A 56226-nucleotide genomic window follows, 5' to 3' on the forward strand; every position below is an offset into this window, starting at 1 on the left:
GGGCGGAAGGGGGGGAGGCGGAAGTATCTGTCATTGCCGGCATCCTTTGGGTTGGTGATCCTGCTCGGTACCCGGGTGCACCTGGCTCGGACGGCTCTCGGCAGACAGTGCGGCGCGCCGGCGCTGGCACAGCGCGGCCGGCAGGACAGGCAGGTGTCGGTCGCGAGACGGCATCCGTGTGCGGTGTGCCCGGAGCGGCCTCGCTGCTGGCGTGGCCGCCGCGTTCGACATGATAGGAATTTTCCGACCGGCAGCCGGCCCTGTCGAGGGCGATTCCAAGCTATTTCCGCCCGCCATGAGCAAGATCAAGTCCACGTGTGATCAATGGATACCCGCGCCGCAGCAGGCGTCATACCAGTGAGAAGCTCGCCACATAAGGTCTGGCGGCGGTGTGTGCGCAAGCGCGCCACCATGACCCCGGCCGGGTGATGCATGAGCGGGAGTGATCTGAAATAATTGGAGCCGACCATGAAGGTTTTAGTACGTGGACTGAAAGCAGGCCTGGACGCGGCGGCACTGCGCGAGGCGCTGGCGCGGTATGCGAAGATCCGTTCGGTGGAACTGGTGGAAGCGGGCGACCCGAAGCACCCGTGGGCGTGGGTCGATATCGATGCCAGTGCGCTGACGGTGTGGAAGCTGGTGGCGCGGCTGGACCGGCGCTATATCGCCGGCTGCCACCTGCGCTGGCATGTGCCGGCGTACCGCGCGCGCTGAAGCGCCGGCACAGCATCGGCCTGCATCGCAAGGACAATCAGGAAAGAACAATGATCAAGTGGCTTCAACGCGCAGGATGCCTGTCCGCCCATGCCGTCGTGCCGCAGGCTCCGGCCGCGGCCAGCGTGCAGGGCCGGCATGACCTGGCATTCGACACCATCAGCAATGCGCGCGACCTGGGCGGCCTGGCCGGCGCGGGCGGACGCCGCGTGCGCCAGGGGCGCCTGTACCGCAGCGGCAACCCCGCGCTGGCCAGCGCGGCGGACCTGGAGCGGCTGCAGACGCTCGGGCTCGACATGGTGGTGGATTTCCGTTCGCCCGGCGAGAAGTCGCCTGAAGAGGCCGCCTTCGGCCAGCGCTTCCACTGGGTGGCGGCGCCCGTGCTGGAGGGCAGCATGGCGATGGATGTGCTGATGCCGCGCCTGCGCGCCAGCACGCCGGCACAGATGGATGCCTTCATGCTGGAGGTCTACGGCGACTTCCCGGTGCGCTACCGCGAGGCCTTTGCCGGCTTCATGCGTACCGCGCAAGGCGGCAAGACGCTGCTGTTCCACTGCACCGCCGGCAAGGACCGCACCGGCTTTGCCGCACTGCTGTTGCTGGCGGCGCTGGGCGTGGCGCAGGACGATATCCTGGCCAACTACCTGGAGTCGAACCAGCGCAATGCGCAGTTCAACCAGACTGCGTTGGCGCGCATGGCCGGGCTTGGCGTGGCCCCCGCGGTGATGACGCCGCTGCTGGAAGTCCGCGCCAGCTATCTCGATGCGTCGATGCAGGCCATCGACGCGGGCTGGGGCAGCGTCGACAACTACCTGCGCGACGCGCTCGAAGTGGACGTCGCGCAGCTGCGCGGGCACTACCTGGCAGGCTGACTCAGAGCTGCCCGCATTCGCGCAGGATGCGGGCGGTGTTCAGCGCAATCATCCCTTCTTCATCGGTCGGCAGCACCAGCACCGGCACGCGGCTGTCGTCGCGGCTGACGCGCTGGCTGTTCTCGCCGTTGGCGCCACCGTCGAGCGCGATGCCGAACAGCCCCGCCAGGTGTTCGCAGATGCGTGCGCGCACCGGCGGCGAGTTGGCGCCGATGCCCGCGGTGAACACCAGCGCGTCAAGGCCGCCCAGCGTGGTGGCGAGCTTGCCGATCTCCTGCGCGGCGCGGTAGGCATAGAAGTCCAGCGCCAGCCGCGCGCGCGGCGCATCGCTGGCCAGCAGCGCGCGCATGTCGCTGCTCACGCCTGACAGTCCCTTCAGCCCGGATTCCTGGTACAGCATCGTCTGGATCTCGGCCGGCTTCATGCCCTGCTGCGCCAGCCACAGCAGTGCGCCGGGATCGACCGAGCCGCAGCGCGTGCCCATGGGCAGGCCGTCGAGCGCGGTCAGGCCCATGGTGCTTTCCACGCTGCGGCCGTCGCGCATGGCGCACAGGCTGGCGCCGTTGCCCAGGTGGGCCACGATCACGCGGCCCTCGGCCAGGTCGGGCGCGACCTGGCGCAGCCGGCGCGCGATGTACTCGTACGACAGCCCGTGGAAGCCATAGCGCCGGATGCCGCGCTCGTAGTACGCGTAGGGCAGCGCCATCAGCTGCGCCAGCACGTCGTGGCCGGCATGGAAGGCGGTGTCGAAGCAGGCCACCTGCAGCAGGTCCGGCACAGCCTCGCGCACCGCGCGGATTGCAGTCAGGTTGTGCGGCTGGTGCAGCGGTGCCAGCGGCACCAGCGCTTCCAGCTTTGCGATCACCTCGTCGTCGATGCGCACGGCCTGCGCATAGTCGGCACCGCCATGCACCACGCGATGGCCGATCGCCACCGGCGGGTTGTCGCGCAGGCCCACGCTCAGTACCAGCCGCACCAGGCGGAAGGCGGCGTCGTGGTCGGCCACCTGGGCCTGCGGGAAGGTCTCGTCGGCGACCACGCGCCCGTCGGCCATGCGCGCGGTCAGGCGCGGCGCCACGCCGATGCCCTCGATCTGGCCGTGCGCGCTCAGCACCGGGTTGATGTCGGCATTGCCATGCGCGGCGTCGGGCACGGCGTAGACCGAGACCTTGACGCTGGATGAGCCGGCGTTGACAACGAGGATGACGGGATGCACGGCGGGGTGGATGGCGGGCACGCTGGATGGACTCCCAAGTGGTTGCGCAAGGGCTGCACGGGCATGGCTCAGACCTGCGCCGCGGCTGCGGCGCTGCGGCGCGCATGGGCCAGCAGCACGGCAATGGCGCAGCTGCCGATGCGCGCGCGCACACTGTCGGCCCGGCTGGTGAGGATGATGGGAACGCGCGCGCCCAGCACGATGCCGGCGGCTTCGGCGCCGGCCAGGAAGGTCAGCTGCTTGGCCAGCATATTGCCCGCTTCCAGGTCCGGCACCAGCAGGATGTCGGGGTCGCCGGCCACGTCGGAGTCGATGCCCTTGGTGATGGCTGCTTCGCGGCTGATGGCGTTGTCGAAGGCGAGCGGGCCGTCCAGCATGCCGCCGGTGATCTGGCCGCGCCGTGCCATGGTGCAAAGTGCCGCGGCGTCGATGGTGGAGGGGATCTTGTCGGTGACGGTTTCCACTGCCGACAGGATCGCCACCTTGGGCCGCTCGATGCCCAGCACGCGCAGCAGGTCGATGGCATTGCGGCAGATATCGGCCTTCTCATTGAGCGTGGGGAAGATGTTGACCGCCGCATCGGTGATGAACAGCGGCTTGTGGTAGCGCGGCACGTCCATCGCGAACACGTGCGACAGGCGCCGCCCGGTGCGCAGCCCGCTGGCCGTGGCGGTGACGGCGTGCAGCAGTTCGTCGGTATGCAGACTGCCTTTCATCAGCAGTTCGGCGTCGCCGGCGCGCACGGCTTCGACCGCGCGTTCGGCCGAGGCGTGGCTGTGCGCCGTGTCGATGACGATGGTGTTGCCCAGCGCCATGCCGTGCTCTGCCGCCACCTGCCGGATGCGCGCGGCAGGGCCCACCAGGATCGGCACGATCAGGCCCAGTTCCGCCGCTTGCAGCGCGCCGCCCAGCGAGGCGGCGTCGCACGGATGCGCCACCGCGGTTGGGATGGGCGGCAGCCCCGCGCAGCGCGCCAGCAGCGTGGCGTACTTGTCCGGCGCGTCTGCGGCGGGCGCGGCAAGTTCGGACATGGCGGACGTGGCAGGCGAGGCAGCGGTCATGACGATGTTCCGTAAGCGAGGCAGCGGCTAGGGTACCCGGCCCGCGTCATTGCGTCGAGCCTGGCGCCGGCCGCGCGCGGGTGCGCGATTGCTGCGGTGCGCAAAGTGCCCTGCGCCAGTATAGGCGACGATTCTTTCCAGTCGATGACCGCGCGGTGCGCTAACAGTGTGGCATTGCGCGCAACCAGTCTCTGGGTTGCACCGCAGGGCAGCGGCTGGTACGCTTGGTTTTGTTGCAGAGCAACATGCGTCACTCCGGCCGCGCCGCCAAGCGCGCGGATACGCCGGACGGGGCGCCAACCAGGGGAGTGGAATGACCGCACGCGAACGCGCCGACCTGCCGCGGGACAGCAGCGCCACCTCGACCGCTACCAGTCTGTCCGCGCACGCCAACCCGTTCGCGGCACTGGCACAGCCGGCGCTGGAATACGCCCTGGACGCCTGGCAGCGCACCGTGCTGCTGCTCGACATCCTGCGCCAGCGCGGCAACGAGTCCGCCGAGCATGAGCTTGAGGGCATGCCGCCCGTGCTGGTGTTCGAGCACGAACTGCTGGCCGATGGCCGCCAGCTGCCTGAACCCGCCAACTACGCGCTGCTGCGCATCGTGCCGCCGGCGGACAGCCCGACAGATCCCGCCCTGCGCCCCTTCGTGGTGATCGACCCGCGCGCAGGCCACGGCCCGGGCATCGGCGGTTTCAAGGCCGACAGCGAGATCGGCATCGCGCTGCGCACCGGTCATCCGTGCTATTTCATCACCTTCTTCTACGAGCCCTGCCCGGGCCAGACCATCGAATCGGTGGCGCGCGCCGAGGCTGCCTTCCTGCAGATCGTTGGCGAGCGCCACCCGGATGCACCGGGCAAGCCCTTCATCATCGGCAACTGCCAGGCTGGCTGGGCGCTGATGATGCTGGCCGCGGTGGCGCCGGAGCGCACCGGCCCGTTGCTGCTGGCCGGCGCGCCGCTGGCGTACTGGTCCGGCGTGCGCGGGCGCAACCCGATGCGCTACAGCGGCGGCCTGCTGGGCGGTTCGTGGCTGGCCTCGCTGATTGCTGACCTGGGCAATGGCCGCTTCGACGGCGCCTGGCTGGTGGAGAACTTCGAACAGCTCAATCCCGCCAATACACTGTGGGAGAAGCTCTACGACGTCTATGCGAAGGCCGACACCGAAGGCCCGCGCTTCCTCGACTTCGAGCGCTGGTGGGGTGGCCACTTCCTGATGAACCGCGCCGAGATCGACTGGATCGTGCAGAAGCTGTTCGTCGGCAACCGGCTCACCGCGGGCGAGGTGCGCAGCACCGACGGCAAGACCGTGGTGGACCTGCGCAACGTGCGCTCGCCGGTGATCATCTTTGCCTCCTGGGGAGACAACATTACGCCGCCGCAGCAGGCGCTGAACTGGATCCCGGACCTGTACGCGAGCGATGAGGAACTGGTCGCCAACGACCAGGTGATCGTCTACTGCCTGCACCCGACCGTGGGCCACCTCGGCATTTTTGTCTCCGCGGGCGTGGCCAACCGCGAGCACAGCGAACTGTTCTGCGCACTGGACCTGATCGACGTGCTGCCGCCGGGCCTGTACGAGGCGAAGATCGAAGACGTCGCGCCCGACCTGCGGCACCGCGACCTGGTCGAAGGGCGCTACCTGATGCGCTTCGAGCGCCGCGGCATTGCCGACATCCTGGCGCTGGACGACGGCCGCGACGACGAGCGCGCCTTCGAGGTGGTGCGGCGCGTGGCCGAGGTCAACCAGCATATCTACGACACCTTCGCCTCGCCGTGGGTACGCGCCATGTCCAACGAACTGAGCGCGCAGTGGCTGCGCGCGCTGCATCCCGCGCGGCTGGAGCGCGAGCTGGCGACCGACGTGAACCCATGGATGGCGTGGATCGGCGCGCTGGCGCCGCTGGTGCGCGAGCATCGCGCGCCGGTATCGGCGGACAATCCGCTGCTGACGCTGGAGCACGCGGCCTCGGCGCAGATCGTCAGCGCGCTCGACCAGTTCCGCGACCTGCGCGATGCCTGGTACGAGCGGGCCTTCGAGGCGATCTACGCTTCGCCGGCGATGGCGGCGCTGGTGGGGCTGCGCGCGCCGGCGCCGGTCAACCTGGAGTCGCCCGTGACTGTGGCGCTGCGCAAGGAGCTGGCCGCGCGCCGGCTGCATGATGCCGAGGCGGCGATCGGGCAGGGTGGCACGCTGGAGGCCTTTGTGCGCGTGCTGGCCTACGTTGCCGATCGCCCCAGCGCCATCGAGGAGCGGCCGTTCAACCTGCTGCGTCGTATCGCGCGCGAACAGCAGCAAGCCACCGGGCAATCCGGCGGCCAGGCCGACCTGGCCGCGTTCAAGACCGCGGTGCGCCAGCAGAGCTTTATCGTCAGGCTGGATCCGCAGCGCGCGATCCGGGCGCTGCCGGCACTGGTGCCGGACCGCGAGACCCGCCGCAAGCTGATGGTGGCGGCGCATCGCGTGATGACGGTCGGCGGCCCGCTGTCAGGCGAGCGGCTGGGGCGCTATCGCGAAGTCGCCGAAGTGATGGGGACGGGTCATCCGCGCGAGGTTGCCGACTCAGCCAAGGGGGATGAGGCCGCGCACCAGGACTGAGTGCGCCGGACCGATCCGCAATTCGGATTACCATAGCCGCGTCTCGGACTCCATTGCGGTGCCGGCCACCGGCACCCGACATCCATGCTTGAACTTCAGGGAGCCATCTGGTTCCGCTCCGGCTCGCAAGACTGGGGCGGCAAGGACCGCATCGCGCTGCTCGCCGCCATCGGCGAACACGGCTCGATCACCGCAGCCGCGCGCGCGGTCGGCATCAGCTACAAGGCCGCGTGGGACGCCATCGATGCCATGAACAACAGCGCGGGCGAGCCGCTGGTGGTGCGCGCCGCCGGGGGCAAGGGCGGCGGCGGCACGCACCTGACCGCGCGCGGCGAGCAACTGATCCGCACCTATCGTGCGCTGGAAGGCGAACACCAGCGCTTTGTCGCACAGCTGTCGCTCTTGGGCGAGGGGGCGGCCGACGATATCCACCTGATGAGGCGAATGATGATCAAGACCAGTGCACGCAACAAGCTGTTCGGGCGCGTGGCCAGCGTGCGCGGCGGCGCGGTCAATGACGAGGTCGTGCTGGAACTGCCCGGCGGGCAGCAGATCGTTGCCACCATCACGCATGAAAGCGTCGAGACGCTGGCCCTGGCCGAGGGCGCGGAGGCGTTTGCGCTGATCAAGGCATCTTCGGTGCTGGTGGGGCTGCCCGATCCGGGGATGCGGCTGTCGGCGCGCAACCAGCTGCCGGGCGTGGTGTCGCGCGTGATGCCGGGTGCGGTGAATGCCGAGGTGGTGATCGAACTCGACGGCGGCGGTACGGTTGCGGCGATCGTGACCAATGGCAGTGTGGAAGCGCTGGGGCTGCAGGTGGGGGTGGCTGCGCTGGCGGTGTTCAAGGCGTCAAGCGTGATCCTGGGTGTAGTGGCGTGAGGTAGTCCTGCGGCAGGAATGGGAAGATGGGCGGGCATGGCGGCTGCCCCCGGCGTGCAATAATAGCCACCCAAAAAAACAGCCGTTCCACATCCAATGCACGCCGCCCTGGCCGGCTTCTCCCTCGGTCTTTCCCTGATTCTTGCCATCGGTTCCCAGAATGCTTTCATGCTGCGACAAGGGTTGCGGCGCGAGCATGTGTTCTGGGTCTGCCTGGTGTGCGCGCTTTCCGATGCGCTGCTGATCCTGCTGGGCGTTTCCGGCTTTGCCGTGATGATCCGCGAGCTGCCCTGGCTGGGTGCGGCGATGCGCTACGGCGGCGCGGCTTTCCTGATCTGGTATGGCGCGCGCAGCTTCCTGGCCGCGTGGCGCTCGAACGCGGTGCTGGATCCCAGCGACGCCGCGCCGCGGCCGCTTGGGGCCGCGCTGGCGGTGTGCCTGGCGTTCACCTGGCTCAATCCACATGTGTATCTCGATACGGTGATGCTGATCGGTTCGGTGTCGACGCAGTTCGCAGGGAACGCGCGCGAGTTCGCCGCGGGTGCCATGACCGCGTCGTTCCTGTTCTTCTTTTCGCTGGGCTATGGCGCGGCGCTGCTGCGGCCGGTGTTTGCGCGGTCGCGTGCGTGGCAGGTGCTGGAAGTGGTGATCGGCATCACCATGTGGGTGATTGCCGCGCGGCTGCTGCTGGGCTGATTGCAAGGAGACAGACGCATGCCAGGAAACGTCGAGATCAAGGCCCGCATTGACAGTATCGAAGCCGTGTTGCCGCATGCGGCAGCGCTGGCCGACAGCGGTCCCGAATACATCCGCCAGGACGATACCTTCTTCCCCTGTGTCAACGGCCGGCTCAAGCTGCGCGAGTTTGCGCCCGACCGCGGCGAGCTGATCTTCTATGCGCGTGCCGACGAGGCGGGGCCGAAGGAGAGCTTCTATATCCTGTCGCCGACGCGATCGCCGGATACCCTGCGCGCGGCGCTGGCCGCGGCGCATGGCGAGGGCGGGCGGGTGCGCAAGCTGCGCACGCTGTACCTGGCTGGCCGCACGCGCGTGCACCTGGACCGGGTCGAGGACCTTGGCGATTTCCTGGAATTGGAAGTGGTGCTGGCCGAAGACGAGCGCCTGGAGAACGGCGTGGCCGAAGCCCACGCATTGCTGGCGCGGCTGGGCATTCCCGCGTCCAACCTGATTGAAGGCGCTTACGTCGACCTGCTGCGCGCGGCTCAGGCCACGCGCGCCGACACCGGCGCGTAGACCGGCGGATGGTGGCGGCTGGTGCCGCTGCCGAAGATGCGGCCCTCGCGGATTTCCAGCACGTGGTCGCCCAGCGCCTCGACATCGGCGGGATCGTGCGAGATCACCAGCATCGGCACATCCAGGCTGGCCTGCAGCGTGCGCAACTCCGCGCGCATGCGCGCGCGCAGCGCGGGGTCGAGCGCGGAGAAGGGTTCATCCAGCAAGACGATGTCGGGCTGCGCCACCAGCGCGCGCGCCAGTGCCACGCGCTGCTTCTGGCCGCCGGAGATCTCCGCCGGGTAGTTGCCGACGATGTCGGCCAGGCCGAAGGCGTCGATCCAGCGCTGCGCTTCCGGATGCACGGCGCCGCGGCGCGGGTTGCGCCAGCCGCGCGACAGGCCGAAAGCGATGTTCTGGCCCACGGTCAGGTGCGGGAACAGCGCGTATTCCTGGAACAGGTAGGCCACCCGGCGCTCTTGCGGGCGCACGTCGATGCCGGCGTCGGCATCGAACAGCGTGCGGCCGTTCAGCACGATGCGGCCGCTGTCCGGTGCCAGCAGGCCGGCGATGGCGCGCAGCGTCAGGCTCTTGCCGGCGCCCGAGGGTCCGAATAGCGCAATGCGCCGGCTGGCCGAATCGAAATCGATATCCAGTGCAAAGTGGCGGTCGGCCGAGACCATCTGCTTGCGGATGCTGACGTGCATGCTCATGGCGGGTCCCGGCTTAGCGGATGCGCGGGCGCAGGCGCCGGCGTTCATAGAGTTCAGCGGGATTGCGCGCGGCGGCCGGCACCAGGCGCCCGGCGACCACCAGCAGCAGCACGCAGGTGACGGAGGTCACCAGCACCAGCAGGTTGGCGGTGTTGTCGTCGCCGGCCTGCACCGCCTCATAGATGGCGACTGACAGCGTTTGCGTGCGTCCGGGCAGGTTGCCGGCGATCATCAGCGTGGCGCCGAATTCGCCCAGCGCGCGGGCAAAGGCCAGCAGCACGCCGGCGATGATGCCGCGCGCGGCCAGCGGCAGCGTGACGCGGAAGAAGATGCCGGCTTCGGGCACGCCCAGCACGCGGGCGGCGTTTTCCAGCTGATGGTCCACGCCTTCAAAGGCGGCGCGCGCTGACTTGAGCACCAGCGGGAAGGCGACGATGGTGGAGGCCAGCACCGCGCCCTGCCAGGTGAAGACCAGTTCGATGCCCAGGCGCGCCAGCCACTCACCGAAGATGCCACGGCGCCCGACCAGCACCAGCAGGTAATAGCCGAGCACCGTGGGCGGCAGCACCAGCGGCAGCGTCAGCACCGCATCGACCACGTCACGCAGCGGCGAGCGCCAGCGCGCCAGCGCCCAGGCCGCGCCGACGCCGAGCACGGCATTCAGCGCGGTGGCCCAGCCGGCCACCTTCAGCGACAGCAGCAGCGGTACCCAGACGGCGTCCATGGTGCGCGCAGCGTTCCGTCAGGGCTTCTGGAAGCCGAAACGCGACAGGATGGCCTGGCCTTCCGGCGAGGCGACGTAGTCGACGAACTGCGCCGCTTCCTTCTGCTGGCGCGTCTGGCCGGTGATGGCGATGGGGTAGGTCACCGGCGTGCGGCTTGGCACGCGCACGGCCACCTTGACCTTGTCCGGCATCACCGCGGCGTCGGTGGCAAAGACGAAGCCGGCCTGGACTTCGCCGCGCGCGACGTAGTCCAGGCTCTGGCGCACGTTCTGCGCCGGCACGCCCTTGGCGGCCACGGCGTCCCACAGCCCGGCCGCTTCCAGCGCGCCGCGGGTGTAGCGGCCCACCGGCACCGAGGCCGGGTTGCCGTAGGCGATGCGCTTCACTTCCGGGCGGGTCAGGTCCTGCAGCGAGGCGATGGCCAGCTTGCTGTCCGCGGGCACGATCAGCACCACCTGGTTGGCGGCGAAGTTGCGGCGCGAGGCCGGCGCGATCACCTTCTCGGCCTCGGCCTTGTTCATTGCCTCCTGGTCGGCCGAGGCAAACACGTCGGCCGGCGCGCCCTTGATGATCTGCTGCATCAGCACGTCGGACGCGCCGAAGTTCAGCACCACGTGCGTGCCGGGATGGGCGCGCTCGAACGACTCGGCCAGCGACTTGAAGGCATTGGTCAGGCTGGATGCCGCGGACACCACCAGGTCGGCGGCAAAGGCAGGCGGCGCGGCCAGCGCCAGCGTGGCGACGCAAGCGGCCAGCAGGAACCCGCGGCGGCAGGAACGGAGGGCAGACATCGGAATCCTCGGGAATCGGCCAGCCGGCATGTGTGGCAAGGCCTGTGCGGGTGGACTGTCACGCGCAATATACGTCTGTATATAGCGCTACGTCAATGATGCGCCATGACGGCCGTCATGGGTATTCGACGTGGCTTAAGTGCTGTATCAGGGACTGCGAATGAGCCCCAGTGGTGGGAGCCGGCGCCCCCGGGCGCCAGCCGTGCCGGTTTCACGCCGGCGGCATGCCATCCTTGAACAATGACTTCAACTGGGTGCGCAACTCAGGGGTGTCCTGATGCTGGTGCACCGCTACCGCGTGCTGGACCGCGGCTTCGAGCAGTTCGTCTTCGCTGTCGGCGCTCATTGCCACCGTGCAGTGGGTGTCGCTCGGGAACTCGCGGCAATCGATAAACTTGCGTGCCATGATGCCTCCTGACGCCGGCCCGCAGAGTGGGCTGGAGCCGGTGCATCCAGTATAGGCACGGCGGTAGCCGTCTACAGCACTGGCGTCAGCACTCTGCCGTCAGCCAGGAATGCATCCAGGTTCTGCAGCGTCAGCGCGGTCATGGCGGCGCGCGTTTCATGCGTGCCGCTGGCCATGTGCGGCGCCAGCACGACATTGTCCAGTGCCATCAGTGCGGGCGGCACGTTGGGCTCGTCCTGGAACACATCCAGGCCGGCGCCGCCCAGGCGCCCGTCAACCAGAGCCTCGACCATTGCCGCCTCGTCGATCACGCTGCCGCGCGACACATTGACCAGGATGCCCCTGGGCCCGAGGGCGTCGATGACCTCGCGCGATACCAGCCCGGCCGTCGACGGCCCGCCGACGGTGGCCACCACGAGGAAGTCGGCCCATGTCGCCAGCGCCTTCAGGTCCGGCTCGAAGCGCCACGGCGCGCCCTCGCGCGGGCGGCGGTTGTTGTAGGCGATCTCCATGTCGAAGCCCTGCGCGCGGCGCGCCACGATCTCGCCGATGCGGCCCAGCCCGAGGATGCCGAGCTTCTTGCCCGACACGCGCGTGGTCAGCGGGAAGCCGCCCTGCGGCCAGCGCCCGGCGCGCACGAAGCGGTCGCCATGGGCGATGCCGCGCGCCGCGTCCAGCAGCAGCCCGAAGGCCAGGTCGGCAACGCAGTCGTTGAGCACGTCGGGTGTGTTGCTGACCTGGATGCCGCGCGCGCGGGCCGCATCCAGCGCGATCGCGTCATAGCCCACGCCGAAGCTGACGATGGCTTCCAGGCGCGGCAGCGCATCGATCAGCGCCGCGCTGCAGCCGTGGCGCGCCGAGGTCACCACCACGCGCACCTGCTGGCCCTCGCTGCGCGTCCACGCGATCGGATCGGCCTGCTGCCACAGCGCGGCGGCGCCGTAGTGTTGCTGCAGGGTGGCATTGGTCCGCGGCGCGAGCGGGCCGACCTGGAGGATCTGGGGAGCAGGCATGGGATGCGGGATGCAAGGAGGGGACGGGCAATGGTAGCGCAAGGGGCCCCTCATGCGCAGGGAGCTGGCAAAGCGTGCGCGCGCAAGTTGCGCGATGTTCATGCAGGCCGGTGGTATCGCGCCCGCGGGCGGCGGGTTATGCTGCGATCCTGATCCCTGTTGCCCCACTTCACGTGCCATGAAAACCATCTACCTGGCTGGCTTCGACGTCTTTCGCAAGGATGCGCGCGCCTGGGGCGAGCACCTCAAGTCGCTGTGCGCGGCGCACGGCTTCAGCGGCCTGTATCCGCTCGACAAATCCGCGCCCGATGGCCTGTCGGGCGCCGACACCGCGCGCTGGATCTATGACGCCAATCTTGCGCTGCTGCGGCGCGCCGACATGGTGATGGCCAACCTCGACGATTTCCGCGGACCGGGCGAGCCGGATTCCGGCACCGCGTTCGAGGTGGGCTTTGCGGTGGCGCTGCAGAAGCCGGTCTGGGCCTACAGCGCGGATGCGGGCACGCTGCGCGAGCGCGTCACCGTGGCCACCGACGAGGATGGTGCGCCGCTGGATGCGCGCGGCTTCGTGGTGGAGGATTTCGGGCTGGGCAAGAACCTGATGCTGGCGTGTTCGGCGAAGCTGGTGCAGGGTGGGGCGGCCGAGTGCCTGGCGGCGATGGCCGAGGCGATTCACCGGCGCGCGGCTGAAGCGGCCGCGCGCCGCGAGCGCGACGCGGCCGCGTGGGGCGACGACTAGCGCTGCAGCGACAGCACCCCGGCCGCGATATCGGCCGCCGTGGTGGCGACGATCTCGCGGTACGCCGCCACGACGCCATCGACCGCGCCGGGCGCCGGCAGCTCTGCCTGGGTGCGGCCGCTGACCACCTTGCCGTCAGGCAGCCGCCGCACGGTCCAGTTGATGGTGGCGCCGGCACGCTGGCCCACGTCGGCATCCAGGCGCAGCACTTCCGTGGTGATCCGGTACAGCGGCTGCACGTCGGACATCCCCTGCTGGTAGGTGTCGACCGCGCCCAGCGTGGCCTGCAGGCGCTGCGACAGCGCGTCGCGCAGCTCGTCGGGCAGCGGCGCGGACCAGCGCGCCAGGTCCAGCAGGCGCAGGCCGGCGTCGCCGCCATCGCGCACCACCAGTTGCGGGCGGTTGAGCCGCTCCGGCACGCGCACCGGCGCGACTTCCAGCCATAGCGTGTTGGTCGATGCCGGCGTCGTCGTGGCCGGCAGCGGCGCGGCCGCGCCCTGCGCCAGCGTGTAGTAGCGCGGCTCGGGCGAGGCGCACCCGGCCAGCACGGCCGCGGTCAGCGCGCCGGCGAGGAGGCTGGTGATAGAAAGGCGCTTCATCATTCTTGCTCCGGCTTGCCGCGCAGCAGCGCTTCAGGGTGGCGTTCAAGGTAATCGGTCAGCGTGCGCAGCGACGTGGCGGTGCGCGTCAGCTCCTGCAGCATGCGGCGCGTGTCCTGCTGCAGCGGCGCGTCCGAGGCCAGCGTGCCGTTGGCCGCCGTCAGCGTCTTGCGCGCATCCTGCAGCGCGGCCAGCACCTGCGGCGCAACGTCGCCGTTGAGCTGCTGCACCAGCTTGTCGGCGGTTGCCAGTGTCCTGTTCAGGCTGGCCACCGTGGTGCGCAGGTCCTGGCCGATCTGGTCGAACGGCACCTTGTCGATGCGGTTGACGATATCGCCCACCTGCGCCTGCAGCTGGTCGAAGGTGCCAGGCGTGGTGGCGAATTCCGGGATCGGCGCGTCCAGGTCGACCTTGGCCGGCGGTGCCTTCGGGAAGAAGTCGAGCGCCACGTAGAGCTGGCCGGTGAGCAGGTTGCCGGTGCGCAGCTGCGCGCGCATGCCACGCTGCAGCAGCCCCTGGATGATCTTGCGCGCGCGCTCGCGGTCTTCGACATCGCGTTCGCGGAAGCCCATGCGCGACGGGTACAGCTCCACCACCACGGGCATGCGGAACGCTTTCTTGTCGCGCTGGTACTCGATGCCGATCGAACGCACCTGGCCCACGATTACACCGCGGAAATCCACCGGTGCACCCGGCGACAGCCCGCGCACGGACTGGTCGAAATTGAGCACCGCCAGCGTGGGCGCCAGTTCTTCCGGCTCCTTCATCGCCTCGGCCTGGTCGTTGGCCAGCAGGAACTGCGTGTTCTCGGCTGCGGCGTCGGTGGCGGTGGTGTGGTCCGGCGCCTGGAAGGCGACGCCGCCCAGCAGCACCGTCACCAGTGACTGCGTCGACAGCTTGAGCCCGCCGGCATCGAGCTTCAGGTCGACGCCGCTGGCATGCCAGAAGCGCGTGTCGGCGGTGACCAGCTTGTCATAGGGTTTGTTGACGAACACGCGCAGCGTGAGGTCGCGCCCGTTGGGGTCGAGCTGGTAGGCCACCACCTGGCCCACCAGCACGCGCCGGTAGTAGACCGGCGAGCCGATATCGAGCGAGCCCAGCTCGGAGGCGCGCAGCACGAACTGCTTGCCGGAGGCATCGGTGGTCACCACCGGCGGCACTTCCAGCCCCTTGAAGTCGCGCGCGGATTCATTCGACTTGCCCGCGTCCACGCCGATATAGGCGCCCGACAGCAGCGTCTCCAGCCCGGACACGCCGCTGGCCGCAAAGCGCGGGCGCACCACCCAGAAGCGGGTGTCGGCCACGGCGAAGTTCTCGGCGTCCTTGGTCAGGTCGATCGACGCCACCACATGCGAGCGGTCGCGTGCCAGCCGCACCGACTTGACCAGCCCGATGTCGACGTCCTTGTAGCGCACCGCCGTCTTGCCGGGCGTCAGGCCCTCGGCGGTGCGGAAGGTGACCGTGATCTCCGGCCCGCGCGAGGTCAGCGTATGCACCAGCAGCGAGATGCCGACCACCGCGGCGACGATCGGGATCAGCCAGACCAGCGAGGGCAGCCAGCGCGCGCGGCGCCGGCGTTCTGGCCGCGGCAGGCCCGGTGGTGCCGGCGGGGGCGAACCCGAGGGTGTGGAGGCTTGGTTGTCAGTGTCGGGCATTGTTGTCTTCCAGCGAATCCCACAGCAGGCGCGGATCGAAGCTGAGCGAGGCCAGCATGGTCATGACCACGACCGCGCCGAAGGCCATGGCGCCGCCGCCTGGGATGATGGTGGCCAGCGCCCCGGCCCGCACCAGCGAGGCCAGCAGCGCCACCACGAAAATATCGAGCATCGACCAGCGGCCGATCACCTCCACCAGCCCGTACAGCCGGGTCTGCTGCCGGATCCGCCAGGTCGAGCGGAAATGCACGGACAGCAGCAGGAAGGTGAGGATCACCATCTTCAGCAGCGGCACGATGATGCTGGCGATCAGCACCAGCCCGGCCAGCATGTGCGAGCCGGACAGCCACAGGTAGATCACGCCGGACAGGATGGTGTCCTGCTGCGTGCCGAGGATGGACTGGGTCACCATTACCGGCAGCACGTTGGCGGGAATATAGAGGATAAAGGCGGCCAGCAGGAAAGCCCAGGTGCGCGCCAGGCTGTCGGGCTTGCGATGGTGCAGGGTGGCGCCGCAGCGCGGGCAGGGCTCGCCCTCCAGTGTGCGCGGGCTGACCAGGTCGCAGGCGTGGCACGACAGCAGGCCCAGCCGGCTGGCGGTCGGGACCTGCGGCAGCGGGCTGCGCTCGTCGTCGTCGGTGAGTTCGGCCACCACCTCGCGCGCCAGCTGGCGCGGGCGGGCCAGGCGGCCGCCTGGCTGGCGGGGACGCTGCGTCGGCGGTTGCGGCTGGTCCGTCATCGGCCTTCCTCGCCCGCGGCCGCGGCGTTGTCATCGGGTGTTTCCAGATGGCGCCACAGGTCGCGCGGATCGAACGACAACATCGCCGCCAGCACGATCACCAGCGCCGCGAACGACCACAGCGCGATGCCGGGCAGCACGCGCGCCATGCTGGACAGCTTCACCAGCGTGACCAGCACGCCGATCATGAAGACTTCGATCATGCCCCAGGGCCGGGTCTGGCGGATGCCGCGCACGATGCGGTCGAAGCCGGCGGGCATGCGGTGCTGCGCCATCGGCACCAGCAGATAGGCCATCATCAGCATTTCGGACAGAGGAAAAAGGATGGTGGTGGCGAACACCAGTGCCGCCACCAGCCCCATCTTGTCGGTGTACAGGGCCTGCACGGCGCCCAGCAGCGTGGTCTGGGTGCGGACCCCCTGCAGGTCCATCTCGACGATCGGGTAGGCGTTTGAGACCAGGAACAGGATCAGCGCGGTGATCACCAGCGGCAGCAGCCGTTGATACTGGCGGCGGCTTTCGCGGTAGAGCTGGCCGCCGCAGCGCAGGCACAGCGCGCGCTCGCCGGGCGAGATCGGCGTGCGTTCGTAGACCGCGTCACAGTATTCGCATGCCACCAGCCGGTGCAGCATGGCCGGCGAGAGGTCCGGGGTGGCGGGCGCGCCGGGCGCGTCGTGTCCTGCCATCAGCCGGGGTGCTTGCCGGTCGTGGCCGGCGGGACGTCGGGGTTGTCGACCACGGCCGGCGCCGGCGGCGCGGCCGCCAGTGCCTCGCTCTGCTTCAGGTCTTGCTTTACCTCTGCCTGCGAGCCGATGGTCCAGTCGCGCAGCAGCGCATAGGCCACTGCCAGCAGCGTCGGGCCGATGAACACGCCCAGGAAGCCGAACGCCAGCGCGCCGCCGAGCACGCCCAGCATGATCCAGATCAGAGGCATGCCGGTGCCCTTGCTGATCAGCAGCGGCTTGACGATGTTGTCAGCCATGCTGACCACGCCCACGCCCCATACCACCAGGAAGATGGCCCAGCCGGTGGCGCCGGTGTGGTACAGCCACAGCGCGGCCGGCAGCCACACCAGCGGCGGGCCGACCGGGATCACCGACAGGAAGAAGGTCACGAAGCCAAGGATGGCAGCGCCCGGCACGCCCGCGATCCACAGGCCGATGCCGGCCAGAACGGCCTGGATGAAGGCCGTGCCCAGCACGCCGTAGACCACGCCCTTGACGGTGCTGCCGGCCAGCTCCAGCAGGTGGTCGGCGCGCTCGCCGGCGATGCGGTGCATGCCCGCGCGCAACCAGGCAATGGCAAGCTCGCCGCCGGTGTAGAAGAAGAACGCCAGGATGATCGACAGCGCCAGCTGGCCCAGCCCGGCGCCGATCGACAGCCCGGCGCCCAGCAGCATGTGGCCAACCGGGGCGATCAGCTTGCGCAGGTTGGCGACCATCTCGGAATCGGCATTGATGACGCTGTTCCAGGAGTTCTGCAGGTAGGAGCCGACATAGGGAAGGCTGCTCAGCCAGGCCGGCAGCTGCGGGATGCCGTGTTCCCTATAGCGGTCAACCAGCGCGGACAGCTCGTCCAGGTGCGCCGAGAAGCTGGCGCCGGCGTAGACGAACGGACCCAGCACCACCACGGTGGCCAGCAGCACGCAGATCAACGCTGCCAGGCTGCGCCGGTTGCCCAGCCAGCGCGACAGCACCGTGTAGGGGTACCACGAGCTGAAGGCCAGGATCGCGCCCCACAGCAGCGCGGTGGTGAACGGCGCGAGCACCAGCAGCGAGCCGCCGATCAGCACGATCAGTGCGAAGACGGCTGCGATCTTCTCAATTAACTGGCCGGAACTCATGGATGGATCTCCCTTGGTCCCGTCGGTGTGACGGGAACGGCGTAAATATAGCTTACGTTGGGTGGGGCGATGCGGAAGGGGGGCGGTGGGTTAGTCGTCACTATGGCGGTGGGCCGCTGCGTGCGGCGTGTTCCCCCTCGTGGGGGCACAGTGCCATAGGTTTGTGACGGTGGATAGCGGGTGGGTGTCAGGGCTTTTTGCTAGCGGTCGGTATGTGGCGCTTGGTCGGCGTGGCTGTTTCGCCGGCGTAGCTGGCGAGTCACTTTTTGTCCGAGCGACAAAAAGTAACCAAAAAACGCGTCGCCTGAGCGGCCGGCAATCAATTCCAGGGTGTTGGTGGTTCGCACGGTGGTGCTTGCCGTTCCGGCGTGGTTGCCCGTTCGACCCTGCTACGCCATGTGAGTCAGCGGCAGTGCCTGCGTTAACCCACTATTGAACGATCCCCATGCAGGGCGCAGGCCGCCTGCTGCGAGCGGCATCGCGGGGACGCCTACGGCTGCTGCGCGGGCTCAAAGTGCATCGTCGGTTTCTTCTGCGCTTGCGCGGGGCGCAGCCAAAGGCGTTGATGCGATGTCCGGGTGCCCTCAATCCGGCACCGCCATCACCCCACTCTTGAGCAGTGCAGCCACCAGATCCGACTGCGTCACCATCCCCACCACGCGCCGGTGGTCGTCGATCACCGGCGCGTGGTGCAAGCCGCCGTCCGAGAATGCCTGGGCCAACTCCACCATCGGCTGCTCGGGTCGGGCGGTGACAACGGCGCGTGTCATCAGGTCCCGCACGGTACCAGCCAGCCGCCGCGCACCGGTATCACGCTGCGCCGCAAAAAAATCGCTCTGGGTGATGATGCCTACCAGCCGCCGGGTGGCGTCCACTACCGGCAGGGCCTTGATACGGTGCCGCGACAGCAGGTGCCCGGCCTCATGTGCAGGCTGGTCCGGGGTCACCATGACCACGTCGCGCGACATGATCTCGCCGCACAGCACGTTGCCGAAGTGGCGCCGGTAGGCGCGCAACTGCGCGGCCACCAGGATCTGTTCGAGGTCGTCTTCTTCGATATCCAGGAATTCGCCGCGCACCTTCAGCGCAGCATCGAGGTCGGCGCGGGTGACGCCAACGCGCTGGGATGGCGGCACGTCCTTGGTCCCGTGCTGCATGGCAGGCTCGGGCGGGCGGTGCGGGTAGCGCCGCCGCGACAGGTTGTTGAAGGCCAGCGCCATCATCAGCAGCAGCATCGAATTGAACAGCACGGGCACGGCAACGAAGCCGAAGCCCAGCGCACTGACCGCCGGCCCGCCGAATACGGCGGTGATGGCCACCGCGCCGCTGGGCGGGTGCACGCAGTGGAACTGGAACATCAGGGCGATGGAGACGGCCACTGCGACCGCTGCGGCCAGGCCAGGGTCCGGGATCCAGCGCGCGCACGCCACGCCGACCACCGCGGCAATCAGGTTGCCGCCAATCACTGACCAGGGCTGTGCCAGCGGCGATGATGGCACGGCGAACAGCAGCACCGCGCAGGCCCCCATCGGCGCGACAAACCAGGGGTTGAAGCCGCCCAAGGTCTGGTGGCTGATCCATTCAGTGCAGAGCAGGCCCAGCAGGGCGCCCAGGCAGCTTTTGAGGCGCTCCTTGCGGCTGGCGGCAACGGGTAGCGGAACGAATGTGCGCAGCCATGCACGGGCATTCTGCGCCAGGGCAGCGACAGCGGGGGCGGTTGGCATTCTTGTGACGGGGGGCGCTTTGGAATGGTGCGCGTAATATATCACGGGGTGATATATTTGGCCGCCTTTGGTGCAGCGCATCCCAATCGTGGGGCGTGATGCACCGCACAAGCGCATGGCGGCACTGGGCGTGGCGCGCCTGCCGGTGGTGGGAAGCGCCGGGACCTGGGCGGGTCCCTTTACTTGTAGGTCGACAGCAGGATGCTGGTCTCGGTGGCGCTGATGCCATCGATCAGCCGGATCCGGTCCAGCGCGCGGTCGAACGCTTCCAGTGTGTCGGCGCGCAGCTCGGCAATGATGTCCCAGCGGCCGTTGGTGGTATGCAGCGCTTGCACATTGGGTTCGCCGCGCAGCGCCTGCAGCACGGTGCGGGCCTTGTTGCCTTCCACGGCAATCGTCATCCAGGCGCGGATGCGGTGCGCTTCGGCCTCGGGCCGCAGGCGCACCGTGTAGCCAACGATCACCCCTTCCTGTTCCAGTTTGTCGATGCGGTTCTGCACGGTCGCGCGCGACACGCGCAGCGCCTGCGCCAGCGCCGTGACCGGCATGCGCGCGTTGTCGCGCAGGAGTGAAATCAACTGGTGGTCGGTGGCATCCATGGGGTGGGCAAACAGTCTTTTCAAAGCGCCAGCATACGCTGGCATTTTGATAAATGCCTCGCGCAAATTGCGCAATTTGCTGGCTATTAGTTAACACCAGCTTGCCCGAGAATTCAATCGAGCGATTGATTTCCCGAAACCTGCCATCAAAAAAGGAGCCCCCGTGACCCACTCCCCCACGATCCTGCTGGTCGAGCCGACCTTCTACGACGTGTCGTACAGCATCAATCCGTGGATGGACCCGGCTGCCTGGGCACGCGACCCGCGCGGCATGCACCGCAGCGCGATGCAGTCGTTCGACGCGCTGCGCGAGGCGCTGGGCCGGGCCGGCTTTGCGGTCGAGGTGGCCCCCGGCGCGCCGGGGCTGCCCGACATGGTGTTCCCGGCCAACGCCGCGGTGGTGCTCGATGGCCGCGCGTTGCTGGCGCGCTTTCGCTACCCGCAACGCCGTGGTGAAGAAGCGCCGTTCGCCGACATCTTCGGCAGGCTGCGCGAACGCGGCCTGCTCGACGAAGTCGCGCTGCTGCCCGAGGGCTGCTTCCAGGAAGGCGCGGGCGACTGCATCTGGGATGCCGGCCGCGGCCACTTCTGGGCCGGGTTCGGTCCGCGCTCGTCGCATGAGGCAGCCGTCGCGGTGTCGAACTACTTCGGCAAGGACGTGGTGGCGCTGGAACTGGCCACCGAGCAGAGCTACCACCTGGACGTCTGCTTCTGCCCGCTTTCCGGCGGCGAGGTGCTGTACTACCCGCCGGCCTTCAGCGAAGCGGCGTTGCGCGAACTGCGCGCGCGCGTGCCGGCGCGGCTGCGCATCGAGGCCAGCGCCGACGACCTGCGCCACTTCAGCGTCAATGCCGTCAATCTCGACGACCAGGTGGTGATGACCCGCACCACGCCGCACCTGCGCACCGAGCTGGGCCGGCGCGGCTACCAGCTGCATGAGGTCGACCTGTCGCCCTTCATGCTGTCCGGCGGTGGCGCCTATTGCATGACGCTGCGCCTGGATCGCCGCAGCGGGCCGGGCATCGCCGCGGTGGCGGCCTGAGTGCAGGCATCGCACAGACAGCCAAGGAGACGGTCATGAAAAGCACCGCCCGATCCCTGTTCCTGGACGCCAGTGACGTGGCCCGGCTGGTGGCCACCATCGGCCCGCAGGCCGCCATCGTGGACCTGGCCGGGCAGGTCCGGCAGGCCTTTCTGCGCTGGCACGACTTCGACAAGTCCGCGCGGCTGGCGAGCCATTCCGCGCGTGGCGTGATCGAGCTGATGCCGGTCAGCGACGGCATCCAGTATGCGTTCAAGTATGTCAACGGCCATCCGCGCAATGCGCAGCATGGCATGCCGACGGTGATGGCCTGCGGCCTGCTGGCCGAGGTGGAAACCGGCTTCCCGCTGATGCTGGCTGACCTGACGCTGGCCACTGCGCTGCGCACCGCGGCCACCTCGGCGCTGGCGGCGCGCGCCATGGCGCGGCCCGGTGCGGCGACGATGGCGCTGATCGGCAACGGCGCGCAGGCCGAGTTCCAGGTGCTGGCCTTCCAGGCGATGCTGGGCGTGCGCGAGATCGCCGCCTATGACATCGATCCCGCCGCCACCACACGGCTGATGCGCAACCTTGGTGGCGTACCCGGACTTTCGATCCGGCGTGCCGAATCGATCGAGGCCGCGCTGGCCGGGGCGGACATTGTCTCCACGGCCACCGCCGACAAGACTCGCGCCACCATCCTCACGCCGGAAATGGTGCGGCCCGGCATGCACCTTAATGCGGTTGGCGGCGACTGCCCCGGCAAGACTGAACTGCACCCCGATATCCTGCGCCGCGCGCGCATCGTGGTGGAATACGAAGACCAGACGCGCATCGAAGGCGAGATCCAGCAGTTGCCGGCCGACGCGCCGGTGACCGAGCTGTGGCAGGTGCTGGCCGGCCACGCGCCCGGCCGCGCGGCGGCGGACGAGGTGACCGTGTTCGATTCGGTTGGGTTTGCGCTGGAAGACTACGCCGCGCTGCGCTGGCTCTACACCGCAGCGCAGGCGCACCGGGCGGGCAGGGCGGTTGAGCTGGTGGCGATGCCGCCGGATCCGCGCAACCTGTACGGCTGGATGATGGCGCAGGCCGACGGCGACGAAGCCGGGCTGGCAACGCCGCGGCAGGCGGCAGTGGCCTGAGGCTGCAAGCGATGCCGGGGCCGGCATGGCCCCGGCGCAGCCGTGCTCAGGCGGTGCGGCCCATCATCAGCTGGGCGCGCAGGAAGCCCTTGACCTCTTCCAGCGACGGCGTCTTCAGGAACACCATGATGCCCCAGTGCTGCAGGGCATCGGCCACGCCTTCATAGGCCTGGCGGTTGGTGATCACGGCGAAGATCACGTGCTGGCTGGCAAAGAAATTTTGTAGCTTCTCGATGGTGGCCGACTCGGCGTCGTTCAGTTCGTCGACGTAGTACAGCACCACGCGCGGATGCTCGCTGACCGAGGTGATGACGGTGTCCAGCACATCGTCGACCACCACGCTCTTGAGCGGCAGCCCCCACTTGGCAAGCTGGCCGTGGATGCGCTGCGCTTCCTGGTGGTTGGGGTGGAATACCACCAGGTCCAGGCCGTGCGGCGACGCCGATTCCGGCCCGATGCGCGTCGCCAGCAGGCGGTGCACGGTCTCCTTGTGGATGCGCCGATGGCCGCCGTTGGTCTTCCAGGCGCCAAGTTCGCCGCGCTCGACCATCTTCTGGACGGTGCCCAGAGAGACGTTAAGCAGTTTTGCCGCTGTACGCGTGCTGTAATAAGGCTTTTCAGCCAGTGCCGGATCCAGTTTCATCCCATCACCCGTGGTCCTGAAGGCAGTCGCGCCGGGACGGCGCCCGCGGCGCCAGGCACATGCGCCGCGCGGTTGTCACTGCCAATGGTTGACTGACCCTTTGTCCTGACCCGCTCCCCCGCCGGCCGGACGGCTTTCTTTATAAATTTGTTGTTTCTTTCATTTCCAGCCGATCAGCGACTTTCTGGACGTATTGAAGATCTCAGACTCGGATCTGCTGGAAGCCAATAATATGCCGCAAACGCCAATCCATCTGTAAGAAAAAACATAAATCCATCGCGTATTGGTTGTTTAACGCACATTGGTGCTTGCAGGCAGGCACGACAGTAACGGAGACATTGTCCTGCCCCGGTGGTTCCCCGGGGTTCGACGCAGCTCTGAAGCATCCGCTGAATACAGCGGGCGCTTCAGAGTTCTGTCGTGACATGACAGATTGCGCGGCATGGCCGGCGCGACTGTTCCCGATTCCCCGGCCACGCTTCAAAGCCCGTACTTGCGCACCTTGTCGAACAGCGTGGTCTTCGCCACGCCCAGGGCTTCGCTGGCGCGGCTCAGGTTGCCGTCGTGGCGGCGCATGGCATCGGCAATCAGTGCGCGCTCGAATTGCTCGACTGCCTGCGCCAGCGGCAGGGCTTCGGGAGCGGTGGTGCCGTGGCCGGGGTTGCAGCCCAGCCCCAGCACATGGCGCTCGGCCAGGTTGCGCAGCTCGCGCACATTGCCGGGCCATGGGTAGGCTACCAGCGCGGCCAGCTCGGCCGGGGTCGCGGGCACAGCCTCGCGGTTGAAGCGCAACGCGGCCTGCGCGACGAAATGCTCGAACAAAGCTGGCACGTCTTCGCGCCGCTCGCGCAGCGGCGGCAATTCCAGCGTGATCACGTTCAGGCGGTAATACAGGTCGGCGCGGAACTGGCCGGCATCGGAGAGCGCGCGCAGGTCGGCCTTGGTGGCGGCCACCACGCGCGTGTTGACCGGCACCGGCTGGTTGGAGCCAAGCCGTTCCACCACGCGTTCCTGCAGCACCCGCAGCAGCTTGATCTGCAGCGGCATCGGCATGCTCTCGATCTCGTCGAGAAACAGCGTGCCGCCTTCGGCGTGTTCGATCTTGCCGATGCGGCGGCGCGCGGCACCGGTGAACGAGCCGGCTTCATGGCCGAAGATCTCGCTCTCGAACAGCTGTTCTGGCAGGCCGCCGCAGTTGATGGCAACAAAGTTGCGCGCGTGGCGCTGGCTGGCCTCATGCAGGCAGCGCGCCACCAGTTCCTTGCCGGTGCCGGTCTCGCCGTGGATCAGCACATTGGCGTCGGTGCCGGCCAGGTCGGCGATCAGGCGGCGCAGCCGCTCGACCGTGGGCGAATGGCCGATCAGGTGGGCTTCCAGCTTCTGGCGGCCCGCCAGCCGTTCTCGCAGTTCTGACACTTCCAGCGCGAGCCGGCGTTGCTCCAGCGCGCGGCGCGTGGCGTCCACCAGCTGCTCGGGCGAGAACGGCTTTTCCAGGAAGTCGTAGGCGCCTTGCTTCATCGCCTGCACCGCCAGCCCCACGTCGCCATGGCCGGTGATCATGATCACCGGCAGCGCGGGGTCGCGCTCGCGCAGTTGCGCGAGCAGCGCCATGCCGTCCTGGCCCGGCAGGCGAATGTCGCTGACGACCACGCCGGCATAGCCCGGCCCGGCCTCGCGCAACGCGGCCTCGGCGCTGCCCACGCCACGCGTGGCAATGCCCTCCAGGCGCAGCGCCTGCTCGCAGCCCAGGCGTACGTCGGCATCGTCCTCGACGATCAGTACAGTCAGGTCAGCCGGCATGCTTTGCGTCCTGTGGGTTGGCGTCGTGCGGCGCCAGCGGCAGCACCAGCGTGAAGCAGGCGCCGCCGTCCGGGTGGTTGGCGGCGGACAGGCTGCCGCCGTTTTCATTGAGGATGCCGGCCGACAGCGTGAGGCCGAGCCCCAGCCCTTGCCCGGCGGGCTTGGTGGTGAAGAAGGGCTCGAACAGTCGTGCGAAGGCTTCCTCGGACAAGCCGGCGCCATTGTCGCGCACGGTCAGGTGGACCATGGCGCCCGCCACGTGCGCGTGCAGCGCAATGCGCGGCGCGGGCTGGCCGGCGAGGGCATCGAGCGCGTTGCCGAGCAGGTTCACCAGTACCTGTTCCAGGCGGTTGGGATCGCACACCACCGCCAGCGTCGGATCGACATCGCGCTGCAGCGCGGGTTGGACCGCGTCCACGCGCGTCTGCAGCAGGAACAATGCGTTGTCCACCGCTTCGGCCAGCCTGGCCTGGCGGCGGCCGTTGCCGGACTTGCGTGCAAACGACTTGAGCGCGCCGGTGATGCGGCCCATGCGTTCGACCAGCCCGATGATGGTGTCGAGGTTGGCGCGCACGGTGGCGTAGTCGCCGCGCTCGAGGAACTTGCCGGTATTGCCTGAGATGGTGCGCAGCGCCGCCAGCGGCTGGTTCAGCTCATGCGCGATGCCGGTCGACATCTGCCCCACGGCGGCCAGCTTGCCGGCCTGCAGCAGCCCGTCCTGGGCCTGGCGCAGCACGGTCTCGGCACGGATGCGTTCGGCCACCTCGGCCTGCAGGCGCTGGTTGGAGGTGGACAGGTCGGCGGTGCGATCGGCCACCTTGCGCTCCAGCTCGCTGTTGGCCGCCTCCAGCGCGGCGCGCGCCGCCAGGCGCTCGTTGACGATGCGCCGGCGCACGTTCCACGCCGCCCCCAGCAGCAGCACGAAGGCGCTCAGCACGCCGGCCAGCGCCGCCGTGTTGAGCGCGGCCACGCGTGCCTGCGAGGTATTGGTCAGCAGCGTCAGCTGCCAGTCGGTGCCGGGCAGCGCGGCATGCTGCGCCAGCATCGGCGGGCCGCGGCGCAGGCGCACCAGTTCGTCGCTGCTGCTGCCGTTGCCGTTGTTCAGCTTGCGCACCAGGGTCAGCGGCAGTTGCGGCAGCGGGGCGCGGTTGTACTGCAGGCTGCGCATCAGGCGCTCGCGCGCCTCGGGTGACAGGGGGCGCAGCGCGGCCAGCTTCCATGACGGGTCCGAGGCCAGGATCACCACGCCGTTCTCGTCGGTCAGCAGCATCTGGCTGTCGGCGCCCTGCCAGCGGTTCTCCAGCGGCTCCAGGCCAATCTTGACCACCGCCACGCCGACCGGGTTGTCGCGCTCGCCCAGCGGCGCCGACAGGTAGTAGCCCGATTCGCTGCGGGTGGTGCCCACGCCGTAGAAGCGCCCCAGCTGGCCGTCCATGGCCGCCTGGAAGTACGGGCGGAAACTCAGCGCTTCGCCCAGGTAGCTGTCCGGGCGCTGCCAGTTGCTGCTGGCCAGCACCTTGCCGTGCGCATCCAGCACATAGATCACGCGCGTGCCGGCGCGCGTATTGAGGGCGCTCAGGTAGTCATTGGCGCGTGCCGCGCGGGCGGCGTCGTCCGGGCGCAGCAGCAGCGCGGCGATGCGCTCGTCCAGCGACAGCAGGCCGGGCACGTAGTCGTAGTGCGCCAGCTCGCTTTCCAGTGCCTGCGTGTACAGCCGCAACTGCACCTGGCCGCGTTCGGCCTGGCGCGCCAGCGCGGTGTCGTAGCTGTAGCGGTAGCCGAGCGAGCCCGCCAGGCCCACCAGCATGGCCAGCGCCAGCAGCGCGAGCAGCGGCGCAAGGCCGCGCAGGCCGTGGGGCAAGCGCGAGCCGGTGGGTGCGGCGGACGCGGGTGCGGTGGCGCGGGTGGTATCGCCGGGAGGGTGTAGCGGACCGGTCATCAGGTGTTGGGTGAGGCAGGTGGCAAAGCCGCCGCGCGGACCAGAGGGGCAGGGGCCGGCGCGGGTGCCTACTTTTACCACACCAGGGGGGCGGTGCCGCGCCAGAATGCAAAAAGGCCCGGTTGCCGTATCGGCAACCGGGCCCTGGCACGCCTGGCGGACGGTATTACTTGCCCGCGAGGACCTGGGCAGGTGCCAGGCCGGTGGTGGTATCCGCGGCGGGTTCATCCTCCTCGGACGGTACCGGCGCGCCGATGGCGTCTTCGCTTTTGGCGACGACGGCGGTGGCAATCGCATTGCCGAGCACATTGGTCACGGTGCGACCCATGTCGAGTACGTGGTCGATGCCCAGCACCAGCAGGATGCCGGCCTCCGGCAGGCCGAACATCGGCAGCACGGCGGCGACCACCACCAGCGAGGCGCGCGGCACGCCGGCGATGCCCTTGCTGGTGACAAGCAGGACCAGCAGCATGGTGATCTGCTGGGTCAGCGACAGCTCGATGCCATACACCTGCGCCACGAACAGCGCGGCAAACGAGGTGTACATGATCGAGCCGTCCAGGTTGAACGAGTAGCCCAGCGGCAGCACGAAGTTGGTGATGCGCTCCTTGACGCCGAAACGGGTCAGCTGGTCGATCACTTTCGGGTAGGCCGATTCGCTGCTGGCGGTGGCGAAGCCGATCATCAGCGGCGCGCGCATCTGCTTGAGCAGGCGGAACACGTCACGGCCCAGGAAGAAGTAGCCGCCGGCGATCAGCGCCACCCACAGCAGCGCCAGCGCCAGGTACAGGCTGCCAATCAGCTTGGCGTACACGACCAGCACGCCCAGGCCCTGCGCGGTGATCACCGCCGCGATGGCGCCGAACACGCCAACCGGGGCAAACGCCATCACGTAGTTGGTGACCTTCAGCATCACCGTGGCGAGGCCTTCGATGCCTTGCAGCACGGGCTTGCCCACGCCGTCCTTGACCGTGCCCAGCGCAAAGCCGAAGAACAGCGAGAACACCACGATCTGCAGGATCTCGTTGTGCGCCATGGCCTCGACAAAGCTCTTGGGGAACATGTGGGCGATGAAGTCGCGCAGGTTCAGCGCGCCGGTCTTCAGGTTCGAGGCCGCGTCAGCCGGCGGCAGCGGCAGGTTCATGCCGTGGCCGGGTTCCAGCAGGTTGGCCATCACCAGGCCCAGCAGCAGCGAGGTGATCGAGGCGCCAATGAACCACATCATTGCCTTCAGGCCGATGCGGCCCACGGCGCGGCCATCGCCCATGCTGGCGATGCCGGCCACCAGCGTGGCGAACACCAGCGGGCCGATGATCATCTTGATCATCCGCAGGAATACATCGGTCAGGATGGACAGGTGGTCCGCAATCGATTTGGCGGTGGCGGCGTCCGGCGCCATGTTGTGCGCGGCGGTGCCGACCAGCACGCCGAGCAGCATCGCAATGAAGATCAGGGTGGGCAGTCGATTCAGTTTCATCGTGGATCAGGCCTGTGCGTCCGTCTCCTGTGGCAGGGACGGGCGTCTGTGTATTGCGGGAAGGCTGGGCGGCGATGTCGGGGCGCCGGGCCGGCCTTGTCGTGGTTCAGCGCGGCAACAGGTGCCGTGGGTTCGCCGGAGTGGCGAAGGGGGTGGGCAAGGCGGGGTCGGTCATGTGTGTGTCCTCCTTTGTTTTTGGCATCGGCCGGGACGCCGGGCGGCGTGCCGGCATACCCGTCTGGCGCTGTAAGCGGCGGCCTATATTGCACGCGCCGTGCCAGCCCGAAAGGGCTGCAGGAGTTGTGCAACTTGTTGAATACAAAGGAGAAAAAGATGTGATTCCGGCGCCAGATTCGGGAATCCGGACCGGCATGCGAAAACGCCGTTCGGGAATCCGAACGGCGTTCTAGGTGTTAACCCGGGGTTTTGAGGTGCTGGCAGCGGGGGAAGGTGGGGCGTTTGCCGGCGTCACAGGGCTGGAAAAAACGAGGGCCTTGCTTGATGTGGTTCCTGGCCAAACCACCCTCTCCCCATGAGGGGAGAGGGAGAACACCTTGCTTAGGCTAGCTCGGGCGGCTTTGGAGCACCCTTTGCAGGCGCCGGGGAACTCATTTCAGCCGCCGTCCCAGCGTTTCCGGCACCATTGCCAGGCCGATCAGCGATACCAGGCCACAGCCGATCACATACAGCGCGGGCGCATTGGCGTCACCGGTGACCTGGATCAGCCGGGTCGAAAAATACTGCGCAAAGCCGCCGAAGATCGCGATCGCCACGCAATACGCGATCGACAGCCCGGTGGCGCGCAGCCGCTGCGGCAGCACCTCGCTGACCAGGACCATCGAGGCCGGCGCGGTCATCGACATTGGCACCGACAGGCAGCCCACCACCACCAGCAGGCGCGCGAGCGACGGCTCGGCGTTGATCAGCACGAAGGCCGGGTAGACCATTGCCAGCAGCGCCACGCGCGACCACAGCACCACGGTCTTGCGGCCGATGCGGTCAGCCAGCCAGCCCGCGAACGGCGACAGCACCACCTGCACCAGCGCCGCCACGCACGCGGCCCAGATGCCCAGCGACAGCGGCATCTTCAGCACGCTGACCGCGTAGTTGCTGAGGTAGTACACGACGATATAGGTCGAAGAGGCCAGGCCGATCATCAGCAGGATGCTGGCGATGATCTCGCGGCCATGGCGGCGCAGCAGCGGCCATTGCGCGGCGTGCTCGCCGTGGCGCACGGGCGCGGCGGTTTCTTCCAGCCGGCGGCGGATCACCAGGCCGACCGGGATCACCAGGATGCCGATCAGGAAGGCGAGGCGCCAGCCCCAGGCTTCCAGCTCGGCCGGCGCCAGCACGTTGCTCAGCACCAGGCCTGTGATCGCGCCCAGCAGCGCCGCCAGGCCCTGGCTGAACGGCTGCCATGCGGTATAGAAGCCACGCGTGCGGTCATCGGCGTATTCCAGCAGCAGCGCGGTCGATGCGCCCATCTCGCCGCCGATGGCAAAGCCCTGCACCAGCCGCGCCACCACCACCAGCACCGGCGCGAGGATGCCGATCTGCGCGTACGGCGGCGTCACCACGAAGATCAGCGAGCTCAGCCCCATCAGCCACAAGGTCAGCGCCACCGCCGGCTTGCGCCCGGCGCGGTCGGCATACATGCCGATCAGCAGGCCGCCCAGCGGGCGCATCAGGAAGCCGACGCCAAAGGTGGCGAACGACATCAGCAGTTGCCCGGTAGGGTTGTCGACCGGAAAGTAGAGCCGGCCGATCAGCGTGGCAAAGAAGCTGTAGACGACGAAATCATAGAACTCCAGGCCATTGCCGATGGTAATCGCGGCAATGGCGCGCGTGCGTGACAGTTGCGCCTGGGGCGCAGCGACCGCCACGCCGGCGGTGGTGTCGATGGACATGGGTGTCTCCGTAAAACGATAAGGCGCCGGCCGGGGCGCACGCGGCGGCCCGGCGGCAGAACGGCTCTTGCTGGCCGCGGGATCAGTCGCGCGATGCGTGGTTCAGCATCGGCAGGTCCAGGCCCTGCTCGCGCGCGCAGTCGACGGCGATCTCGTAGCCGGCGTCGGCATGGCGCATCACGCCGGTGGCCGGGTCGTTGTGCAGCACGCGGGCGATGCGGGCGGCGGCTTCATCGGTGCCGTCGCACACGATCACTACGCCGGAATGCTGCGAGAAGCCCATGCCCACGCCGCCGCCATGGTGCAGCGAAACCCAGGTGGCGCCGCTGGCGGTGTTGAGCAGCGCGTTCAGCAGCGGCCAGTCGGACACGGCGTCGGAGCCGTCCTGCATGGCCTCGGTCTCGCGGTTGGGGCTGGCGACCGAGCCCGAATCCAGGTGGTCGCGCCCGATCACGACCGGCGCCGACAGCTCGCCGCTGCGCACCATCTCGTTGAAGGCCAGGCCCAGCTTGGCGCGCAGGCCCAGGCCCACCCAGCAGATCCGCGCCGGCAGGCCCTGGAAGCTGATGCGCTCGCGCGCCATGTCGAGCCAGCGGTGCAGGTGCTCGTCATCGGGGATCAGTTCCTTGACCTTGGCGTCGGTCTTGTAGATGTCCTGCGGGTCGCCCGACAGCGCGGCCCAGCGGAACGGGCCGATGCCGCGGCAGAACAGCGGGCGGATGTACGCGGGCACGAAGCCGGGGAAGTCGAAGGCATTGGCCACGCCTTCTTCCTTGGCCATCTGGCGGATATTGTTGCCGTAGTCGAAGGTCGGCACGCCCATCTGCTGGAACGCCAGCATGGCGCGCACATGCGCGGCCATCGACGCCTTGGCGGCCTTGACCACCGCCGCCGGCTCGCGCTGCGCGCGCTCGCGGTATTCGTCCCAGCTCCAGCCGGCCGGCAGGTAGCCGTTGAGCGGGTCATGCGCGCTGGTCTGGTCGGTGACCATGTCCGGGCGCACGCCGCGGCGCACCAGTTCGGGCAGCACCTCGGCGGCGTTGGCGCACAGCGCGATCGAGATCGCCTTGCCTTGCGAGGTGTAGCGGTCGATGCGGGCCAGTGCGTCGTCAAGGTCGGTGGCCTGCTCGTCGACATAGCGGGTCTTCAGGCGGAAGTCGATGCGGCTCTGCTGGCATTCGATATTGAGCGAACAAGCGCCGGCCAGCGTGGCGGCCAGCGGCTGCGCGCCGCCCATGCCGCCCAGGCCGGCGGTCAGCACCCAGCGGCCCTTCAGGTTGCCGCCGAAATGCTGGCGGCCGGCTTCGACGAAGGTCTCATAGGTGCCCTGCACGATGCCCTGGCTGCCGATATATATCCAGCTGCCGGCGGTCATCTGGCCATACATGGCCAGGCCCTTTGCATCGAGTTCGTTGAAGTGTTCCCAGTTGGCCCAGTGCGGCACCAGGTTGGAGTTGGCGATCAGCACGCGCGGCGCGTCGCGATGGGTGCGGAACACGCCCACGGGCTTGCCCGACTGCACCAGCAGGGTCTGGTCGTCTTCCAGGCGGGTCAGCGCTTCCACGATGCGGTCATAGCATTCCCAGTTGCGGGCGGCGCGGCCGATGCCGCCATAGACCACCAGTTCCTTCGGGTTCTCCGCCACCTCGGGGTCGAGGTTGTTCATCAGCATGCGCAGCGGGGCTTCCGTGAGCCAGCTCCTGGCCGTCAGCGTGGTGCCGCGGGGGGCGCGGATTTCGGTGTCGCGGAAACGCGTGGGGTTGGTGGTGGTCTTGGTCACGGGAACTCCTTCGGTCGTGCAGTCGGGAACGCTCGCTTTTTTTGGCGATGCATAGGCATGTATAGTCCTGTATATACAGGCATGTATGAATCGGTGTAATCCCGTAGGACGGATGAGCCTCAATACGGCGTTTTAGTCACAATGGAAGCGGAGCACCGGGGAGGGCGGACATCTGGCCTCGTGACTGGCGCCGGATCTAATCACGACCCGGCGGCCTGGGAGGCCTGCGCGTCACGCTGCCGGCATCCGGCAAGGAACACATCCAGCGCCACCGGACGCCCGATCACATACCCCTGCGCATAGTCCACCCCGATCGCGCGCAGCGCATCGAGGGTGCGTTCATCCTCCACCCACTCCGCCACCGTGCGCACCCCCAGCCGGTGCCCGATGTCGTTGATCGAGCTGACGATCTCGCGGTCGACCGCGTTGTCGGCCAGTTGCCGGATGAAGCTGCCGTCGATCTTCAGGAAGTCCACCGGGAACTGCTTCAGGTAGGCAAACGACGACAGGCCCGAGCCGAAGTCGTCCAGCGACACGGTGCAGCCGGCGCGCCGCATCTCCGTCACCAGCCGGTTGGCCGCGGCCATATTGTTGATCAGCGCGGTTTCCGTGATCTCCAGCCGGATGCGGCTGGCGGGCAGCGCACTGGCCTCCAGCTCTGCATGCAGGAAGGGCAGCAGGAAGGGCTCGCCGAGCGAGTTGGCGGACAGGTTGATCGATACCGACAGCCCGGGCACGGCGCCCAGGCGTTCGCCGTAGCCGCGCAGCACGTTGCGGATGACCCAGCGGTCGACGTGGCCCATCAGGTCGTAGCGCTCGGCGGCGGGAATGAAGGCACCGGGCATGATCAGATCGCCGTGCTCGTCGACCATGCGCACCAGGATCTCGATATGGCAGTGTTCGGCGCCGTCTTCGTTCTCCTCCGGCTGCAGTGCGCGGATCTCCTGCGCGAACAGGCGGAAGCGGTTCGCTTCCAGCGCCGAATGGATGCCGGCGGCGACTTCCAGCTCGCGGTGGTGGCGGCGCGCATCGCTCTCGTCGCGGCGGTAGACCGAGACGCGGCTGCGGCCGGCGGCCTTGGCGGCGTAGCAGGCCACGTCGGCGCGGCTCATCAGTTCGCTGACCGGGGGCACGTCCAGGTCGATCGCGGCGATGCCGATGCTGGCGCCCATGTCGTACACGCGTCCTTCCCACGGGAAGCGGCGGCCGCGGATGGCGTCGATCACGCCCTGGCAGACCTGTTCGGCCTGGTCGACGGTGCAGTCCTTGAGCAGCAGCGCGAACTCGTCGCCGCCCAGGCGCGCCAGCACGTCGTCGGGACGCACGTGGTTGCGGATCATGTAGCCCAGTTCGCGCAGCAGCACGTCGCCGGCGCCGTGGCCGGCGGTGTCGTTGACGATCTTGAAGCGGTCCAGGTCGATGAAGCACAGCGCGGCGCGGTGGCCGTGCAGCCGCGCCGCGTCGCAGGCTTCGCGCAGGCGCTTCTCGAACCAGGTGCGGTTGGGCAGGCCAGTGAGCGCATCGTGCATGGCCGAACGCGCCAGCTCGCGCTGCAGCGCGCGCGCGGTGGTGATGTCCTGGAACACCAGCACCGCGCCCAGCACCTCGCCGCGCGCGGTCAGCACGGGAGCGGCCGAGTCCTGCACGTCGTGGCGCTCGCCGGTCAGGCTCTGCAGCACGGCGCCGTCCTGCAGGTAAGCCGGCGCGAGCGTGCGCAGGCAGGCTTCGACCGGGCTGGGGATGGGGTCGCCGGTGGCTTCGTCGACGATGCGGAAGACCTGCTCCAGCGGCAGGCCGGTGGCGCTGGCCATGGTCCAGCCGGTCAGCTGTTCGGCGATCGGGTTCATGAAGGTCACGTGCATGGCCGCATCGGTGCAGATCACCGCATCGCCGATCGAGCGCAGCGTGATGTGCAGGCGTTCCTTCTCTTCGAACAGCGCCTCGGTCAGGCGCCGCTGCTCGGTGATGTCCCAGTTGGTGCCGACCAGGGCCTGCGCGGTGCCATCGTCGGTGCGCGTGACCATGGCCATCGCGCGCACGTGGCGCACGTCGCCGCCGGGGCGTGCGATGCGGTATTCGGTATCGAACGGCGCCTCGCCACGGATGGCTTGGCGCATCTCGCCGCTGACGCGGCTGACGTCGTCCGGATGCAGCATCGCGATCCATTGCTCCACCACTGGCGTGCCGCCCGCGGGGTCGGTGCCGTGCAGCGCATGCATGCGCGCATCCCAGGTGACGCCGGCGCTGGTGAAGTCCCACTCCCAGATGCCCACGCCGCCGGCTTCAGCCGCCAGCTGGATGCGGCGTGACAGCCGTTCCAGCTCTTGCTGCGCCAGCTTGCGCGCGTGGATGTCTTCCACCTGGGTGATGAAGTGCTGCGGCTCGCCGGTCTGTTCGTCGCGCACCAGCGACACCGCCAGCAGAACCCAGCGGTAATGGCCGTCCTTATGGCGGTAGCGCTTTTCCAGGCGGTAGGACTCGATCTTGCCGGACAGCAGGTTGTCGACCTGGCGCAGGTCGCCGGTCAGGTCGTCGGGGTGGGTCAGCTGCTGGTAGCTCAGCTCGTGCAGCTCGGCCGCGCTGTAGCCCAGCAGCTCGGTCATGGCGCGGTTCACCGTCTGGCAGCGGCCGTCCATGCCGACCAGCGCCATGCCGATGGCTGAATGCTCCATGGCCTGGCGAAAGCGCTTGTCGCTGCTGCGCAGGCTGGCGCGGCCGTGCCGGTTCTGCTCGGTCAGGTAGGCGATGCAGACCGGGAACACCATGATCACCGCCGCCGACAGCGGCACTGCTTCATGGCGGTGCGCGAGCAGCATCAGCGCCTGCAGGCAGAGTGTGGCCACCAGCGTCAGCAGCGCGGTCGCAAACGGATTGCCGGCCAGCGCCACCAGCACCAGCGGCAGCGACATCGCGGCAAACGGGTCATGGCTCTGCCACTGCGCAAAGGCGCCGATGGCCAGGCACAGCGCCAGCGCGCCCGCCTGCGGCGCCAGCACCGGCCGCGCGACGGCGGCGCGCACGCGCACCTCCGTCATCGACAACATCATCGGCAGCAACAGCGCCATGCCGAGCGCGTCGGCCTGCCACCACGTCCACCAGACCGAGGCGAAGCTGGTGCCATGGGTCGCGGCGATGGCCATGGCGCCGGCGGTGGCCCCCAGTGCCGGCGCCAGGATGCCGCCCACCGCCAGCATCACCGCGAAGGCGGCCAGCGGACCGTGGCGCCCCAGGACGGCATGCCGGTCCAGCAGGCGCAGCAGCCCGAGCGCGAACAGCATCTCGGCCAGGTTGGCGCCGGTCAGCATCAGCGCGGTGGCGACGCTGTCGCCGGCCGCATGGTTGGCCAGCACGCTGGCGCCCAGCATGCCGGCCAGCAGCCACGGTCCCTCCGCGCGCGGCCGGTGCAGCAGCAGGCCCAGCCCGAAGGCGTTGGGCAGCCACACCGCCGCCACGGTACCGGGCAGCCGCGCCAGCCACAGCGCAGCCGCCGCCAGCACGAAATAGCCGGCGCCGGCCAGCAGCAAGGGCAGCCAGCGGCGCTGCGGGGCAGGATGGTCGTTGGCGGCCTGGTGGCTCGGCGGGGCCGTGTGGGGCGTCATGGACGAGAACGATGCAAAAAGGCGGTGCGTCTGGGTGGGAGGAGGCGGCTTGCCCGGCGCGCCCGGGCGGCACGGCCCCGGATGCGGGGACGGAATGCCGCCCAGCGTAGGGGCAATGTAGCGAGGATAAGGACGCGGCCATTGGCAGGACAGGGGGCAGGTTGGGGGCTATCTTGGCACTGGTGCTGGGGGCGATTTTTTGGTAGGGACCGTCAGGCATGCGGGTAAGCCAGTTCATAACCTCACGGGTAATCGCGCCACGGCCCCGCCGCGCCCATCATGCAGCCATGGCCTGACCTGAGGCCGCTATACGGATTCCCAACCAAGACCAGGAGTACGCCATGTCTGCCGCCATCCAAGCCCAAGTCACTGCCGATCCCACCACCCTTGCCGACCGCTACCTCGCCGCCTGGAACGAGACCGATGCCGCGCGCCGGCGCGAGCTGATCGCGCTGGCGTGGACGGAATCGGCAAGCTATGTCGATCCGCTGATGCGCGGGGACGGCCATGCTGGCATCGACGCGATGATCGTCGCGGTGCAGACGAAGTTCCCCGGGTTTCGCTTTACCCGCGTGAGCCCGGTCGATGCGCACGGCGAGCACCTGCGCTTTACGTGGGAACTGGCCCCGGCGGGAGAGCCGGCGCTGGTGGTCGGCACCGACTTCGCCACGATTTCCGCCGATGGCCGGCTGGCGCGCATGACCGGCTTCATCGACCGGGCCCCGGCCGGGCTGGCCTGACCGAGGCGCGCGCCGCCGCTATGTGGCCTGCCCCACCGACAGCCCCCCGCCCACTGGCGGCAAGCTGCTGCATCCAGTGCGGCAGACAGGGGAAGGCAAATGGCGCGATTTCTGCGGGTGGCGGCATGGGGGCTGGCCGGCACGGCTGTCGCCGTGGCCGTGGGGGCCTATGCCGCGGTATGGGTCGGCGAGCGCAAGGCGTCGCGCATTGTCGAGGTCAAGGTTTCACCCATCGCCATCCGTGAAGATGCCGCCGGCATCGCGCTCGGCAAGTACTTGTTTGAATCGCGCGGCTGCATGGAATGCCACGGTGCCGGCGGCGGCGGCAAGCAGGTGATCGACGACCCCGGCGGCCTGCGCGTGCGCGCGCCGGACCTGACGCGCGCCAATCCGGACATTGCCGCCTACCAGCCGGTTGACTGGGTACGGAGCATCCGCCATGGCGTGGCGCCCTCGCACCGGCCGCTGCTGATCATGCCCAGCGAGGACTACAACCGCCTGAGCGACGAGGACCTGGGCGCGCTGGTGGGCTACCTGCGCAGCCTGCCGCCGGCGATGGGGGCGCCCGCGGAAATCCGCATGCCATGGCTGGTGCGGGCGCTGTACGGCGTGGGCATCGTGCAGGACGCGGCCGCCAAGATCGACCACAGCTTGCCGGTGCAGCCTGCAATGGTGCCGGCGCCCACGGCCAGGTACGGCGGCTACGTCGCCAATGCGTGCCTGGGATGTCACGGGCCGGACTTCCGCGGCGGCAAGATCCCGGGCGCGCCGCCCGACTGGCCGCCCGCGGCGGACCTGCGCCCCGTGCCGGGCGGCGCCATGTCGCGCTACGGCCAGGCTTCGGCCTTTATCGCGATGATGCGCAGCGGCAAGCGCCCAGATGGCACCGAAGTAAGCCGCGTGATGCCGTTCGATTCGTTCGGACGCATGAACGATACCGACCTGACCGCGCTCTATCTGTTCCTGGCCGGCATGCCGCAGCGCTGAGCGCGCGCGTCAGCGCCGCGCCAGCCGCCGGCCGGCGGCGATGCCGGGCAGCTCCACCCAGCGGTGCAGCAGTAGCGCCAGCGCCAGCGCCAGGCCGGCATCGATGGCAAAGCGCAGCAGTTGCAGCGCGGTCTGGCCGGGCGCCAGTTCGGGCATCAGGCGCTTGACGCCCTCGATCACGGTGGGGTGCGTCAGGTACAGCGCATACGACAGTTCGCCCAGCCAGACCAGTACGCGCGGCACGCGCAGCACGCCGGCGTGCTCGGCCGCCACGGCGCCGGCCAGTAGCGCCGCCGCGGGCAGCCCGCGTCCGGCCAGGCTGAAGTCGGGCCCGACCAGCGGCAGCGACAGCGCGAACGCCGCGCAACCGGTTGCCAGCATGCCCACCGCGATGGCCGGCGTCAGCAGGTGGCGCCAGCGCGCGTAGGCCCACGCCAGTCCGCAGCCCAGCAGGAATTCCAGCACCAGCGGATTGCTGGCCATGGCCAGCCACGGCGTGGCGAACGGGTAGCCCTGCGTCGGATCTGCCGCCAGCGCGCCGAAGCGCCACCACGGCAGCACCAGCGTGGCCAACGCGAAGACCCCCAGCACCACCAGCAGCGCGCGCCGCCCGGCCAGCAGCAGGCCGAGCGCGAAGGCGGCATAGAACGCCAGCTCATAGTTGAGCGACCAGCCCACGTACAGCGCCGGGTAGCCATAGTACGGCGCGTGGCCGGTGGCAGTCGGCAGGAAGGCCAGCGACGCCGCGAACACCGCCGGCGTGACCGGATTGAGCAGCAGCGCATGGATGGCCGACATGGTCCAGTACGGCGGCGCCAGCCGGCAGCAGCGCCGGATCATGAAGCTGAGCGGGCGCTCGGGCTGGGGCCGCGCCAGCACCGCGACCCAGGCGATGATGAAGCCGCTGATGACAAAGAAGACGTCCACGCCGACATGGCCGCGCTTGATCACGTTGTCGGTCAGCCAGTTGAGCGCCGGCGCATCGGCGCCGCCCAGCGCCAGGCCGGAGTGGTAGACCACCACGAACGCGGCGGCCAGCCCGCGCAGGGCCTGGATGCTGTCGAGCCGCGCCACTGACGGGGACTGGGCCGCCGGCACGCGCGTGGCAGCGGTGGCGTGCGGGACCGGTGCCGCGGAGGCGCCGGAATAAGTGTGTTCTGGAACAGTCGATGGCACTGTTGCGGCGGCAGAAATCGGAAAGCGAAGGGATTCATGAGGGACAGCCGCCACATGCCCAAAGTTCGTGCAAAACGGCTTCGGGGGCAGGGTAGTGCGCATGGTGTCCGGCAAGGTGACCGAAATTGCACTATCCTCATTTGTCCTTTGCGCCAGGCTGCGGCGCATGGGCAGTGCCCGCGCGCCGCACGATTGCGCCCGGCGGGGGCACTGGAAAGAACCAGCGGGCAACGTACCCAAGGAGTGTCCCCCCATGACCACCCTCAATATCAACGTCAACGGCAAGACCCGTGAAGTCGACGTGGACCCGTCCACGCCGCTGCTGTGGGCGCTGCGTGACAACCTTGAAATGACCGGCACCAAGTTCGGCTGTGGCATGGCCGCATGCGGTGCCTGCACCGTGCACGTCAACGGCCAGGCTACGCGCAGCTGCGTGACGCCGGTATCCGCGGCTGGCGGCGCGCGCATCACCACCATCGAAGGCATCGGCACTGACAAGGTCGGGCGCGCCGTGATGGACGCCTGGCTCAAGCACGACGTGGCGCAATGCGGCTACTGCCAGAACGGCCAGGTGATGAGCGCCATCGGCCTGCTGCGCACCAAGCCGCGGCCCACCGACGCCGACATCGACCAGGCCATGGCCGGCAACCTGTGCCGCTGCGGCACGTACCAGCGCATCCGCGCGGCGATCAAAGACGCCGCCCGTGCGCTGGCCTGAGCGGGAGGAATGATAATGCGAATCCGAGGCATCGAGGCACTGGCCGGCGGCCAGGGCGGCAATGATGGCGAAGCGCGTCAGCACACCGGTATCGCCACGCTGGACCGCCGCAGTTTCCTGAAGCTGACCGGCCTGGCCGGCGGCGGGCTGGCACTGGGCGTGGCGCCGCTGGCGCAGGCGCAGGCGCAGGACGCGGCCAGGCCCAGGACCACAGCGCCGGCGCCGCAGGCGTTCCTGATCATCGCGCCGGACAACACCGTGACCGTGGCCGTGAACCGGCTCGAGTTCGGCCAGGGCGTGCACACCGCGCTGCCGATGGCGCTGGCCGAAGAGCTGGACGCCGACTGGCGCAACGTGCGCGCCACGCTGGCACCGGCGGGCGACCCGTACAAGGACCCCGCCTTCGGCATGCAGATGACCGGCGGTTCCACCGCGCTGAACCACTCGTTCGAGCAATATCGTGAACTGGGCGCGCGCGCCCGCGCGATGCTGGTGGCGGCGGCCGCGCAGCAGTGGAAGGTCGATCCGGCCAGCTGCAAGGTGGAGCAGGGCGTCATCACGTCCGGCAGCCATCGTGCCACCTTCGGCGAGCTGGCGCCCGCGGCGATGGAGCTGCCCGTGCCGCAGCGGGTCACTCTGAAAGACCCCTCGCAGTTCCGCATCGTCGGCAAGCCCACGCCGCGGCTGGATGCGCGCGGCAAGATGGACGCGACCACGCCGTTCGGCATCGACACGCACCTGAAGGGCATGGTGGTGGCCGTGGTGGCGCGCCCGCCGCGCTTTGGCGGCAAGGTCAAGAGCTTCAGCGCCGACAAGGCGCGCGCGGTGCAGGGCGTGCGCGGCGTGCTGCAGGTGCCGGTCGACCGCGGCGGCAGTGGCGTGGCGGTGATTGCCAGCGGCTACTGGCCGGCCAAGATGGGCCGCGATGCGCTCGAGATCCAGTGGGAAGACGCGGGCTCGAAGGTGTCGTCGCAGGCGCTCTTCGACGAATACGCAAGGCTGGCCGGCCAGCCCGGCACGGTGGCGCGCGCGGGGAGCGGGGATATCGGCTCGGCCATCAACGGTGCCGCGCGCAAGATCGAGGCCGACTTCCGCTTCCCGTACCTGGCGCACGCGCCGATGGAGCCGCTGAACTGCACGCTGCAGCCGGAAGTGGCCGGCGGCAAGGTGCAGTCGGTCAAGGTCTGGGTGGGCTCGCAGTTCCAGACCGTCGACCAGGCCGCGGTGGCGCGCACGCTGGGGCTGGCGCCGGACAAGGTGGTGCTCAACACCATGATGGCCGGCGGTGGCTTCGGCCGGCGCGCGGTGCCGACCTCGGACTACATCGTGGAAGCGGCCAACGTGCTCAAGGCCTGGGTAGCCGCCGGCCACACCGAGCCGCTCAAGGTGGTGTGGAGCCGCGAGGACGATATCCGCGGCGGCTACTACCGACCGCTGCATCTGCACCGCGCCCGCATCGGGCTGGATGCGCAGGGCAAGGTGGTGGGCTGGCAGCACACCATCGTCGGTCAGTCGATCCTGAAGGGCACGCCGTTCGAGCCCTTCATGGTCAAGAACGGCGTCGACGCCACCATGACCGAAGGCATCGTCGAGAATGACTATGACCTGCCGCTGCAGATGTCGGTGCACCATCCGCAGGTGGACGTGCCGGTGCTGTGGTGGCGCTCGGTGGGCAATACGCATACCGCCTTCGTCAAGGAAACGCTGGCCGATGAAATGGCCGCAGCCTCGAAGCAGGACCCCGTGGCATTCCGCCTGGCCCGGCTCGACGAGAAGAAGCACGCGCGCCACCGCGCCGCGCTGCAGCTGGCGGTGGACAAGTCCGGCTATGGCAAGCGCAAGCTGTCCAAGGGCCATGCCTGGGGCGTGGCCGTGCACGAGTCGTTCAACACCGTGGTGGCCTACGTGGTCGACGTCTCGGTGGTGAAGGGCGAGCCGCGCGTGCACCGCGTCACCGCCGGCGTGCATGCCAACCGCGTGGTCAACCCGATGTCCGCCGAGGCCCAGATCCAGGGTGCCTGCATCTTTGGGCTGGCCATGACCAAGCCGGGGTTTGCCATCGAGATCGAGAACGGCGCCGTGAAGAACAGCAACTTCCCGGACTATCCGCCGCCGCGCATCACCGATGCGCCGGTGGTGGACGTGTTCTTCGTGCCCTCGCAGGAGAACCCCACCGGCCTGGGCGAGCCGGGCGTGCCGCCGATCGCGCCGGCAGTGGCGAACGCGCTGTTCACGCTGACGGGCAAGCGCCAGCGGCAATTGCCGTTTGTGATGGCTTGATGGTCTGACCGCAGCCGGCCGCCGAAGGGGAGGTGCAGCCGCATCGCGCATCCCCCGAATGCGGCTGGCACGCGCTATTTGTTGTAATCGCACCAGTCTTTGCCGGGCCGTGGCTCCACCCTATTGCGTTTGCGCGGCGAGCCGCGTAGAACGGGAAAAACTGCGCGCAAGGAACAGCGCGGAAAAAAATACGCCAGCACCGCCCTGCCGCCGCGTTTCGCGGACCGGGGGCGTGCCCGGAGACCGAGGTGTGATCATGGAGACCCAGGAAAGTACGCTGACCCTTGCGCTGATGACCGAGCCCGCGCGGATCCGGATCTGCCGGGCGCTGCTGGAGGCCGGCGAGGCGGGCCTGCCGGCCACCGACCTGGCGCAGGTCGCACGGCTGAGCCTGGCGCGCGCCGGCCACGTGTTCCTGGAACTGGTGCAGGCCGATGTGCTGGCGCTGTCGATCCAGGAGCGCCGCGTTTGCTACGTGCTCAAGGCGCGCCGCGCCGTGACCGAGGCACTGGGCTATATCGACGCCAGCGGACTGGCCGACTGATCCTTGCGGCGTGGCCGGGCTACTTCCGGACTTCCTTCAGTGCCCGCTCACGCGCGGCCTCCCGGTCCTGCGTGAGCCGGTAGGCCGCGTAGTACTTGTAGATATTGCGCACATAGGTGGTGGTTTCGATGCCGATCTTCTCCGCCACCACGATCTCGACATTGTTGAACCACTTGTCGGGATCCAGCCCGCGCGCCGCAGCCTCCTTGCGCATCTTGGCGATATTGCCGGGCCCGGCGTTGTAACTGGCAAAGGCGAACAGCGGCCGGTTGGATTCCGAGAAATGCGCGTCGGGGAAGTACTTCGTCATCAGCCGGTCCATGTACTTGGCGCCGGCGTGGATGTTGGACTCGACCATCTGGATATTGCCCACGTTCAGTTCCTTGCCGGTGGCGGGCATGATCTGCATGATGCCGACGGCGCCCACGCGGCTGCGCGCCTGCTGGTTGAGCTGTGACTCCTGGAAGCCCTGTGCCGCCAGCATCAGCGGGTCGAAGCCATAGTCCTTGCCATACTTCTCGAAGAAGGCAACGGTCTGCTGGAAGCGCTTGTATTCGGCGTCCTCGGTGTTGTTCTTGATCTGCTTGACCCGGCGCATGGATTGCTTGATCAGGTATTCCGCCATGCCCTGCTTCTTGACGTAATTGACATAGAAATCGTCAATGACCTGCCGCAACTGCGGGCTGTCCTTGCGGAAGGCCCAGCCGACATAGCCGCCTTCACGCACCGCCAGGTCCTGGCGCACCTTGATGTCAGGCAGGATCTGCGCCCACATTGCGGCCTTCCAGTCGTCGACCACGACGATCTCCAGCAGGCCCGCGTTCAGCATCTCGAGCACGTCCTCGTCTTCAAGGGCATCGGGCAGCAGCACCAGCTTCATCGGCGCCTTGCCGGACTGGCGCAGGCGGTCGTTCAGTGCAGTCAGGCTGTCGTAGTAGCTGCTCGCGCGGCGCACGTGGACGGTCTTGCCCGCCAGGTCGTCCAGGCTCTTCAGCGCCGGCGACTTGGGGCCGGTCACGATCAGCTCGCGCACCGGCTTGCGGTCGCGCGGCGCGGCAAAGTCGACCATCTTCAGCCGGGCCTCGGTCTCGGTCAGGTTGCCGGCGGCGATATCGCCCAGGCCCGCCGCCAGGTCGGGCAGCAGCCGGTCGCGCGTGGTGGGGATGATGATGATGGTGAGCGGGCGCTTGCCCAGTCGACTGGCGTAGGTCTTGTTCAGGTAGCGCTCGAATTCCCGCACCAGTTCTGCGGTAATTCCGCGCTCGTGGCCTTTGTCGCTGAAGTAGAGGGTGCGGCTGTAAGGCACCAGCACGCGGATGACGCGACTGGTGACCATCACATCGAAGTCGCCCATGCGCGGCTTGTTGGCCAGGTTGAGGCCGCGCGGCCTGGCGACATCTGCCTTGCCGGTTGCGGCTTTCGCCGCGGGGGCCGCAACGGGCGCGGACGCCGGCGCCGGCTTCTGCTGCGCTACGGCAAACGTGCTGCACAGGCTGAGTGCGCCCACCAGGCCGGACAGGAGAAGGCCTGCGAACCAGTGGCGTGGGTGGGCAGCGGACATGGCGCAGATGGCAAGCCGGGCAGAAAGGCGCACGACTCGCTCGTATCGAGTCTAGGCGCGATCCTGCCTCTTGCAAGCCGCCAGGGTCCGGATGCTGCCGAAGGGCAAACGGGAGGGGTATGTCTGGCAAGAAGAAGGTGGCCGGCTGATCCCGGCCACCCGTGGTGCAAAGGCTGGCGCTATTGCTTTGGTGCGGCCAATTCCTGCTTGGCCGTTGCATCCGCTGCCTTGTTCTCTACCTTGCGCTCCTGCTTGGCAGCGCCGACTTCTTCCTTGTACTCACCCTTGGCCGCCTTCTTCTTGGCCTTGTACTCGGCGGCGGCCTTCTGGCGCGCCTCGCGGCGTTCCACCAGCGGGTCCTTCGGCGGTTCGATCTGGGTCATGCCGGGCGGCACGCCCTGGGCGCCTGCCGGCGTGGCAGAGGTTGCCGGCATCGCCGGGGTCGCGGGCATGCCCTGGGCAGCAGGGGTTGCCGGCGTGGCCGGGGTAGCGGGGGTGGCGGTTGTCTGGGCAATGGCCGCAGCGCAGCTGAGGCCAGCCAGGCCTGCGGCAATCACGCTGGCGATTCGGGTAAGGCGAGCAGGCTGTTTCGTATCCATGGAATACCTCCAGAGTCGCTGTCGGAGGCGCCGGCAACGGAAGCGCTCGGCGCGGCGTACGCCGTACATCCGGCCAAGACGGGCGCGCGGCGACAAGCCCAGTCTAGGTAGCGGCACCACGTTGCGCTGTCAGGCACACGCCCGAATGGGTGCCGGGATTATTCCTACAGGCGGGTCGTTGCCGGCCGGGAGCCCATGCCGCGCAAGGCATCAACCGCTCCTCGGGAAAACCCGCATCACACCCGCGTCTTGAAATGCCCCTACCCCGTCCCTATAATTAGCACTCGTCAGGGGTGAGTGCTAACAGCCTCCTGCGACACCTGAACATTTCTGACGGCCGTCGCCTCGGTAGCCGGCCGATTTGTGATCAAAAACTCACTTTGTATCTAGGAGTCCGTATGAATCTGCGTCCTTTGCACGACCGCGTGATCGTGAAGCGTCTGGACAACGAAACCAAGACCGCGTCCGGTATCGTGATTCCCGACAACGCTGCCGAGAAGCCCGATCAAGGCGAAGTGCTGGCAATCGGTCCTGGCAAGAAGGATGACAAGGGCAACAACATCGCCCTCGACGTCAAGGTCGGTGACCGCGTGCTGTTCGGCAAGTACGCCGGCCAGGCCGTGAAGGTGGAAGGCCAGGAACTGCTGGTCATGCGCGAAGAAGACATCATGGCCGTGGTGAACAAGTAATTCACCAACTGACCGCCACCCCGTACAGATTTCAGGAGATTCAAGAATGGCAGCTAAAGACGTAGTGTTCGGCGACGCCGCACGTGCCAAGATGGTCGAAGGCGTGAACATCCTCGCCAACGCAGTCAAGGTGACCCTGGGCCCGAAGGGCCGCAACGTGGTGCTGGAGCGCAGCTTCGGCGGCCCGACCGTGACCAAGGACGGCGTGTCCGTGGCCAAGGAAATCGAGCTGAAGGACAAGCTGCAGAACATGGGCGCCCAGATGGTCAAGGAAGTGGCGTCCAAGACCAGCGACAACGCCGGTGACGGTACCACCACCGCTACCGTGCTGGCCCAGTCGATCGTGCGCGAAGGCATGAAGTTCGTTGCCGCCGGCATGAACCCGATGGACCTGAAGCGCGGCATCGACAAGGCTGTTGCCGCCGCCGTGGAAGAGCTGAAGAAGGTCAGCAAGCCCACTACCACCAGCAAGGAAATCGCCCAGGTTGGCGCGATCTCGGCCAACAGCGACACCTCCATCGGTGAGCGCATCGCCGAAGCCATGGACAAGGTCGGCAAGGAAGGCGTGATCACGGTTGAAGACGGCAAGTCGCTGGCCGACGAGCTGGAAGTCGTGGAAGGCATGCAGTTCGACCGCGGCTACCTGTCGCCGTACTTCATCAACAACCCGGAAAAGCAGGTTGTCCAGCTGGACAACCCGTTCGTGCTGCTGTTCGACAAGAAGATCAGCAACATCCGCGACCTGCTGCCGGTGCTGGAGCAAGTGGCCAAGGCCGGCCGCCCGCTGCTGATCGTCGCTGAAGACGTCGAGGGCGAAGCCCTGGCGACCCTGGTGGTCAACAACATCCGTGGCATCCTGAAGACCGCCGCCGTCAAGGCTCCGGGCTTCGGCGACCGCCGCAAGGCCATGCTGGAAGACATCGCCATCCTGACCGGCGGCACCGTCATCGCTGAAGAAATCGGCCTGACGCTGGAAAAGGCTGGCCTGAACGACCTGGGCCAGGCCAAGCGCATCGAGATCGGCAAGGAAAACACCATCATCATCGACGGCGCCGGCGACGCAGCTGCGATCGAAGGCCGCGTCAAGCAAATCCGCGCCCAGATCGAAGAAGCGACCTCGGACTACGACCGTGAGAAGCTGCAAGAGCGCGTGGCCAAGCTGGCCGGCGGTGTTGCCGTGATCAAGGTTGGCGCTGCCACCGAAGTCGAAATGAAGGAAAAGAAGGCCCGCGTGGAAGACGCCCTGCACGCCACCCGCGCTGCGGTGGAAGAAGGCATCGTCCCCGGCGGTGGTGTGGCCCTGCTGCGTGCCCGCGCTGCGATCTCGGCACTGACCGGCGAAAACGCCGACCAGAACGCCGGTATCAAGATCGTGCTGCGCGCCATGGAAGAGCCGCTGCGCCAGATCGTGCTGAACGCCGGTGAAGAAGCTTCGGTGGTCGTTGCCAAGGTTATCGAAGGCAAGGGCAACTACGGCTACAACGCCGCTTCGGGCGAGTACGGCGACCTGGTGGAAATGGGCGTGCTGGACCCGACCAAGGTCACCCGCACCGCACTGCAGAACGCCGCTTCGGTGGCTTCGCTGATGCTGACCACCGACTGCGCAGTTGCCGAATCGCCGAAGGAAGAATCGGCTCCGGCAATGCCGGGCGGCATGGGCGGCATGGGCGGCATGGAAGGCATGATGTAATTCATCGCCGACCGACTGCCCTTACGGGCAGGCTGTCTTGAAGAACCCCCGCGGGTGCGAGCCCGCGGGGGTTTTTTCGTTCCGGGCAGCGCGACGCTCGCGCCTTGCCATGCACGAGCGCAGAAAACTCTCACCCTGATCTAAGGCTTGCCCTATTTGTGGAGCGGAAGGCGCCGGCTACATTTCTAATCGCCGCCTATTGAACCCGCGGGCAAATCCCGGATCAACCCACCTCCTAGCATGGCTGCCATGGAAAACGAAATCACTACATCGCCACGACGCTGGCTGGTTCATGCCACCGCGTGCATCAGGCGCGTGCCTTCGGTGCTTGCCTGTGCGGCACTCATGTGCCTGGCATACGCCCAGGCGCATGCTGCCTGCATGGGAACCACCGTGACCTCGCCGTTCCTGCCGGCCACGGTGAGCATCAGCAAGACCACCGGCATCGGCCAGGTGATCTCCAGCGCCACCATTACCGTAACGGTGACGTGCGACGACACCGGACTGCGGCATCCATCTACCAATGGCTGGGCCCTGAACTACACGCCGCAGACGCCGCTGGTGGCGACTTCGATCTCGCAGCAGACCTTTGCCACCGCCATGCCGGGACTGGGCTATCGCATGTACATGCCCGACGGCAACCTGATTGCACCGACCAGCTACGGCACCAACGGCGGCGACAACTTCGGCGCCAACTGCATGGGGGCGGCTTCGGGCGGGGTGCCTTGCACGATGCCGCTGGGCACCTCGACCCAGACCTTCCGGTTCCGGCTGGACCTGGTGCGGACCAGCACGGTGCTGACCAGCGGCACGTTCAGTGACAGCCTGATGCGCTTCGGCTACCAGGACAGCTGGACGGGGGGCTCGGGACCGGGGCCGTGGACGGCCCAGTTCGGCGAGCAAATGACTTCGCCAGTGACCTTCCGCTTCATTCCGCCAAGCTGCAACCTCAGCGCCGGCACGGCGAACCAGGTCATTACCTTGCCCAAGATCAGCGCCTCGTCCCTGCCCACCATCGGCTCGACCGCGGGCGCGACGAGATTCGGGCTCACTCTCGAGAATTGCGTCACCCAGTCGATCGTCACGATGAACATCAGCGGCGATGCCACCGCCGTGGGCAGCGTCCTGCGGAACAACGGCTCGGCGCAAGGCGTTGGCCTGCAGATGCTGAATGGCGGCCCGGCGGGCACCGCGCTGCCGCTCAACGCCGATGTCGGCATGGGCAATGTCGGCGCGGCAATGGCCATGGCCATTCCGTTGGGGGTGAGGTACTACCGGGTAGGCCCGGTCACGCCAGGCACGGTCGACAGCGTGGCAACGGTCAATTTCAACTACAACTGAGGGATGCGCGCGGCAAGGGCTGAGGCCGGCTCCGGCGCGCGTCAGACCACAACCACGCAGCACCAGTCGAAGCGCTTGTTTTCCAGCTCGCCGGTGCGGCGGCTGACGTAGCCGCGGGGGTTGCAGACCACGCGCGAATCGTCGATGCAGTAGTCGAAGCTGGTGTGGGTATGGCCGTGGATCCACAGGTCCGCCTTTGCTACCAGGTCGGGCCGGCGCGACAGGAAGCCGCCCGAGACCAGGTCGTGCGAGTAGCGCGGGTCCAGGCTGCCCAGGTCGGGGCCGTGATGCGTGACCACCACGGTCTTGCCATCGTAGGGCTGCGCCAGTTGCGCCGCCAGCCAGGCCGACGCGGCCTGGTGGCGCGCCAGCGCGTCCTGGGGCGTGAAATGCCGCGGACGGCCGTCGTCGCCGTGGAGTTCGATCAGGCGGTGATCCAGCATCACAGCCGCGCAAGCCTGCATCGCGTCATCGCGCCGGTCAGTGCCGAACAGGGTGTAGTCAGTCCACCAGGTAGTGCCGATGATGCGTACCCGTCCGTGCGCGCCATTGAATTCGGCCACGGTGCCATTGAGCACCTGTATGCCCGGGTGCGCCTCGGTGGCTTCGGCCATCAGGCGATCCACGGTATCGAAGTTGCTTTCGTAGTATTCGTGATTGCCGGGCACATAGACCACCGGCTGGCTGAAGGTGCGCGCGGCCCAGTCGATGCCGTCGCGCCCGTTGGCGATGTCGCCGGCCAGCACCACGACGTCGGCATCGCAGGCAGGCACGGACTGCGGCATGTTGTGCTCGATGTGGAGGTCGCTCAGGATGCGTAGCTTCATGGGGACTCCGGAGGCGCATGGGGCTCGCTGCATGGGCCGCTACGGCGGCGGGTGGTTGCCTGCATTCTTAATAAGCCAGCCCGTCTGGTCAAGTCCCGCGAATCCCGACGAAAAGCAAAAAAGCCCGGAACCAGGTCCGGGCAAGTGACTGTCTAGCCGGCATTGCACCGGGAGACAGCCGGGGGAAACGATCACGGTTTCCCGGAAGTATTACCCTCCCTGTCCGGCCATGGTGGGCAGGAGAACGCGATAGATCTGGATAAAGGCTGGCCCGAGCAGCACCAGCAACAGCGACGGGAAGATGGTGAAGATCAGCGGGAACAACAGCTTGAGCGCGATCTTGGCGGCTTGCTCCTCGGCCCGCATGCGGCGTTTGGTGCGCAGCATGTCGGACAGCACGCGCAGGGACTCGCCCAGGCTGGTGCCGAAGCGGTCGGCCTGGATCAGCATGGAGGCGAACTTGTCCACGTCCTCCACGCCTGTACGCAGCGACAGGTTAGACAGCGCCTTTTCCTTCGAGAAGCCCGAGCGCAGCTCCAGCAGCATCAGCTGGAGCTCATCGGCCAGCACCGGGCAGCGCAGCGCCAGCTCGTCGGCCACGCGCATCAGCGCTGCATCGAGCCCGAGGCCGGCCTCCACGCAGACGGTCAGCAGGTCGATCACGTCCGGAAACTCTTCAAACACCGTACGCTGGCGCTGCGCGACCTTGCGCGCGAGAACGACGTTGGGCAGGTAGTAGCCGATTGCCCCAAGCACTGCCAGCAACGCGAACATGATATTCCGGTCCTGCAGGCCGGGCTGGCCGGCGGCTGCCAGCAGCCCGATCATCGGCAGGGCGATGGCCAGAACGGTCTTGGCCGCAAAGTACAGCGGTGCGGCACTGGCATTGCGCCAGCCGGCGTTCATGAAGCGCACGCGCAGCTGCGAGCTCTCCCACCCCTCCTTGGGCAGTGACAGCCGCGATACCGGCTGCGCCCATTGCACCAGCTTTTCGTATAGCGGATTCTGCTTGCCAGGATCAGCCCCGAGCTGACCCGCCTGGCCTGCAATCTGCTCCGCCCGCCCCCGCAAGCGGTTGGGCGAGAACACGTAGAGCACCCCGAACACCGTGCCGAACGCCGCCACGAAGATCAGCGCGAGCACGACAAACTGGTCCGCCTGAAACCCCTGGATAATGCCTTGCATGATGGACTCCCGTCAGGATAGCTGTCCAAGCCCTGCTTCTTCGAGCACTGCATGTACTTGTGGAACCGCACGCTGCACATTCATACCCGGATACGGATGATCTTGCGCATCCACAGCACACCGAAGGTCATTGATACCAGCGCGCCGCCGATCATGCGCAAGCCAATCGGGTCCTCCCACAGCACCTTCATGAAGCCTGGATTCACCACCAGAATCAGCCCGGCAGTGCCGAAGGGCAACAGCCCCAGCACCCACGCGGACATCTTGCCTTCCGCCGACAGCACACGGATCTTGTCGAACAGCTTCAGCCGCTCGCGCACCATCGTGCCGATGGTGTCGAGGATCTCCGCCAGGTTGCCGCCGCTTTCACGCTGGATCAGCACCGCGATGACGAAATAGCGCAGGTCGCCCACCGGTACCCGGATGGCAAGGTTGGTCATGGCCTCGTCCAGTGCCACGCCATAATTGATTTCCTCGAAGGTGGTGCGGAACTCCGGCCCGATCGGGGCCTTCATTTCCTGCCCGACCATGCCGAGCGCGCCACTGAATGAGTGCCCGGCGCGCAGGGCACGGCTGATCATGTCGACGGCATCAGCCAGCTGTGCCTCCATCCGCTTGATCCGCTTGGCGCGCTGGCGCATCACATGCAGCACTGGCAGCAGGGCGGCCAGCGCCGCGCCGGCGAGCACCAGCGGTACCGGGATCGGCAACAGCGGAATCAGTGCCACCGTGCACAGCGCCACCATCGCGCAGTAGCCCAGCAGTTGCGCCACCGACCAGGTGCTGCCGGATTGCTCCAGCCACCGGTCCAGCGCGCCCACGCGGGGCACGCTCATGAGCCACTTCTGCAAGCGCGGCGAGCCTGCCAGCATGCGCTTCTTCAGGATCGACAACTGCTCTGCGCTGACATGTCCGCCCGCCGACAGCGCCCGCAGCCGCGCCTCGATGCGCTTGGCCGCGGGGCCATGGGCGTTGCTCCACCACAGGTAGATGCCCTCGACGCAGAGCACCACGGCCACGAACAGCAGGATGCCGAAGGCGTAGAAGATCGTGCTCATGTGTAGCTCCCCGGGATTGTTTGTTGTTGTATCGTGCCAGGCGGATCAGACTTCGAAGCGCTTGGCCGGGTCATAGGTCTCATCCGGCAGCCCCACGCCGAACACGCGCAGCCGCTCGGCAAACTTGGGATAGACCCCGGTCGCCCGGAAATTGCCGCGGACCGTGCCATCCTTGTCCACGCCCGTGCGCTGGAAGGTGAAGATCTCTTGCATATTGATGATGTCACCCTCCATGCCGGTGATCTCCTGGATGCTGATGATCTTGCGCCGGCCGTCGGTCATGCGCGCCGCCTGCACGATCACCGTGATGGCCGAGGAGATCTGCTGCCGCATGGCCTTGGCCGGCATGGTCAGGCCGGCCATGCTGACCATGTTCTCCAGGCGCGTCAGCGCGTCGCGCGGGGTGTTGGCGTGGATCGTGGTGAGCGAGCCCTCGTGGCCGGTGTTCATTGCGTTGAGCATGTCCAGCGCCTCGCCGCCGCGCACTTCGCCCAGGATGATGCGGTCGGGGCGCATGCGCAGTGCGTTGCGCACCAGTGCGCGCTGGGTGATCTCGCCCTTGCCTTCAATATTGGGTGGTCGCGTTTCCAGCCGCAGCACATGGGGCTGGCGCAGCTGCAGTTCGGCCGCATCCTCGATGGTGACCACGCGCTCGTCTTCCGGGATAAAGCCCGACAGGATGTTCAGCAGCGTGGTCTTGCCGCTGCCGGTGCCGCCCGACACCAGCACGTTGACCTTGGCCTGCGAGAGCGCCTGCAACAGCTGCGCCATCGGCGGCGTCAGGCTGCGCAGGTTCACCAGGTCGGACACCTGCAGCGGATTCACGGAAAAGCGGCGGATCGACAGCAGCGGCCCGTCGATGGCAGAGGGCGGGATAATGGCGTTGACGCGCGAGCCGTCGGGCAGGCGTGCGTCGACCATCGGGCTGGTCTCGTCGATGCGGCGCCCCACGCGCGACACGATCTTCTCGATCACCTTCATCAGGTGCGCGTCGTCGTAGAACACCACGTCGGTCAGTTCCAGCTTGCCGCGCCGCTCCACATAGGTCTGGCGTGCGGTGTTGACCAGGATGTCCGACACGGTGGGGTCATGAAGCAGGGGCTCGAGCGGGCCGAAGCCGAACATCTCGTCGTAGATCTCAACCGTCAGTTGGCGCCGCTCGTTTTCGTTGAGCAGCACTTTCTGTTCGTCGATGATCAGGTTGACCAGTGCAGCGATCTCCTGTCGCACCTGCTCCTGCGGATAGCGCGCCAGCCGCTCCAGCTCCACGCGGTCCAGCACGGTCTCGTGCACGTCGCGCTTGAGTTGGTGGTAGCCGCCCGACACGGAGGCTGCCGACGTCGCAAACTGGATTGCGGCGTGGCCGTTGGCAGTGAAGGCAGGCCCGGCATTGGCCAGCTGCTCGCGAATGGACATGATGAACTCCTCGTTATCGGCTTCGGTTGGCCGCCGCCCAGGCTGGCCGTTGTCAGGGTATTCAGGTGCTCCGCGCGCGCAGCATCAGCCTGCGCAGCGGCGATACCGATTCGGGCCTGCTGCGCCGCTCGGCTTCCGGCGTGGCGCACAGCTGCGTGGCCATGGCCTGCAGCGCGCGCGCCATGGCGCTGCGCCGGCTCAGCTTGGCGACAGGCTCGCCGTGGCTGACGGCCTCATCCACGGCAGCGGGGTCGTCGGGCAGGGTAAAGGCGGCCTTCATGCCGAAGATCTCCTCCATCGTTGCGCGCGGCATCTCGTTCTTGCGGCCGGTGCGGTTCAGCACCAGGCGGACCTTGTCGGTGGGGTAGTGCAGCGCACGCAGGATATCGAGCAGGCGACGGCCCGGTCGGCCGAAAGAGAGGGCTGGCTCGGCCACCACGCAGATGCGGTCGCTGTGATCCAGCATGCCGATCGACAACGGGTCGATGCTCTGGCCCAGGTCGAAGATCACGAAGTCATAGGCCGGCTGCACCACCGAGAGGATCCACTCCAGCTTGTCCTTCTGGATCTGGCTGGCCTTGATTGGATCGGCCGCACCCGCCAGCACGTCGAAGCCGTTGTCCACATGCACCAGGCAGGCTTCCAGGAAGGCGGCATCCATACGGTCGATCTGGCTGCAGATATCGGGCAGTGTGGAGGGCGGGGTCTTGTCGCTGACGATATAGGTCAGGTCGCCGAAGTGCCGGTTTAGGTCCACCACCAGCACGCGCTTGTCAAGGTGCCGGGCCAGCGCGTCGCCCAGATTGGCCGCCACGAAGCTGGTACCCGCGCCGCCCTTGCACGAGATTACCGAAATCACCTGTCCGGTTTCTTGCGCACGCGGCACGTGGCCGACTTCCACGCGCTTAAGCGCCTCGGCCAGTTGCCCCTTGTCCAGCGGCCACGACAGCACATCGCGGATGCCGGCACGCATGGCCTTGATCAGCACCTCGGAGCTGGGTGCCTGCGTGATCAGGATGCAGGGCAGTTCAGGGTGTTGCTGGCGCAGGGTCTCGATGGCGTGCATCTGCGAGGCATTGATGGCCGGCAGTTCCAGGATGAGCAGGTCGGCCATGCGCAGCCGGCTGGCATGGAACGGGAAACGAGACAGGCCTTCCTGCAGCGTCATGGCCTGGAAGTTGCCAACTACGGTGCTGAGCCGGTTGATCTCGGCCAGCCGGTCGGCGTCTTCGGAAACGATCAGAATTCTGAGCATGGTGTGCTCCTGGTTCATGCGCGCTAGTTGCAGATCTTGCCGCTGGTGGCAGAGTCAAGGCTCTCCCGCGGCAGCGTGGTGGAGAACGGAGGCATCGATACCGTGATCGGAACGACCGGAATGAAGGTCTTGACCGAGACGTCAGCCACACTGACGGTGACGGAGCGGCAAGAATTGCGCGCGGTGTCGGCGTCGGCGTCGCAGCCACTTGGCTCGTAGGCGACCTGGATATTGGTGTCCTTCAGCAAGGGCATCAGATACGTCATCCTGTCCTTGATGGCTGTGTCTGTGACGTCGCACACCACCGCGATGCGTGCACCCAGTCGGGTGGCTTCGCCGGCGGTGTTCCAGTAAAACAGCACGCGAGAAAATTCTGCAATGCCGATCAGCAGCATGAAGAAGATGCTGGCAACCAGGGCGAACTCGATGGCGGTTGCGCCGGCCTGGCGTGAACGCTGGTGCATGGCACGGATTGGAGTCATAGCACCTGCCTCATTACCGTTGCGATATCGGAGAACGCCAGGGCTCCCACATTGAGGTAGGACTGGATTGGCGAGTAGGTAAAGCCCGAGATCTTCACTTCAACCAGGTTGATGGTGCCCGCCGGCGGGCGTGAACTGTCGCCCCCCTCGTAGATGGCGACGTTGGCAAACTGCTTGCTGCCGCAGCCGGTCGAGTCAATGCGGTCACAGACGACTACCATCGACGGACTGAGGCCATTCACAAGTGCCGCGCCACCGCAAGTGGTCTTGCCATAGACGGCGATGCATTTCGCCTGGTCAACTGGGTAGTTCGGCTCGCTGGGCGCATATTGCGAAAGGAAGCGTGCCGCATCGCGCGTGGCCTTGGTCAGGGCGTTGTACTGGTAGATCGCGCGCCCGTACTCCGCCACCCCGGTCACCAGGATTAGCAAGGGCACCAGGACCAGTGCGAACTCCACCGCGACCACCCCGCGCAGCTTGCTCCTGTGCTGCCTGCATTGCGCCATGATTCGCTCCTATTGCACCAGCACCGGCACACGGGGGCCTGAGCCCGTACTGGACCCAGGCACGCCCTGGGTCGCGCACGGGCTGGTGGGGTCCTTCGAGTCGCCCAGATATTCGAGGGTGGTCACAGCCTTTGCGCTCTGTTCCTGCATTGGCTCTACCATCAGCATGCAGGTCCAGGAGATCACCGTAGCTTGCTTGTCCTCGGCAAGGTCATTGCAGTTCACCATCGGCACCTGTACCAACCTGCGATCGGCGCCGGCCTGATGCACCTGCCTGGGTGATGGCGTGCCCTTGACGTCCAACCCACTGTCAGTCTGGAATGGCTCGTTGACTGCCCGCTTCTGGATAAAGTCAGGGTAGGCGTTGCCACCGTTCGGCGCATTCCACGTGGTCGTGGTGTAGGCATAGCCGGTAAAGTCGGGCGCCCCGTCCTTCGGGTCCTTATATGAGCCGGTATAGATCCCGAAGCGGGTATTCCACGCCGCGATCAGCGATGCGATGCTGCCTGGCTCGCCCACCTTGGAGCCCACGACCGGCAGGTCGCACTGTCCGCTGCCGGCAAGCAGATCGGCCAGTTCGGAAGCGCCGCCTGCCGGAGGCGAAAGGTCAGCCCAGCCAAAGCTGCCAGGACCGTATGGGTCGCTCGGATCGACCCTGGACTTGATCCAGTCGCCCCGGTTGTACGCGGTTTTCGCCGGATTCGCCGTTGGCGGCGAGCAGACATAAACCGGGATGGCACAGGCGGCTTGCGCGCTGGTGGTGGTGGCGACAGCCATGGCATTGACGGTACTGGCCTTGATATCGATCCCCGGCAGCAGGTTGAGCATATGGATGAACCAGTGGGCAATGCCCTTGCGCTCGGCGGTGCATTTCACGTACTTCACCTTGTCGAGCGAGAACGGAACGTTGTTCTTGGTGTAGAAGGTGCTGTCAGGTGTATCGCTATATGAGACGTTGAGATTTTCGAACATTTCCACTGCCTTGCCCTGGAACAGGGCAGCGTTGCTCGTGCCGGTGGCCAGGCCGGCCGCCTCGGACACGAGCAGCGGCGTGGCGCCCGTTACATCGCGCGCAGCAGCCAGCGCGCAGGCATCGACGCTATTCTGCAGCTCGCTCTTGGTTACATAGAGCTTGCCCAGATCGAGCGCCAGCCCGACAAAGCCGATCAGCACCGCCAGCGACAGTCCCACGATGATGGCAACCGCGCCACGCTGGCGCGCGCGCCGCGTCAGCCTGGATCGTGTGAAGCCCGATGTAGACATGATGGTCTCCTGCGGTTCTGGTGCTCAGCGGCCGTTGCCACCCATGCCCACGCCGCCATAGCCGCCGGCGCCGAAGTCGATAGTCATGGAGGGTGCGCCGCCTTGCTGGCCCCCTGACAGCGAACGGTCGAAGTTCTTCATCGCTGCCACAGCCGTTTTGCCATCGGTACCGGTGACAGTGGGCAGCCCGGCGGGCGCGTCGGGATTGATGATCTGCATTTGTGTGACGGTTGCCAGCGCTACGCCGCGCTGGCCGTCCCACACCGGCGTCGAGGTCATGCAGGCCGACAGTCCCAGGCAGGCCAGGCTGCCGAGCACCAGGACGGCGGCGCCGCGCGAAAGCTTCAGTGTCTTGTTCATGGTCGTTCTCCGGTTCTGCTGGTGGCGCGGCGGATCAGTTGCCGCCCGATGCGGTGCGGCCGGCAGTAGCCGCGGCCCTGGCCTGGGCCAGGCGGGCGGCGGTGGCTTCGATGCGGGCGAT

General features: G+C 67.7%; 51 protein-coding genes (1 of these 51 only partly in view). 17 read left to right on the forward strand and 34 right to left on the reverse strand.

Annotation, left to right across the window (positions count from 1 at the left end; translation table 11 throughout):
- Window positions 1-468 precede the first annotated feature (468 nt).
- Window positions 469-714 carry a hypothetical protein gene (locus AC3WRI_RS21570; protein WP_010811526.1) on the forward strand — a complete coding sequence of 82 codons (246 nt, stop codon included), beginning with the start codon at window positions 469-471 and terminating at the stop codon, window positions 712-714.
- 50 nt (window positions 715-764) lie between these two features.
- Window positions 765-1586: a tyrosine-protein phosphatase gene (locus AC3WRI_RS21575; RefSeq protein ID WP_439671309.1), complete on the forward strand. Its 822-nt coding sequence runs from the start codon at window positions 765-767 to the stop codon at window positions 1584-1586.
- Between the two features lies 1 nt (window position 1587).
- On the opposite strand, the gene AC3WRI_RS21580 is transcribed toward AC3WRI_RS21575, so the two are convergent.
- Window positions 1588-2823 carry an acetate/propionate family kinase gene (locus AC3WRI_RS21580; protein WP_454749302.1) on the reverse strand — a complete coding sequence of 412 codons (1236 nt, stop codon included), beginning with the start codon at window positions 2821-2823 and terminating at the stop codon, window positions 1588-1590.
- Between the two features lie 47 nt (window positions 2824-2870).
- On the reverse strand, window positions 2871-3833 hold the full coding sequence (locus AC3WRI_RS21585; protein WP_492294070.1) for a phosphate acetyltransferase: 963 nt from the start codon (window positions 3831-3833) through the stop codon (window positions 2871-2873).
- Between the two features lie 343 nt (window positions 3834-4176).
- Between AC3WRI_RS21585 and AC3WRI_RS21590 the strand changes: the two genes are divergently transcribed.
- From AC3WRI_RS21590 to AC3WRI_RS21605, 4 genes are all read left to right on the forward strand, one after another.
- Complete coding sequence (locus tag AC3WRI_RS21590) at window positions 4177-6462, forward strand: DUF3141 domain-containing protein (protein WP_439671311.1); 2286 nt, start codon at window positions 4177-4179, stop codon at window positions 6460-6462.
- Window positions 6463-6546: 84 nt separating this feature from the next.
- Window positions 6547-7341 carry a TOBE domain-containing protein gene (locus tag AC3WRI_RS21595; protein WP_010811530.1) on the forward strand — a complete coding sequence of 265 codons (795 nt, stop codon included), beginning with the start codon at window positions 6547-6549 and terminating at the stop codon, window positions 7339-7341.
- A gap of 96 nt (window positions 7342-7437) precedes the next feature.
- Window positions 7438-8037, forward strand: a complete 600-nt coding sequence (locus AC3WRI_RS21600; protein ID WP_492294058.1) for a LysE/ArgO family amino acid transporter — start codon at window positions 7438-7440, stop codon at window positions 8035-8037.
- 18 nt (window positions 8038-8055) lie between these two features.
- Complete coding sequence (locus tag AC3WRI_RS21605) at window positions 8056-8595, forward strand: class IV adenylate cyclase (RefSeq protein ID WP_439668590.1); 540 nt, start codon at window positions 8056-8058, stop codon at window positions 8593-8595.
- On the opposite strand, the gene AC3WRI_RS21610 is transcribed toward AC3WRI_RS21605, so the two are convergent.
- The 5 genes from AC3WRI_RS21610 to AC3WRI_RS21630 all read right to left on the reverse strand — a co-directional run bounded on the left by AC3WRI_RS21610 (window position 8565) and on the right by AC3WRI_RS21630 (window position 12222).
- Window positions 8565-9287 carry an ATP-binding cassette domain-containing protein gene (locus tag AC3WRI_RS21610; RefSeq protein ID WP_058696993.1) on the reverse strand — a complete coding sequence of 241 codons (723 nt, stop codon included), beginning with the start codon at window positions 9285-9287 and terminating at the stop codon, window positions 8565-8567. The two genes, AC3WRI_RS21605 and AC3WRI_RS21610, sit on opposite strands and share 31 nt — an antisense overlap.
- Before the next feature lie 13 nt (window positions 9288-9300).
- Entirely contained in the window at window positions 9301-10011 is a 711-nt protein-coding gene (gene modB / locus AC3WRI_RS21615; RefSeq protein ID WP_058696992.1) for a molybdate ABC transporter permease subunit, read from the reverse strand.
- A gap of 18 nt (window positions 10012-10029) precedes the next feature.
- A complete protein-coding gene (modA, locus tag AC3WRI_RS21620) occupies window positions 10030-10803 on the reverse strand; it encodes a molybdate ABC transporter substrate-binding protein (RefSeq protein ID WP_010811535.1) in 774 nt (257 codons plus the stop codon).
- A gap of 211 nt (window positions 10804-11014) precedes the next feature.
- Window positions 11015-11209, reverse strand: coding sequence for a DUF1059 domain-containing protein (locus AC3WRI_RS21625; protein WP_010811536.1), 195 nt, complete (start codon window positions 11207-11209; stop codon window positions 11015-11017).
- Window positions 11210-11280: 71 nt separating this feature from the next.
- Window positions 11281-12222 carry a 2-hydroxyacid dehydrogenase gene (locus AC3WRI_RS21630; protein ID WP_492294059.1) on the reverse strand — a complete coding sequence of 314 codons (942 nt, stop codon included), beginning with the start codon at window positions 12220-12222 and terminating at the stop codon, window positions 11281-11283.
- A 178-nt stretch (window positions 12223-12400) separates the two neighbouring features.
- Between AC3WRI_RS21630 and AC3WRI_RS21635 the strand changes: the two genes are divergently transcribed.
- The gene (locus AC3WRI_RS21635) at window positions 12401-12961 is read left to right on the forward strand and encodes a nucleoside 2-deoxyribosyltransferase (protein ID WP_176844232.1); all 561 of its coding nucleotides are present in this window, start codon (window positions 12401-12403) and stop codon (window positions 12959-12961) included.
- Here AC3WRI_RS21635 and AC3WRI_RS21640 read toward each other — a convergent pair.
- The 7 genes from AC3WRI_RS21640 to AC3WRI_RS21670 form a co-directional block, all read right to left on the reverse strand.
- Window positions 12958-13563, reverse strand: coding sequence for a PqiC family protein (locus AC3WRI_RS21640; protein ID WP_492294060.1), 606 nt, complete (start codon window positions 13561-13563; stop codon window positions 12958-12960). The two genes, AC3WRI_RS21635 and AC3WRI_RS21640, sit on opposite strands and share 4 nt — an antisense overlap.
- Window positions 13560-15215 carry a PqiB family protein gene (locus AC3WRI_RS21645; protein WP_010811540.1) on the reverse strand — a complete coding sequence of 552 codons (1656 nt, stop codon included), beginning with the start codon at window positions 15213-15215 and terminating at the stop codon, window positions 13560-13562. Before AC3WRI_RS21645 ends, AC3WRI_RS21640 begins: the two co-directional genes overlap by 4 nt.
- Complete coding sequence (locus tag AC3WRI_RS21650; protein ID WP_439668593.1) at window positions 15202-15954, reverse strand: paraquat-inducible protein A; 753 nt, start codon at window positions 15952-15954, stop codon at window positions 15202-15204. Before AC3WRI_RS21650 ends, AC3WRI_RS21645 begins: the two co-directional genes overlap by 14 nt.
- Complete coding sequence (locus AC3WRI_RS21655) at window positions 15951-16640, reverse strand: paraquat-inducible protein A (protein WP_010811542.1); 690 nt, start codon at window positions 16638-16640, stop codon at window positions 15951-15953. The genes AC3WRI_RS21650 and AC3WRI_RS21655 overlap by 4 nt, the downstream gene beginning before the upstream one ends.
- Entirely contained in the window at window positions 16640-17797 is a 1158-nt protein-coding gene (locus tag AC3WRI_RS21660; RefSeq protein WP_010811543.1) for an AI-2E family transporter, read from the reverse strand. The genes AC3WRI_RS21655 and AC3WRI_RS21660 overlap by 1 nt, the downstream gene beginning before the upstream one ends.
- A 584-nt stretch (window positions 17798-18381) precedes the next feature.
- Entirely contained in the window at window positions 18382-19521 is a 1140-nt protein-coding gene (locus AC3WRI_RS21665; RefSeq protein WP_010813069.1) for an HPP family protein, read from the reverse strand.
- A 179-nt stretch (window positions 19522-19700) separates the two neighbouring features.
- A complete protein-coding gene (locus AC3WRI_RS21670; protein WP_010813068.1) occupies window positions 19701-20120 on the reverse strand; it encodes an Lrp/AsnC family transcriptional regulator in 420 nt (139 codons plus the stop codon).
- Window positions 20121-20283: 163 nt separating this feature from the next.
- On the opposite strand from AC3WRI_RS21670, the gene AC3WRI_RS21675 reads away from it, so the two are divergent.
- Window positions 20284-21162 carry a dimethylarginine dimethylaminohydrolase family protein gene (locus AC3WRI_RS21675; RefSeq protein ID WP_439671316.1) on the forward strand — a complete coding sequence of 293 codons (879 nt, stop codon included), beginning with the start codon at window positions 20284-20286 and terminating at the stop codon, window positions 21160-21162.
- Window positions 21163-21197: 35 nt separating this feature from the next.
- Window positions 21198-22283, forward strand: a complete 1086-nt coding sequence (gene ocd, locus AC3WRI_RS21680; RefSeq protein ID WP_439671317.1) for an ornithine cyclodeaminase — start codon at window positions 21198-21200, stop codon at window positions 22281-22283.
- A 46-nt stretch (window positions 22284-22329) separates the two neighbouring features.
- On the opposite strand, the gene AC3WRI_RS21685 is transcribed toward ocd, so the two are convergent.
- The 7 genes from AC3WRI_RS21685 to AC3WRI_RS21715 all read right to left on the reverse strand — a co-directional run bounded on the left by AC3WRI_RS21685 (window position 22330) and on the right by AC3WRI_RS21715 (window position 35428).
- On the reverse strand, window positions 22330-22926 hold the full coding sequence (locus AC3WRI_RS21685; RefSeq protein ID WP_010813065.1) for a helix-turn-helix domain-containing protein: 597 nt from the start codon (window positions 22924-22926) through the stop codon (window positions 22330-22332).
- A gap of 480 nt (window positions 22927-23406) precedes the next feature.
- Window positions 23407-24726 (reverse strand): sigma-54-dependent transcriptional regulator, encoded by a 1320-nt coding sequence (locus AC3WRI_RS21690; protein ID WP_010813064.1) that lies wholly within the window; start codon window positions 24724-24726, stop codon window positions 23407-23409.
- Window positions 24716-26665, reverse strand: a complete 1950-nt coding sequence (locus AC3WRI_RS21695) for a sensor histidine kinase (RefSeq protein ID WP_011614654.1) — start codon at window positions 26663-26665, stop codon at window positions 24716-24718. The genes AC3WRI_RS21690 and AC3WRI_RS21695 overlap by 11 nt, the downstream gene beginning before the upstream one ends.
- Before the next feature lie 166 nt (window positions 26666-26831).
- Window positions 26832-28142, reverse strand: coding sequence for a dicarboxylate/amino acid:cation symporter (locus AC3WRI_RS21700; RefSeq protein WP_010813062.1), 1311 nt, complete (start codon window positions 28140-28142; stop codon window positions 26832-26834).
- A 608-nt stretch (window positions 28143-28750) separates the two neighbouring features.
- Window positions 28751-30049 (reverse strand): MFS transporter, encoded by a 1299-nt coding sequence (locus AC3WRI_RS21705; RefSeq protein ID WP_439668595.1) that lies wholly within the window; start codon window positions 30047-30049, stop codon window positions 28751-28753.
- A gap of 82 nt (window positions 30050-30131) precedes the next feature.
- Window positions 30132-31829, reverse strand: coding sequence for a urocanate hydratase (hutU, locus tag AC3WRI_RS21710; protein WP_011614656.1), 1698 nt, complete (start codon window positions 31827-31829; stop codon window positions 30132-30134).
- Window positions 31830-32029: 200 nt separating this feature from the next.
- Window positions 32030-35428, reverse strand: a complete 3399-nt coding sequence (locus AC3WRI_RS21715; protein WP_011614657.1) for a diguanylate cyclase — start codon at window positions 35426-35428, stop codon at window positions 32030-32032.
- 341 nt (window positions 35429-35769) lie between these two features.
- On the opposite strand from AC3WRI_RS21715, the gene AC3WRI_RS21720 reads away from it, so the two are divergent.
- The gene (locus tag AC3WRI_RS21720; RefSeq protein ID WP_011614658.1) at window positions 35770-36168 is read left to right on the forward strand and encodes a nuclear transport factor 2 family protein; all 399 of its coding nucleotides are present in this window, start codon (window positions 35770-35772) and stop codon (window positions 36166-36168) included.
- A gap of 99 nt (window positions 36169-36267) precedes the next feature.
- Window positions 36268-37155 (forward strand): c-type cytochrome, encoded by an 888-nt coding sequence (locus AC3WRI_RS21725; RefSeq protein ID WP_010813054.1) that lies wholly within the window; start codon window positions 36268-36270, stop codon window positions 37153-37155.
- 9 nt (window positions 37156-37164) lie between these two features.
- Here the strand turns inward: AC3WRI_RS21725 and AC3WRI_RS21730 are convergent, their stop codons facing one another.
- Window positions 37165-38253 carry an acyltransferase family protein gene (locus AC3WRI_RS21730; RefSeq protein ID WP_041687179.1) on the reverse strand — a complete coding sequence of 363 codons (1089 nt, stop codon included), beginning with the start codon at window positions 38251-38253 and terminating at the stop codon, window positions 37165-37167.
- Between the two features lie 331 nt (window positions 38254-38584).
- Between AC3WRI_RS21730 and AC3WRI_RS21735 the strand changes: the two genes are divergently transcribed.
- From AC3WRI_RS21735 to AC3WRI_RS21745, 3 genes are all read left to right on the forward strand, one after another.
- Window positions 38585-39049, forward strand: coding sequence for a (2Fe-2S)-binding protein (locus AC3WRI_RS21735; RefSeq protein WP_492294062.1), 465 nt, complete (start codon window positions 38585-38587; stop codon window positions 39047-39049).
- Window positions 39050-39064: 15 nt separating this feature from the next.
- Complete coding sequence (locus AC3WRI_RS21740; RefSeq protein ID WP_492294064.1) at window positions 39065-41329, forward strand: xanthine dehydrogenase family protein molybdopterin-binding subunit; 2265 nt, start codon at window positions 39065-39067, stop codon at window positions 41327-41329.
- Window positions 41330-41585: 256 nt separating this feature from the next.
- Window positions 41586-41873: a hypothetical protein gene (locus AC3WRI_RS21745; protein ID WP_037023964.1), complete on the forward strand. Its 288-nt coding sequence runs from the start codon at window positions 41586-41588 to the stop codon at window positions 41871-41873.
- A gap of 19 nt (window positions 41874-41892) precedes the next feature.
- Here AC3WRI_RS21745 and AC3WRI_RS21750 read toward each other — a convergent pair whose 3' ends face one another.
- Complete coding sequence (locus AC3WRI_RS21750) at window positions 41893-43434, reverse strand: MltF family protein (RefSeq protein WP_492294065.1); 1542 nt, start codon at window positions 43432-43434, stop codon at window positions 41893-41895.
- Window positions 43435-43613: 179 nt separating this feature from the next.
- On the reverse strand, window positions 43614-44033 hold the full coding sequence (locus AC3WRI_RS21755) for a hypothetical protein (RefSeq protein WP_492294067.1): 420 nt from the start codon (window positions 44031-44033) through the stop codon (window positions 43614-43616).
- A 398-nt stretch (window positions 44034-44431) separates the two neighbouring features.
- On the opposite strand from AC3WRI_RS21755, the gene groES reads away from it, so the two are divergent.
- The 3 genes from groES to AC3WRI_RS21770 all read left to right on the forward strand — a co-directional run bounded on the left by groES (window position 44432) and on the right by AC3WRI_RS21770 (window position 47753).
- A complete protein-coding gene (gene groES / locus AC3WRI_RS21760; protein ID WP_010813047.1) occupies window positions 44432-44722 on the forward strand; it encodes a co-chaperone GroES in 291 nt (96 codons plus the stop codon).
- Window positions 44723-44768: 46 nt separating this feature from the next.
- Window positions 44769-46412, forward strand: coding sequence for a chaperonin GroEL (gene groL, locus AC3WRI_RS21765; protein WP_010813046.1), 1644 nt, complete (start codon window positions 44769-44771; stop codon window positions 46410-46412).
- A 381-nt stretch (window positions 46413-46793) separates the two neighbouring features.
- Window positions 46794-47753 carry a fimbrial protein gene (locus AC3WRI_RS21770; protein WP_492294069.1) on the forward strand — a complete coding sequence of 320 codons (960 nt, stop codon included), beginning with the start codon at window positions 46794-46796 and terminating at the stop codon, window positions 47751-47753.
- Between the two features lie 41 nt (window positions 47754-47794).
- On the opposite strand, the gene AC3WRI_RS21775 is transcribed toward AC3WRI_RS21770, so the two are convergent.
- From AC3WRI_RS21775 to AC3WRI_RS21820, 10 genes are all read right to left on the reverse strand, one after another.
- Complete coding sequence (locus AC3WRI_RS21775; RefSeq protein ID WP_010813044.1) at window positions 47795-48580, reverse strand: metallophosphoesterase; 786 nt, start codon at window positions 48578-48580, stop codon at window positions 47795-47797.
- A gap of 210 nt (window positions 48581-48790) precedes the next feature.
- The gene (locus AC3WRI_RS21780) at window positions 48791-49765 is read right to left on the reverse strand and encodes a type II secretion system F family protein (RefSeq protein WP_010813043.1); all 975 of its coding nucleotides are present in this window, start codon (window positions 49763-49765) and stop codon (window positions 48791-48793) included.
- An 80-nt stretch (window positions 49766-49845) separates the two neighbouring features.
- Entirely contained in the window at window positions 49846-50823 is a 978-nt protein-coding gene (locus tag AC3WRI_RS21785) for a type II secretion system F family protein (RefSeq protein ID WP_010813042.1), read from the reverse strand.
- A 45-nt stretch (window positions 50824-50868) separates the two neighbouring features.
- The gene (locus AC3WRI_RS21790) at window positions 50869-52239 is read right to left on the reverse strand and encodes a TadA family conjugal transfer-associated ATPase (protein ID WP_010813041.1); all 1371 of its coding nucleotides are present in this window, start codon (window positions 52237-52239) and stop codon (window positions 50869-50871) included.
- Between the two features lie 61 nt (window positions 52240-52300).
- On the reverse strand, window positions 52301-53494 hold the full coding sequence (locus tag AC3WRI_RS21795; protein WP_010813040.1) for a CpaE/TadZ family protein: 1194 nt from the start codon (window positions 53492-53494) through the stop codon (window positions 52301-52303).
- Between the two features lie 23 nt (window positions 53495-53517).
- A complete protein-coding gene (locus tag AC3WRI_RS21800) occupies window positions 53518-53976 on the reverse strand; it encodes a TadE/TadG family type IV pilus assembly protein (RefSeq protein ID WP_010813039.1) in 459 nt (152 codons plus the stop codon).
- On the reverse strand, window positions 53973-54482 hold the full coding sequence (locus tag AC3WRI_RS21805; RefSeq protein WP_010813038.1) for a TadE/TadG family type IV pilus assembly protein: 510 nt from the start codon (window positions 54480-54482) through the stop codon (window positions 53973-53975). The genes AC3WRI_RS21800 and AC3WRI_RS21805 overlap by 4 nt, the downstream gene beginning before the upstream one ends.
- 9 nt (window positions 54483-54491) lie before the next feature.
- The gene (locus tag AC3WRI_RS21810) at window positions 54492-55745 is read right to left on the reverse strand and encodes a pilus assembly protein TadG-related protein (protein ID WP_010813037.1); all 1254 of its coding nucleotides are present in this window, start codon (window positions 55743-55745) and stop codon (window positions 54492-54494) included.
- Window positions 55746-55769: 24 nt separating this feature from the next.
- Window positions 55770-56105, reverse strand: a complete 336-nt coding sequence (locus tag AC3WRI_RS21815) for a hypothetical protein (protein ID WP_010813036.1) — start codon at window positions 56103-56105, stop codon at window positions 55770-55772.
- Between the two features lie 34 nt (window positions 56106-56139).
- Window positions 56140-56226, reverse strand: the final stretch of a protein-coding gene (locus AC3WRI_RS21820) for a type II and III secretion system protein family protein (RefSeq protein WP_010813035.1). Its footprint extends 1770 nt past the window's final position; only the last 87 of its 1857 coding nucleotides appear in the window; its start codon lies off the right edge, out of view; the stop codon is at window positions 56140-56142.

The sequence above is a fragment of the Cupriavidus sp. FW305-27 genome (assembly GCF_058787995.1).

What these genes read in the sequence shown, in the direction of transcription:
- AC3WRI_RS21570 (WP_010811526.1), top strand. Translation starts at nt 469, where the DNA reads ATGAAGGTTTTAGTACGTGGACTGAAAGCAGGCCTGGACGCGGCGGCA.
- AC3WRI_RS21575 (WP_439671309.1), top strand. Translation starts at nt 765, where the DNA reads ATGATCAAGTGGCTTCAACGCGCAGGATGCCTGTCCGCCCATGCCGTC.
- AC3WRI_RS21585 (WP_492294070.1), bottom strand. Translation starts at nt 3,833, where the DNA reads ATGTCCGAACTTGCCGCGCCCGCCGCAGACGCGCCGGACAAGTACGCC.
- AC3WRI_RS21590 (WP_439671311.1), top strand. Translation starts at nt 4,177, where the DNA reads ATGACCGCACGCGAACGCGCCGACCTGCCGCGGGACAGCAGCGCCACC.
- AC3WRI_RS21595 (WP_010811530.1), top strand. Translation starts at nt 6,547, where the DNA reads ATGCTTGAACTTCAGGGAGCCATCTGGTTCCGCTCCGGCTCGCAAGAC.
- AC3WRI_RS21600 (WP_492294058.1), top strand. Translation starts at nt 7,438, where the DNA reads ATGCACGCCGCCCTGGCCGGCTTCTCCCTCGGTCTTTCCCTGATTCTT.
- AC3WRI_RS21605 (WP_439668590.1), top strand. Translation starts at nt 8,056, where the DNA reads ATGCCAGGAAACGTCGAGATCAAGGCCCGCATTGACAGTATCGAAGCC.
- AC3WRI_RS21610 (WP_058696993.1), bottom strand. Translation starts at nt 9,287, where the DNA reads ATGAGCATGCACGTCAGCATCCGCAAGCAGATGGTCTCGGCCGACCGC.
- modB (WP_058696992.1), bottom strand. Translation starts at nt 10,011, where the DNA reads ATGGACGCCGTCTGGGTACCGCTGCTGCTGTCGCTGAAGGTGGCCGGC.
- modA (WP_010811535.1), bottom strand. Translation starts at nt 10,803, where the DNA reads ATGTCTGCCCTCCGTTCCTGCCGCCGCGGGTTCCTGCTGGCCGCTTGC.
- AC3WRI_RS21625 (WP_010811536.1), bottom strand. Translation starts at nt 11,209, where the DNA reads ATGGCACGCAAGTTTATCGATTGCCGCGAGTTCCCGAGCGACACCCAC.
- AC3WRI_RS21630 (WP_492294059.1), bottom strand. Translation starts at nt 12,222, where the DNA reads ATGCCTGCTCCCCAGATCCTCCAGGTCGGCCCGCTCGCGCCGCGGACC.
- AC3WRI_RS21635 (WP_176844232.1), top strand. Translation starts at nt 12,401, where the DNA reads ATGAAAACCATCTACCTGGCTGGCTTCGACGTCTTTCGCAAGGATGCG.
- AC3WRI_RS21640 (WP_492294060.1), bottom strand. Translation starts at nt 13,563, where the DNA reads ATGATGAAGCGCCTTTCTATCACCAGCCTCCTCGCCGGCGCGCTGACC.
- AC3WRI_RS21645 (WP_010811540.1), bottom strand. Translation starts at nt 15,215, where the DNA reads ATGCCCGACACTGACAACCAAGCCTCCACACCCTCGGGTTCGCCCCCG.
- AC3WRI_RS21650 (WP_439668593.1), bottom strand. Translation starts at nt 15,954, where the DNA reads ATGACGGACCAGCCGCAACCGCCGACGCAGCGTCCCCGCCAGCCAGGC.
- AC3WRI_RS21655 (WP_010811542.1), bottom strand. Translation starts at nt 16,640, where the DNA reads ATGGCAGGACACGACGCGCCCGGCGCGCCCGCCACCCCGGACCTCTCG.
- AC3WRI_RS21660 (WP_010811543.1), bottom strand. Translation starts at nt 17,797, where the DNA reads ATGAGTTCCGGCCAGTTAATTGAGAAGATCGCAGCCGTCTTCGCACTG.
- AC3WRI_RS21665 (WP_010813069.1), bottom strand. Translation starts at nt 19,521, where the DNA reads ATGCCAACCGCCCCCGCTGTCGCTGCCCTGGCGCAGAATGCCCGTGCA.
- AC3WRI_RS21670 (WP_010813068.1), bottom strand. Translation starts at nt 20,120, where the DNA reads ATGGATGCCACCGACCACCAGTTGATTTCACTCCTGCGCGACAACGCG.
- ocd (WP_439671317.1), top strand. Translation starts at nt 21,198, where the DNA reads ATGAAAAGCACCGCCCGATCCCTGTTCCTGGACGCCAGTGACGTGGCC.
- AC3WRI_RS21685 (WP_010813065.1), bottom strand. Translation starts at nt 22,926, where the DNA reads ATGAAACTGGATCCGGCACTGGCTGAAAAGCCTTATTACAGCACGCGT.
- AC3WRI_RS21690 (WP_010813064.1), bottom strand. Translation starts at nt 24,726, where the DNA reads ATGCCGGCTGACCTGACTGTACTGATCGTCGAGGACGATGCCGACGTA.
- AC3WRI_RS21695 (WP_011614654.1), bottom strand. Translation starts at nt 26,665, where the DNA reads ATGACCGGTCCGCTACACCCTCCCGGCGATACCACCCGCGCCACCGCA.
- AC3WRI_RS21700 (WP_010813062.1), bottom strand. Translation starts at nt 28,142, where the DNA reads ATGAAACTGAATCGACTGCCCACCCTGATCTTCATTGCGATGCTGCTC.
- AC3WRI_RS21705 (WP_439668595.1), bottom strand. Translation starts at nt 30,049, where the DNA reads ATGTCCATCGACACCACCGCCGGCGTGGCGGTCGCTGCGCCCCAGGCG.
- AC3WRI_RS21715 (WP_011614657.1), bottom strand. Translation starts at nt 35,428, where the DNA reads ATGACGCCCCACACGGCCCCGCCGAGCCACCAGGCCGCCAACGACCAT.
- AC3WRI_RS21720 (WP_011614658.1), top strand. Translation starts at nt 35,770, where the DNA reads ATGTCTGCCGCCATCCAAGCCCAAGTCACTGCCGATCCCACCACCCTT.
- AC3WRI_RS21725 (WP_010813054.1), top strand. Translation starts at nt 36,268, where the DNA reads ATGGCGCGATTTCTGCGGGTGGCGGCATGGGGGCTGGCCGGCACGGCT.
- AC3WRI_RS21735 (WP_492294062.1), top strand. Translation starts at nt 38,585, where the DNA reads ATGACCACCCTCAATATCAACGTCAACGGCAAGACCCGTGAAGTCGAC.
- AC3WRI_RS21740 (WP_492294064.1), top strand. Translation starts at nt 39,065, where the DNA reads ATGCGAATCCGAGGCATCGAGGCACTGGCCGGCGGCCAGGGCGGCAAT.
- AC3WRI_RS21745 (WP_037023964.1), top strand. Translation starts at nt 41,586, where the DNA reads ATGGAGACCCAGGAAAGTACGCTGACCCTTGCGCTGATGACCGAGCCC.
- AC3WRI_RS21750 (WP_492294065.1), bottom strand. Translation starts at nt 43,434, where the DNA reads ATGTCCGCTGCCCACCCACGCCACTGGTTCGCAGGCCTTCTCCTGTCC.
- AC3WRI_RS21755 (WP_492294067.1), bottom strand. Translation starts at nt 44,033, where the DNA reads ATGGATACGAAACAGCCTGCTCGCCTTACCCGAATCGCCAGCGTGATT.
- groES (WP_010813047.1), top strand. Translation starts at nt 44,432, where the DNA reads ATGAATCTGCGTCCTTTGCACGACCGCGTGATCGTGAAGCGTCTGGAC.
- groL (WP_010813046.1), top strand. Translation starts at nt 44,769, where the DNA reads ATGGCAGCTAAAGACGTAGTGTTCGGCGACGCCGCACGTGCCAAGATG.
- AC3WRI_RS21770 (WP_492294069.1), top strand. Translation starts at nt 46,794, where the DNA reads ATGGGAACCACCGTGACCTCGCCGTTCCTGCCGGCCACGGTGAGCATC.
- AC3WRI_RS21775 (WP_010813044.1), bottom strand. Translation starts at nt 48,580, where the DNA reads ATGAAGCTACGCATCCTGAGCGACCTCCACATCGAGCACAACATGCCG.
- AC3WRI_RS21780 (WP_010813043.1), bottom strand. Translation starts at nt 49,765, where the DNA reads ATGCAAGGCATTATCCAGGGGTTTCAGGCGGACCAGTTTGTCGTGCTC.
- AC3WRI_RS21785 (WP_010813042.1), bottom strand. Translation starts at nt 50,823, where the DNA reads ATGAGCACGATCTTCTACGCCTTCGGCATCCTGCTGTTCGTGGCCGTG.
- AC3WRI_RS21790 (WP_010813041.1), bottom strand. Translation starts at nt 52,239, where the DNA reads ATGTCCATTCGCGAGCAGCTGGCCAATGCCGGGCCTGCCTTCACTGCC.
- AC3WRI_RS21795 (WP_010813040.1), bottom strand. Translation starts at nt 53,494, where the DNA reads ATGCTCAGAATTCTGATCGTTTCCGAAGACGCCGACCGGCTGGCCGAG.
- AC3WRI_RS21800 (WP_010813039.1), bottom strand. Translation starts at nt 53,976, where the DNA reads ATGACTCCAATCCGTGCCATGCACCAGCGTTCACGCCAGGCCGGCGCA.
- AC3WRI_RS21805 (WP_010813038.1), bottom strand. Translation starts at nt 54,482, where the DNA reads ATGGCGCAATGCAGGCAGCACAGGAGCAAGCTGCGCGGGGTGGTCGCG.
- AC3WRI_RS21810 (WP_010813037.1), bottom strand. Translation starts at nt 55,745, where the DNA reads ATGTCTACATCGGGCTTCACACGATCCAGGCTGACGCGGCGCGCGCGC.
- AC3WRI_RS21815 (WP_010813036.1), bottom strand. Translation starts at nt 56,105, where the DNA reads ATGAACAAGACACTGAAGCTTTCGCGCGGCGCCGCCGTCCTGGTGCTC.